Genomic DNA, 53,247 nt, shown 5'->3' on the forward strand with positions numbered 1-53,247 from the left:
GCGCAGAACTTGCCCCTCGAGCTCGATGCGGTTGCCAGGGACGGCGAAGTTGGTTCCCAGAAGCGGGATGGAGAAGGACGGGACGATAACCCGCGACAGGCCGGCCCCGACGAAGTAGGCGTCCTCCGATCTCAAGCTGCCCGTCAGGGACCGCTCGGGGATCTCCAGCAGATCGGCATTGACCCACTGGCTGCCATAGGCGGTGAGATGCCAATCCCGCTCCCCGCCTTGAGCCGCAGCCGGACTGCCCATGAGGCCAAGGCCGAGGCATGCCGCGCCCGCAACGTTGCGGAGCCATTCAGGGACGGGCTTGATCCATGCAGGCCGGGCAAAGGCGGCAAACTGAAAAACCATCATAAAAACAACCGGAACGATCCGAGGCCGCAACGGCCAAACTGAGGTTAGCACTAAGCGGGCCGGACTCAACCCGCTGATGATTGCGCCTATCCGCGCAGGGCGGCCCAGTTCGGCCTCTGGCGCAGATTGGCTTCGTGGCCGCAGGCGAGGTGCGGGACTTCAGTACCCGCTGCGAGCCTATTCGCTGAGCCTGCCGAAACGCCGCCTCGACAGCGCGGGCGTAGGCGGCTAAAACCGGCCACCATCATAGTTTTTCGGGCCTTGAAAAGCCCAATACTTCGAGCTTGAGAACCCCATGAGCGGCGCCAACGAACTTCGGTCCATCAACGCAATCCGGTCGACCTTCCTCGATTACTTTGCCAAGAACGGCCATGAGGTGGTGGCCTCGAGCCCGCTCGTGCCGCGCAACGACCCGACCCTGATGTTCACGAATGCCGGCATGGTGCAGTTCAAGAACGTCTTCACGGGCGTCGAGAAGCGCCCCTACAGCACGGCCGCGACCTCGCAGAAATGCGTGCGCGCCGGCGGCAAGCACAACGATCTCGACAATGTGGGCTACACCGCGCGCCACCACACCTTCTTCGAGATGCTCGGCAACTTCTCCTTCGGCGACTACTTCAAGGAGCGTGCCATCGAGCTCGCCTGGAACCTGATCACCAAGGAGTTCGACCTGCCCAAGGACAAGCTCCTTGTCACCGTCTATCACACGGACGACGAGGCGGCCGACCTGTGGAAGAAGATCGCCGGCTTCTCGGACTCGAAGATCATCCGCATCCCGACCTCGGACAATTTCTGGCAGATGGGCGATACCGGCCCCTGTGGCCCGTGCTCGGAAATCTTCATCGATCAGGGCGACAAGCTCTGGGGCGGCCCTCCCGGCAGCCCGGAGGAGGATGGCGACCGGTTCCTCGAGTTCTGGAATCTCGTGTTCATGCAGTACGAGCAGATCGAGCCCGGCAACCGCATTGCCCTGCCGAAGCCCTCCATCGACACCGGCATGGGCCTTGAGCGCGTCGCCGCGATCCTGCAGGGCGTGCACTCGAACTACGACACGGACCTGTTCCGCACCCTCATCGAGGCCGTGGCCCACGCCACTGGCGTCGCCCCGGAGGGTGACCGCAAGGTTTCGCACCGAGTGATCGCCGATCACCTGCGCACCTCCTGCTTCCTCGTGGCCGATGGCGTGCTGCCGTCAAACGAGGGCCGCGGCTACGTGCTCCGGCGCATCATGCGCCGCGCCATGCGCCATGCGCAGCTGCTCGGCGCGCGCGATCCGATCATGTACCGCCTCGTGCCGGCTCTCGTGCGCGAGATGGGACTGGCCTATCCCGAGCTGATCCGCGCCGAGGCGCTGATCGTCGAGACCCTGCGGCTGGAAGAAACCCGCTTCCGCAAGACCCTGGAGCGCGGCCTCTCGATCCTCGACGAGGAGACCCGCAATCTCGGCGAGGGTCAGAACCTGTCCGGCGACACGGCCTTCACCCTCTACGACACCTACGGCTTCCCGCTCGATCTCACGCAGGATGCCCTGAAGCCGCGCGGCATCGGTGTCGACACGGAGGCCTTCGACGCCGCCATGCAGCGCCAGCGCGAGAAGGCCCGCGCAGCCTGGTCGGGTTCCGGCGAGGCGGCGACCGAGACCGTGTGGTTCTCGGTGAAGGAGCGCACCGGCGCCACCGAGTTCCTCGGTTACGATACTGAGACCGCCGAGGGCATCGTCCTGGCGCTGCTCAAGGATGGCCAGGAAGTCTCGGAACTGAAGGCCGGCGAGAGCGGCCTCGTGGTGCTCAACCAGACTCCATTCTACGGCGAGTCCGGCGGCCAGGTCGGCGATACCGGCGTGATGCAGGGCGAGGGCGCCCGCGTGTTCGTCACCGGCACCGAAAAGAAGCTCGGCGACCTGTTCGTGCACCACATCACCGTGGAGCACGGCTCCCTCAAGCTCAACCAGTCGCTGGAGCTGATCGTCGATCACGAGCGCCGTTCGGCCGTGCGCTCGAACCACTCAGCCACCCATCTCCTGCACGAGGCCCTGCGCCAGGTGCTCGGCGACCACGTGGCCCAGAAGGGCTCGCTCGTGGCGCCCGACCGCCTGCGCTTCGACTTCAGCCATCCCAAGCCTATTGAGGATGCGGAACTCGCCAAGGTCGAGGAGATCGCCAACAAGGTGCTGCTCCAGAACGAGCCGGTGGTCACCAAGCTCATGGCCGTTGACGAGGCTATCGAGTCCGGCGCCCGCGCGCTCTTCGGCGAGAAGTACGGCGACGAGGTCCGGGTGGTCTCCATGGGCAAGGCCGGCGATGCTAAGACCTTCTCCATCGAGCTCTGCGGCGGCACGCACGTGAACCGCACCGGCGACATCGGTGTCGTCACCATCGTGGGCGAGAGCGCGGTCGCGGCCGGCGTCCGCCGTCTTGAAGCCATGACGGGCGATGCCGCCCGCCGCTACCTCGCTGAGGAAAGCCGCAAGCTGCGCGAGGTCGCCAACATTCTCAAGACCCCGGTGGACGAGGTCTCGGCCCGTCTGAGCGCGCTCCTCGAGGAGCGCCGCAAGCTGGAGCGGGAGCTGGCCGAGGCCCGGCGCAAGCTCGCCATGGGGGGCGCATCCGGCGGCGGCGACCCGGTCAAGGATGTGGCCGGCATCAAGCTCATGGCCCGCGCGGTCACCGGCGTCGAGATGAAGGACCTCAAGAGCCTCGCCGACGAGGGCAAGAAGCGCCTCGGCTCCGGTGTCGTCGCCATCATCGGCGTTGGCGACGACGGCAAAGCGGGCATCGTGGTCGGCGTGACCGACGACCTGACCGACAAGGTCGATGCGGTCAGCCTCGTGCGCGTGGGTTCCGAAAAGCTCGGCGGCAAAGGCGGCGGCGGACGCCGCGACATGGCTCAGGCCGGCGGACCCGACGGCGCGCAGGCGGAAGCCGCGCTCGCCGCCATCGAGGCGGCTCTGTCGGCGGCCTGAGAACAGGCGTCATCCCGGACGGCGCAAGCCGATCCGGGATCGTTTGACGGAAGAGCGCCGATGCTGCGGCTCAGGGGCTGGTTCGCGTCACACGCCAGATCGTGTTCGACAGGTCGTCGGCCACGATCAGGGCGCCGCGCGGATCCACTGTGACCCCCACCGGGCGGCCGCGCGTGTTGCCCTCGTCGACCAGGAAGCCGGTGACGAAGTCGACCGGATCGCCGGCCGGCCGGCCGTTGCGGAACGGCACGAAGATCACTTTGTAGCCGACCGGATTGCTGCGGTTCCAGCTGCCGTGCTCGCCGATGAACACTCCTTCGGCGAAATTCTCGCCCATGGCTGGGGTCGAGAAGTCCAGGCCGAGGGCTGCCACGTGGGATCCCAGGGCATAATCCGGGCGGATCGCCGCGGCGACCTTCTCCGGATCCTGCGGCTGCGCCCGCGGGTCGACGTTCTGGCCCCAGTAGCTGTAGGGCCAGCCGTAGAAGCCGCCCTCCTTCACGGAGGTCAGGTAGTCCGGAACGAGGTTCGGGCCGATCTCGTCCCGCTCGTTCACCACCGCCCAGAGCTGGCCCGTTCCCGGCTGGATATCGAGAGCCGTGGGGTTGCGAAGGCCGGACGCGTAAGGCTTGTGCGCGCCCGTCTGCGCGTCGATCTGCCAGATCATCGCCCGGTCTTCCTCGACCTCCATCCCGCGCTCGCCGATATTGCTGTTGGAGCCGATGCCTACATAGAGAAAGCGCCCGTCCTCGCTGGCGGTCATCGCCTTGGTCCAGTGATGATTGATCACCGCCGGGAGGGCGGCCACCTGGACGGGCGGCCCGCTCGCCTGGGTCTGCCCCTCCTGGTAGTCGAAGCGCACCAGCGCATCCTGGTTGGCGACGAAAATGGCGCCGTTGACGAATGCGAGGCCATAGGGTGCGTTGAGGTTGTCGGCGAAGACGCCCTGCATCTCATAGGTGCCGTCGCCATTGGCGTCGCGCAGCAGGGTGAGCCGGTCGCCGCCCTTCACCGGACTCTTGCCGAGGCTCTTGATGAAGCCCGCGATGATGTCCTTGGGGCGGAGCGAGGGCGCGTAGCCGCCGGATCCTTCGGCCACCAGGATATCCCCGTTGGGAAGCACGATGGTTTGGCGCGGAATCTTGAGATCCGTGGCAATGGCTTGGATCTTGTATCCCTGCGGCACCTTCGGGAGATCGTTGCCCCAGTTGGCGGGCCTCGGGATCTTCATGGAAGGAAGCAGGCCGCGCTGCGGTTCGGGCAGATTCGGGTTTGCGCCATATTGCGGCGGCTCGGGCTCCCCGTTGCAGGCGGTGAGGGTGATGGCGAGGGCGCCGATCAGGAAGAGCGAGCGGATCATTTTACTTCTCCGGCACGAAACCCGGAATAACCGATCCAGGCGGCAACAAGGGCCAGGAGCGTCGTGATGATCGAAAGGTAGAGGCCTTCCGGCATGGTCGCCCAAGCGTCCTTGGCATGGACGAGAGCATTGATGAGCCCGAGCCCCCACATGGCGAGCAGCACGACGAAATAGGCGACCAGCCGCCCCTTGTCGGCCAGGCGCCTGCGAAACAGGTTGATCAGCGCCCAGAGCAGGGTGAAGCCGCCGACGAGCAGCCCGCCGGCGATGAGCCAGGACGAGAAGTTGGCCCATTGGATTTCATAGGTCGACCAATAGGCGAAGTCGCTCGCTAGCGCGCCCAGGAACAGGGGAAGCGGAAAAGCGAGTAGGATGGCGTGAAGGGGGTGGAGGTGCCTCAGATCATCTGGGCGGGACAGGGCAACCACAGCGTCTCCTCCCGTTCCTGGACGCGAAATTGATCCTGCGTCCGGCAAAGGTTCAAGGGGTCAATGCATCAACGGCCCGCAGGTTGCGGAAAAGAATCCGCATTCCCCGATCGAGGCTGGAGACCTGTCGACTATATGGTACGCTTTCGAGCCTTGGGCTTTTGTGGGATGCCCCTCAATCGTGGTCCGGGTGCTGCCGCGAGGCCATCTTCCGCAGTTCCTCCGGCGAGGCGCCATCCTCCGTCCGCTCCCCGGGCAGCGTGTGCAGCATCTCGAAGACCGAAAGCCTGCTCTCGATGCCGTACTGGATCTCCGGCGTGATCCGGCCGGGCTCGTCGAGGCTGCCGATGGAGACGGTGATGCGGTCGCGCTCCACGTAAGCGAAGGTCAGCGGCGTGCCGCAATCCCGGCAGAACCCACGCTCGACCGCTTCCGAACTCTTGAAGATGCCGGGCTGCCCCTTCGTCCAGACCAGATCCTCGCGTGGTACGCCGGTGAGCGGCGCGAAGTAGCTGCCGAACGCCTTCTGGCACATGCGGCAATGGCAGATGCTGGCATGGGTCGGCTCGGACATCAGCGCATAGCGCACCGCGCCGCACTGGCAGCCGCCGGTCAGGACGGGATCATTGTTTTCTGCAGGCATCGCTTTCCCTCCTGGCGTCTAGGGCACGATATCAGCCGGACCTTTGCCGAGTGACGTCAAGCCGGTGTCGCTTGTGCCCCAATATAACGCTGCCTTATGGTGTGGCCAGATGGGATGATTGCTAGGATCGTCCGGTACAAAGATAGCGGTCATCTATGTTGAAACGATGGTTTCGAAGGAGGGAAGAGTTCAATTCATTCTGGCATGGGGAAGCACTGAGTCCCATCGCCGTTATGTGTCTTAACTCTTTTCTGAGCCGCGGATTCACCGTCAATCTCTATACCTACGACCAGGTGAAGTTCGTCTCATTGGGAGTTCGCCTACGCTCTGCGGCAACCATTCTGCCAAGGGAGCGCCTCTTCGAGGCCCATGGCGGCTTCGAACATTTCGCTGATATCTTCCGCTACAACCTGATCAGGAAGGTCGGCGGCTGGTGGATCGATACGGATGTGGTCTGCAACAGCAACGATCCACCCAAGACGCCGATTGCATTCGCACCTTCGGACCGCGAGGGTCTGATTGCCAACGGACAGTTCAAGTTTCCGCGCAACCATCCCGTGATGGTGCGCGCCGCCAACGAGGCGCTGGCGGCCGATCTGTCCGCCTGGGGAGCGACAGGCCCGCAATTGTTGACGAAGATCATCGGCGAGGCAGGCGTCGATCAGCACCGCTGGAAACAGAAGGATCTCTATCCCTACCATTGGGCCGAAGCCGCCAAATCCCTGCTGCCGGAGTACCGCGACGAACTCGAGGACAGAACGAAGGGCTCTCCCTTCGTCCACATCTACACGGCGATGTTTCGCCTGCAATGCGGCTTCGATCATCACCGGTTTCTGCCGCCGAGCGGAAGTTACCTGGAGGCCCTCTATCTCCGATACGGAATAGGAGAAGCCGCAACAGCCCTCAAGCCGGTCGACGAAACGGCCTTGCGGAGAACCATCGTGCCGGCCGTTCAGGAGCCGTGGCTGCAGAATGTTCTGGCCAATGAGGGCCTGCGCTTCTTGCCTGCCGAGGCGCCCGCTATGATGTCTTCGACACAGCACGGATAGGAAGTCAGCGTCCCGCCCGTGTTGGTGTCGAGCATGCCAGAATTCGGCTGCCTCTGGTTTGAGCTGTAATTGCCACCCCAGAATAAAAAGCCCGGCGCTGGGCCGGGCTTTTTATCGTTCCAGAAAGGGGACGAGGCTCTGATCAAGCCGCCATCGCCTTCTTGAGGTTCTCGTCGATCTTGTCGAGGAAGCCGGTGGTGGAGAGCCACTTCTGCTCGGCGCCGACGAGCAGCGCGAGGTCCTTGGTCATGTAGCCGGACTCGACCGTGTCGACGCAGACCTTCTCGAGGGTCTGGGCAAAGCGGGCGAGCTCCTCGTTGTTGTCGAGCTTGGCCCGGTGCGCGAGGCCACGGGTCCAGGCGAAGATCGACGCGATAGAGTTGGTCGAGGTCTCCTTGCCCTTCTGGTGCTCGCGGTAGTGGCGGGTCACGGTGCCGTGGGCGGCTTCCGCCTCCACCGTCTGGCCGTCCGGCGTCATCAGCACGGAGGTCATCAGGCCAAGCGAGCCGAACCCTTGAGCCACCGTGTCGGACTGCACGTCGCCGTCGTAGTTCTTGCACGCCCACACATAGCCGCCCGACCACTTGAGGGCCGAGGCCACCATGTCGTCGATGAGGCGGTGCTCGTAGTGGATGCCGGCGGCGTCGAACTTCGCCTTAAATTCGTTGTCGTAGACATCCTGGAAGATGTCCTTGAAGCGGCCGTCATAGGCCTTGAGGATCGTGTTCTTCGTGGAGAGATAGACCGGGTACTTGCGGTTTAGGCCGTAATTAAACGAGGCGCGGGCGAAGTCGCGGATCGACTCATCCAGGTTGTACATGCCCATGGCGACGCCGGCGTCCGGGAACTTGAAGATTTCCTTCTCGATAACTGTGCCGTCCTCGCCCTCGAACTTGATCGTCAGGCGGCCCTTGCCGGGCACCTTGAAGTCCGTGGCCTTGTACTGGTCGCCGAAGGCGTGGCGGCCGACGATGATCGGCTGGGTCCAGCCGGGAACCAGGCGCGGAACGTTCTTGCAGATGATGGGCTCGCGGAAGATCACGCCGCCGAGGATGTTGCGGATCGTGCCGTTGGGCGACTTCCACATCTCCTTGAGCTTGAACTCCTCGACACGGGCCTCGTCCGGCGTGATGGTGGCGCACTTCACGCCGACGCCGTACTTCTTGATCGCCTCGGCGGCCTCGACGGTTACCTTGTCGTTGGTCGCATCGCGGTGCTCGACGCCCAAGTCGTAGTACTTCAGGTCGATGTCGAGATAGGGGTGGATCAGCTTGTCCTTGATGAACTGCCAAATGATGCGGGTCATCTCGTCGCCATCGAGTTCGACGACCGGATTGGCAACCTTGATCTTCGCCATGATCTCACCTTGCGCTTGAAGAGCTGGAACGGCCCTGCCGTCGGGCAGGAGTTGCCGGGGCTATAGCGCGGTTGAGGCCAGGGGGGAAGGTGGGGGCAGCAAAGGAATTCAGCCCTGTCCCGCTCGGCGTGGCATTTTCTCGGTCTCGGTGCAGAGCGCCGCGCTGAAGAGCGAATTCACGGTGGCGGCCTTGCTGCGGACCGCCTCCGGCGTTCTCGGGCTCTTGACCAGGGTCGCGGTGGCCTTGAGGAGGGCCTTGTCGCATTGGCAGGCACCGCGTCCGACGCGCTCGTAGCACAGGTCATGAGCCCGGCAGGCAGCGTCGAGGGCATCGACGGGAGAGGCCCGGTTCAGGTCGCCCGCGCCGCACCAGTTGCCGTGGAACAGGGGAGTGGGAGCCCCTGGCGATCCGGCTCCCACAGGCGCCGCCGCGGTCGGATTCGCCGACCAGAGGATCAGGCCCATTACGGCCGCAAGAGAACGTAAACGCGACACCTGATCGTTCCTTAGATTGGCTGACAATGTGACGCTCTAACGTAATTCACGAAGGAAATAAGAGACATCTGTGGGTTCAAGTTCCCGATTGGAGAATATTCGCCACTCTGCGTGTGCTGACGCACGGAAAGCCAAGCTTAAGCGTAGTTCAGATCTTCCCGTTCCGACGGATTCCTCAGGGGCATGCGGCGTAAAGCCGAAACCACAATGCTGTCGGAGCATGGTTCAACATAAAGGAAGCTGACATGCGTCTTGCACTTATTCTCGGAGCGACGGCCTTGGTTCTGGCCGGCTGCCAGACGACCGAGCAATCCATGAGCAATGCCGAATCCGTCTGCCGGGAAACCGGGCTGAAGCCCGGCACCGCTACCTACACCCGCTGCGTGAATGCGGGCTACCGGAACAACGTGGCCCAGTCGAACGCCGCCGCCAACCAAGCTGCGGCCGGTGCCGCAGTGGGCGTCGTCGGCGGCGCCGTGTTGGGTGCCGCGGTGGCCCGTCCGCATTACTATTGCGGCTGGGGCTGCTGGTAAGCCGCCTGTCACGTGTGTGCAGCGCCTCCTCGACCCATGTCGGGGAGGCTTTGCTTTTTGAACGGTCGCTGCGTTCGTCACCTAGGCGGGAAACCGCCTTTCGCTGTATGGGAGAGCAACTGACATCGACTGGCGTCTCCCGAACTCCCATGACTCGACCGATCATCATCCTCGTGGAACCGCAACTGGCCGAGAACATCGGCATGGTGGCCCGGGCCATGGCCAATTTCGGGCTCTCGGAACTGCGCCTCGTCTCTCCGCGCAACGGCTGGCCCAAGAAGGGCGCCCACTCGGCAGCCTCCGGTGCGACCCATGTGCTGGAAGGCGCCAAGCTCTACGACACGGTCCGCGAGGCCATCGCGGATCTCAACTTCGTCTTCGCCACCACGGCTCGGGAGCGGGGGCAGATGAAGCGGGTCTTCGCGCCCGACGACGCCATGAAGGAGGCGCAGCAGCGGTTGGGCGCGGAGCAGGGCATCGGCATTCTGTTCGGGCGCGAGCGCACGGGGCTCGAGAACGATGAGGTGTCGCTGGCGGATGCGATCATCACCTTTCCGGTCGACCCGAAATTCTCCTCGCTCAACTTGGCGCAGGCGGTCCTTCTCGTCTCGTATGAATGGTACAAGCTCGCCACCGGCGGCGCGCTGCCCTTCGAGGGCGGCAGAATCTCCCCGCCGGCGACTCGGGAGTCGGTGACGTCGTTCTTCGACTACATCGAGGCCGAACTCGACGCGGTGAACTTCTATCCAGAGGACAAGAAACCGATCATGACCCGCAACATGCGGGACATCTTCCACCGTCTCGAAATGACCGAGCAGGAGGTGCGCACCCTGCGTGGGGCGATTCGTGCCCTTGCGGAAGGGCGCAGGTTGAGAAAACCTTAAGCAAGTCGTGGCTTTATAACGGTCGGGCTCTATCTGCCCGATTGTAAGAGAGTTTGAGACGACGATGCGCCGCTTCCTGCTGCCTGTTCTGGTCCTTGGCGTCTCCCTGGCGGCCCCCCAGGCGCAGGCGGCCACCCCGCCGCAGCAGCCCGAGCAGGGGCCCGGCGGGCGCGACTACAAGGTCGCCGAGGTCATCAAGCGCGGTGTCGGCACCGCGAGCGCCGGAACCTTCGTGTTCCACGGCAGCGATACGCCTGCGAAGCCGCGCCCAGTCGTGATCCTTCTCCATTCCTGGGGGGCGGTGAACCCGGCGCTCTATGGCGGCTGGATCGATCACCTCGCCCGCAAGGGCAACCTCGTGCTTTTCCCGCGCTTCCAGGACGTGAACCGCTCGCAGCCGGCCGATGCCACGAACCTAGCCGAGACCCTGATCGGGAGCGCCCTGGCGGAGCTGGCCAACGATCCGAATGCCAGGCCGGACCGGGAGCGAGTGGCCCTCATCGGCCATTCGGCCGGCGTGCCGCTCGCCCTCAACCTCGCGGCCGGTGCCGGCGCAGGCAAGGTGCCGGCCCCCAAACTGATCTTCGGCCTGATGCCGGGTGGGATCGCGTCCAACGAGAAGGAGCGCGGCATCATGCTGCGGGACCTCTCGGCCATCGACCCGCAGACCCTGATCATCACCATGAGCGGCGACCGGGACTACCTGCCTGCCGACCGCGCCTCGCGGCTCATCCTGCAGCAGGCGAGCGCTGTGCCGGCCAACCGCAAGCTCTTCATGCGGGCCGGTTCCGACGATCACGGCTTCCCGGCGATCACCGCGACGCTTGCCTCCCCAGGCTCGCCGAAGGCGGACTACGATGCCGCTGCCATCAAGCTGCCGCCCGATCCGCCTCGCGATCCGAAGCAGAAGAACACCTGGCGCTGGAGCGCCGATATGGCTCTCTCCGGTCCGCAGACCATTCTCACGCAGCAGCTCGGTAACAACGGCACCGACACCCTTGATTACCTCGCCTACTGGAAGACCTTCGACATCGCCGCCGAAGCAGCGTTTGCCGGAAAAGATGCCGCTGCTCTTACGCGCGATCCGAAATTCGTCGACATGGGCACCTGGAGTGACGGCTGGCCCGTGCGGCGGCTCTCGGCGCAGATGCCCAAGGTCGAGGGGCAGGAGAAGAAGGAAGAGCCGGGGCCGCGCCGCAGGCTGAACATGGCGCCTCCGGAAACCAAGCAGGGGCTGTCCGACTTTATCGGCAAGTTGCGTTCGTAAGGGTGTGTCATGCGTGTCGATCTTCTGGCAGGGGCGACCTATAATCCTGCCGTCATGCCGTCGCCCGTTCCCACCATTCTCGTATTCGACTCAGGCCTCGGCGGCCTGACGGTTTTCTCGGAAGTCCTGAAGGCCCGTCCGGATGCCCGCTATGTCTATGCGGCGGACGATGCGGGCTTTCCTTATGGGCGCTTGAGCGAAGCCGTCCTGGCGGAGCGGGTCGTCAGCGTCATGGAGCGGCTGATCGGCCTGCACGATCCTGATCTCGTGGTGGTGGCCTGCAACACGGCGTCCACCGTGGTGCTGCCGCATCTGCGTGAGCGCTTCTCCGTGCCGTTCATCGGCACGGTTCCGGCCATCAAGCCAGCCGCTCAGATGACCCAAACGGGATATGTCACGGTGCTCGCGACCCCCGGCACGGTGGCGCGGGACTATACCCGCGACCTCATCGAAACTTATGCGGCAGGCTGCAAGGTCAACCTCGTGGGCTCACGCCGTCTCGCAGGCATCGCCGAGGCCGAAATGGCCGGCGAGCCCGTTCCGGATGACGAGCTGATGAGCGAGCTCCAGCCGTGCTTCGTCGCGGACGAGGGTGGTCGCACCGACGTGGTCGCCCTGGCCTGCACCCATTATCCGCTGCTCCTGCCGCGCTTCCAGGCACTGGCGCCATGGCCCGTCACCTGGATCGACCCGGCGCCTGCCATCGCTCGCCGGGTGACTCAGCTGATCGGGCATCCGGTGCCGGGCCATGAGGCGGACGAGAACGAGACTGTCGCCGTGTTCACCAGCGGCGCAGGGATCGGCCCCGCCCTGCGGGGAGCCTTGCAGGACAAGGGCTTGCCGGTCCTGGCCATCGAGGACATGCCGCTGCTGGTGGGGTAACCACCGGCTCGTCATCCCGGACGGCAGAGCCGATCCGGGATCGTAAAACCAGCCCAGCACTGTCATTCCGGGGCCGCGCAGCGGAGCCCGACCGAAAGGGCCACGCCGCAGGAGGGGAAATCCATAACTACGACCTATATCAATCCTGGCACTGTCAGCGGTTATGGATTCCCGCCTCCGCGGGAACGACCATGTCGAGGTTCACGAGCTACATCTTGCTCATGTTCCCGGGTTCTGCTGCGCAGCCCGGGGATGACGATTGAAGATTGACTTTCCGGCCTTTTCCACCTAAACCCCACCCGTTCACGCGGTCCTTAACGGGGCCGCGTAACTTTTTACGCTCCCGTGGCCCGGCTCCGGTCGGCCTGTCGTCCTGTCCCTCGAGCGGCCCCTTGGGCCTTCTCGGGAATGACGGGAAGAGGAGGGCGCGTTCCTCGCAAATTCGACAACAAAGAGGAACAGCGATGTCGAAGCGCATTCAAGCCAAGCATAAGCTTGACCGCCGTATGGGTCAGAATATCTGGGGCCGCCCGAAGAGCCCTGTGAACCGCCGCGAATACGGCCCCGGCCAGCACGGCCAGCGCCGCAAGGGCAAGATGTCCGACTTCGGCACGCAGCTGCGTGCCAAGCAGAAGCTCAAGGGCTACTACGCGAACATCACCGAGAAGCAGTTCCGCCGCTACTACGCGGAGGCAATCCGCCAGAAGGGCGACTCCGGTGAGAACCTGGTCGGCCTACTCGAGCGGCGTCTCGACGCGGTCGTGTACCGCGCGAAGTTCGTTGCGACCCCCTTCGCCGCCCGTCAGTTCGTCAACCATGGTCACGTGAAGGTCAACGGCCGCCGCGTGAACATCCCGAGCTTCCTCGTGAAGCCGGGTGACGTGATCGAGGTGAAGGACAAGTCGAAGCAGCTCGAGGTCGTCGTGGTGGCGAGCCAGCTCGCTGAGCGCGATGTGCCGGACTACATCGAGGTCGATCACTCCAAGATGACGGCCCGCGTCACGCGCATCCCGACCCTGTCGGAAGTGCCGTACCCGGTCCAGATGGAGCCGAACCTCGTGATCGAGTTCTATTCGCGCTAATCGCTGCGAAAGCTCACTTACAAACGAAAAGGCCGCCCATCGGGCGGCCTTTTTGCTTATCAGTCTTACTGCTGCTGAGTCGGAGCGCGCGGACCGTGGTCCATCCCGCCGCGGCCATGATCCATCATGCCCATGCGGTGACGGTCGCCATGGTGGCCCCGACGGCCGCCGCGGTGGTGCCAGCGCGGACCGTCCTCATGGACGGCTTCGCGCATGAGGCGGGGGGCGATCCGCTTCTGGTCCTCCGTCAGCGTGTCCCAGAGGGGGCGAAGGGCCGTCGCGACGGCCGTCGAGCGCTGGGCCCGTTCCGTCACCATGGCGCTGCGCCGCTCGAGGCGCTGCATGAAGTCCATGGAGCGGCGCTCGTCGCGGTCCGGGCGCTCCTGCATGCGGGTGAACCGCTCGCCGGCAGCCGTGCGGATGGCGCTCTCCACAGGCGCCCAGAGACGCTCCTGATCGGCGCTGAGCTTCAGGCCGGCCCTGATCGAGGCGATGCGGGCGTCAACGAGACGGTTGTAATCGTCCTGGGTCAGGCGCGGACGGCGATCCTGCCGGTCCTGATCCTGCGCCTGCGGTGCAGCCGGGGGCGTCGGGCTAGCCGGCGCCGCAGGGGCGGGCGTCTGCTGGGCCAGGGCATAGGTACCGGAGCCGGCCAGCAGGGCTGCGAGAGCGAAGGTGGCGATCTTTGTCATGCGGATATCCTCCGTATTGGCGATAAGGACAAGATTGCTCCCAGCCTGCTCTCGCTCCCATGACTGCCGCATGAACTTTTCGTCATGTGATGATGGGGCCGGAGAACGCATCCGGCATATGTTCACTGTCATTCCGGGGCCGCGCAGCGGAGCCCGGAATGACAGTAGAGAGGAGGTGGCGTGACCCCTCACAGGCGCTTCAGGAATCCCGCAAACCGCATCAGCCCCTCAGGCCAGGGGCCATGGCCGCTTTCCGTGTTGAGGTGGCCGGCATCGCCCGCGTCGACCACGGCCGCGCCCCAGGCATAGGCGATGTCCTCCGCCTTGGCGTAGTCGCAATGCGGGTCGGTGCGGCTGGCCACCAGGACCGACGGGAACGGGAAGGGATCGCGCGGGATCGGCGCGAAAGCACGGTCGATGGCCGGGATGAAGTCGGGCCGCTCCACGTCCGGCATGCTGACCAGGAAGGCGCCCTGCACCTTACCTCTCACCAGGAGAGGGGCCCCATGGGCGATGGCGAGCACGCCGAGGCTGTGGCCGACCAGCACCACGGGCTTTTCGGCACGCTTCACATCCTGGACGATGCGCGCGACCCAGGCGTCCTTGCTGGGAGCGTCCCAGTTCTCCTGCTCAACCCGCCACGCGGTCGAGAGCTGGCGCTCCCATCGGCTTTGCCAATGGTCGATGCCGGAGTTTTCATAGCCAGGAACGATGAGGATGTCGCAATCGGAGGTTTTCATGCCCCGGAGATAAAGGGCGCTTGAGCCTCGTTCAAGCGCCCCTCTTCAACTCCGTATCCCAGGGCTATGCGGCGCCGGCCCCGAAGACCCGCGTGAAGATCGTGTCCACATGCTTGAAGTGGTAGCCGAGGTCGAAGCAGGTCTCGATCTCCTCCGCCGACAGGTATTTGGTCACGTCGGCATCGTTCTTGAGAAGCGTGAGGAAGTCGCCTTCGCCGCGCCAGACCGGCATGGCGTTACGCTGGACGAGTCGGTAGGCGTCCTCGCGGGAGGCGCCCTTCTGCGTGAGCGCCAGCAGGACTCGCTGCGAATGCACCAGGCCCCCGAGGCGGTCGAGGTTCTTCTGCATGTTCTCAGGGTAGACCACGAGCTTGTCGATGACGTTGGTGAGCCGTGCCAAGGCGAAGTCCAAGGTCACGGTGGCATCGGGGCCGATCATGCGCTCGACGGACGAGTGGGAGATATCCCGCTCGTGCCAGAGCGCCACATTCTCCATGGCCGGCATCGCATAGGCGCGCACCATGCGGGCAAGGCCCGTCAGGTTCTCGGTGAGCACCGGGTTGCGCTTATGGGGCATGGCCGACGAGCCCTTCTGGCCGGCCGAGAAGAACTCCTCGGCCTCCAAGACTTCGCTGCGCTGCAGGTGGCGCACTTCCGTGGCCAGCCGCTCGATGGAGGAGGCGATGACGCCGAGCGTGGCGAAATACATGGCGTGCCGGTCGCGCGGAATGACCTGGGTCGAGACCGGCTCGACAGCCAAGCCCATCTGCTCGGCCACGTACTCCTCGACGCTCGGGTCGATGTTGGCGAAGGTGCCGACGGCGCCGGAGATGGCACAGGTGGAGATTTCCCGCTGGGCCTCGATGAGCCGGAGCTTGCAGCGCTCGAACTCGGCATAGGCCTGGGCGAGCTTGAGGCCGAAGGTGGTGGGCTCCGCATGGATGCCGTGCGAGCGGCCGATGGTCGGCGTCATCTTGTGCTCGAGGGCTCGGCGCTTGATGGCGGCGAGCAGCTCGTCCATGTCGCGCAGCAGGATGTCCGTGGCGCGGGCGAGCTGCACGTTGAACGTGGTGTCGAGCACATCGGACGAGGTCATGCCCTGGTGGACGAAGCGGGCCTCGGGGCCGACAATCTCCGAAAGGTGCGTCAGGAACGCGATGACGTCGTGCTTGACCTCGCGCTCGATAGCGTCGATCCGCTCCACGTCGAAAGTCGCTTTCGAGCCCTTCTCCCACACCGTCTCAGCCGCCTCCTTCGGCACGACGCCGAGATTGGCGAGCGCCGTCGTGGCATGGGCCTCGATCTCGAACCAGATGCGGAACTTGGTTTCCGGCGACCAGATGGCCACCATCTCGGGACGGCTGTAACGAGGAATCACGGGTCTTCTCCTGCAGGCGCGGCGCGAAGCTCAATGTAGCCGTTTAAGGCCGTAGCCTTTCCGCCTTTGACGGTTGGCCTCAACGGCTCGGAGAACGGTTCCAAGGGCGATGGCGTGGTGACTATGTGATGACCGTGACGATGACAAGCCTCGTGCATCTTTGGGGCGGTGAGACTGTTCAGGAGCAAACGATTGTCGGTGGGCAACATTCTGGCGCAACCACACGCGGATCACCTGCACAGCAATCCTCCATAAGGAACCGGATAAGATCGCGCAGGGCTGAGTAGCCTGCACTGTAGATGATCGACCGAGCCTCTCGACGAGCCTCGACCAATCCAGCACGTTCCAGGTGGGATAGGTGAAATGAGATGTTCGAGGGTGAGACTCCGATTTCCTCCGCTATGGCTCCCGCTGCCATTCCCTCAGGGCCGGCCTGCACAAGCAGGCGGAGGACCCGCAGGCGCGTCTCCTGAGCCAGCGATCCGAACGCAGTAATAACTTGACGCTCATCCATATTTCAATAATCCTTGAATTATTGAAATGGAGGATAACGCATCGTGAACCTGCTTGCCAGTACCTTAAGCCCTGCAACGGCCCAGCGATACGCCATGGCTATTGCAGACCCCACTACCGGGGCTTTTCTCGACAAGCTTCAGTTCCATGAAGCGCTCCCGCTCGTGATTGCCTATGCCGGTCGCGTGACCAAGGCGGGCTACCACGTTACAGAAATCAAGGCAGGCCGATTCTCGGGCCTGGATTGCGGGGCCAACTCAGAGGCTTGGACCGAGACCTTCATCCAAGTCTGGGACGTTCCTGGCGAGCCACAGAGCCGAATGATGACGGTCGGCAAGTTCCTCGCCATCATGGACAAGGTGGCCCGCGACGTTGGCCTCGATCCCGCCTCGCGCCTTACCTTCGAGTGCGGCGACGATTTGGGTGTAATCGGTCTGTATGCGGTCGATGGCATTGCCGTCGAACCGGAACGGGTTCTGGTCTCGCTCACCCCGCGCCACGCATCGTGCAAGCCTCGCGACCGCTGGTTCGAAACAAATGGGATCGATAAGCCCGTGCGCCTGACTGAAGATGATGCGCTCACCGAGAAGGGCATCACGTCTGCTGTGTCAGGATGCTGTTCAACCGAGAAGTCCCCCTCAAACGCTAAGTGTTGTTAGAGGCTGCTATGACCGAGCGAATCTACATTGTTCTCTTTCTCTGCACCGGCAACACGGCCCGGTCCATCCTGGCTGAGGGGATCCTGCGCAAGGACGGAGCAGGCCTCTTCAATGCGTTCTCGGCGGGGAGTCAACCGAAAGGGACCGTGAACCCGCTCGCCATCAAGGTGCTCGGGGCTCACGACTACCCCACGGAGGGCTTTCGTTCGAAAAACTGGGATGAGTATGCGCAGCCGAACGCGCCTGTGATGGATTTCGTGATTACCGTCTGCGACGGCGCCGCTGGAGAGGCTTGCCCAATCTGGCCAGGGCACCCTTCCGTCGCTCACTGGGGCATCGAAGATCCCGCGGCAGTTCAGGGTTCCGCCATGGACAAGGAGCGCGCCTTTGAGCAGGCATTCCGGTTCCTCAGAAACCGGATCGGAACGTTTATCAGCCTCCCGTTGGCGAGCCTGGACCGGTTCGCGGTCGGCTCCCGTCTGCGCGAGATCGGCCATATGGAAGGCGCGAGCATTGGGGTGACAACCGAAAACGGCCCACAGCTCCGATGACGTTCCCCCTCGTGAAGCGGATGACGGCGGAAGCCCTCGGAACAGGTTTCCTCGTCGCAACTGTCGTGGGCTCCGGGATCATGGCGGACAAGCTGGCGGGCGGAAATACGGCGCTCGCTCTCCTGGGAAACACGCTGCCGACGGGAGCCATTCTGATTGTGCTGATCCTTACGCTGGCTCCAATCTCGGGAGCTCACTTCAATCCTGCTGTGTCGCTGGTCGAGAGCTTCATGGGCGGGCTGCCATGGCGGGAGCTGGCTCCCTACGTCACGGCTCAGATCGCTGGCGGCTGTCTTGGTACACTGACCGCCCATGGCATGTTTGATCTGGCTCTCATCCAGGCATCTGCCACCGCCCGGACAGGTGTGGCGCAATGGTTCGCTGAGTTCGTGGCGACCTTCGGTTTGCTGATGACGATCCACGCTGTGGTGAAATTTCGGATCGGGGCCATTCCCTTTGCTGTCGGGCTCTACATCACGGCGGCCTACTGGTTCACCTCCTCGACCTCCTTCGCCAATCCGGCTGTGACCATTGCACGAGGCCTCACGGCCACGTTCGCGGGGATCGCACCCGCGAGCGTACCGGCATTTATCCTCGCTCAACTTCTTGGAGGGCTGACCGCTATGGCTTTGACGAAGTGGCTGCTCGATTCCAATCCTCGGAGCCCAAGTCCCTAGGCAATGTGCCGCCAGGTGTGCGAACCGGATCGAGCCGATCCGGCGCACAAAAATCAACGCGCCTTTTCAGCCGCCTCGCGGATGGCCGCCATGTTGGCAGCATAGGCCGAAGGCCCGCCCTTGAAGGTCGCGGAGCCGGCAACCAGCGCGTTGGCGCCGGCGGCAGCGACCAGCGGGGCCGTCTCGGCCGTCACGCCGCCGTCGATCTCGATATCGATGTCGCGGTCGCCGATCATGGCCTTCACCCGCCGGGTCTTCTCGCAGACGGAGCCGATGAAGGCCTGGCCGCCGAAGCCGGGATTGACCGTCATCAGCAGCACGAGATCCACCATGTCGAGCACCGGCTCGATGGCGGATTCGTGGGTGCCGGGGTTGAGCACCACGCCGGCCTTCTTGCCGAGCGCCCGAATGGTCTGGAGCGACCGGTGCAGGTGCGGTCCTGCCTCCGCATGGATGCTGATGATGTCCGCGCCCGCCTTGGCGAAGGCCTCCAGGTACGGGTCTACCGGTGCGATCATCAGATGCACGTCGAAGACCTTCCGGGTGTGGGGGCGCAGGGCCTTCACCACGTCCGGTCCGATGGTGATGTTGGGCACGAAATGGCCGTCCATCACGTCGATGTGGATCCAGTCGGCGTCGGCGGCGTCGACGGCGCGGATTTCCTCGCCGAGCTTGGAGAAGTCGGAAGCCAGGATCGAGGGAGCGATGAGCAGGGGGCGTGTCATGGCCGCGCCGGTAGCACGAGCCTGCCCGCACGGCAACGGGACATCGGCTGCGATGCAATGAACCAGTCCAATACCACTCGCCTGGGGAGAGGTCCGCTTGCTGCAGGAAATCCGTGGACGGCCTCGGTCCAGGAGGAGTAAAGATGGCCTCGTTTGAACGATACGAGCGCGCCGTTCGTCCTCGAAGGGCGCCGCAGATGGGGCAGGGCCTTCATGCGTAAGGATGTGGTTGTTCTCGGGGCCGGCATCGTCGGTGTGTCCATTGCCGTGCATCTGCAGAAGCGCGGACGGTCGGTCCTGCTCGTCGACAAGCGCAAGCCCGGCGAGGAGACCTCCTTCGGCAATGCCGGCCTGATCCAGCGCGAGGGTGTCTACCCTTACGGCTTCCCGCACGATTTCGGCGCGCTGCTGCGCTATGCGCTGAACAACACCATCGACGCCCATTACCACTGGGCTGCGATCCCGAAGCTCGCGCCGTTCCTGTGGCAGTACTGGATGCATTCGCGTCCCGCACAGCACAAGGCGATCGCGCGCATGTACGCGCCCCTGATCGAGCGCAGCGTCACCGAGCACATGGCGCTGGCCGAGGAATCCGGCTCCACGCACCTGATCCGCCCCACCGGCTGGATGAAGGTGTTCCGCGACGAGAAGAGCCGCGACGAGCAGTTGCGTGATGCGGAAGAGGTGAGGCGCGACTTCGCCGTCAACTTCGATGCACTCGACACCCGGGCCGTGGCCGAGCGTGAGCCGCACCTCAAGGTGGAGACGAAGGGCGGCATCCATTGGACCGACCCGGCTTCCGTGTCGGATCCGCACCTGCTCACCATGGGCTATGTCGGCCTGTTCGAGCGCCTCGGCGGCGAGTTGGCGGCGGGCGATGCCAAGACCCTGGAGGAGACCGCGACCGGCTGGCGCGTCCAGACCGAGCGGGGACCCGTGGAGGCCGGCGCCGTCGTGGTGGCGCTCGGCGCCTGGGCCGACGTGGTGACGAAGCAGCTTGGCTACAGCCTGCCGCTGGCGGTCAAGCGCGGCTACCACATGCATTACAAGCCGCAGGGCAATGCGGTGCTCAACCGCCCGACCCTCGACTTTGACCGCGGCTATTTCCTAGCCCCGATGTCGAAGGGCATTCGCCTCACGACGGGAGCGGAATTCGCCCATCGCGATGCGCCCAAAACGCCTGTGCAACTCGGGCGGGCCGAGCCGATCGCCAAGGAATTCTTCCCCCTGGGCGAGCGGGTCGATCCAGAGCCCTGGATGGGCATGCGCCCCTGCACGCCGGACATGATGCCGGTTATCGGACCGGCGCCCAAGCACAAGAACCTCTGGTTCGGCTTCGGCCACGCACACCACGGCCTCACCTTGGGCCCGGTGACGGGCCGGCTTCTTGCAGAAATGATCACGGGAGAGCAGCCAGTGGTCAATCCACAACCCTACCGGGCGGAGCGCTTTTAAAACTTATATCCTCGGTTGTGATCCCCTCTGCCGGAACGTTATCCTATATATTTAGAGGGGAAGTGCTTGTGTGAGATATTGGAACGTTTATGATTGGCCCCGCCGTTATGGGGGGCTGAATGCTGGGCAACGACCGGTCGCTGATCAGTGACATCTATGAGGCTGCTGTAACTCCCGAGGGATGGTTCAAGGTTCTTGAGCAGATTTCGGCCTTCGCGGGTGTCGAAGGCGGCTCCATGGTCGTCGTGTCGGGAAGCGGCACAAGATCCTGGGTGGCCACAGACCGTTTCGGCCCGATCCTGCAGGACTTCTACGCCGGGGATGGCATCTGCGGAATGACTGGTCCGACAGGGCCAGCCAGCGGCGGCAGCTCCGGTTCTTCGACGAGACGGAGATCTTCGCGCCGGGCGAGCTCGATTCCGTTCCCCTGTACAGGGACTTCATCCGGCCGCGCGGAGCCGGGTGGTCCGCTGGGGCGATCATGCAGATCCCCGGGGGCGGCAACATCACCATGCGGTTTGAGCGCCCGTTCGACCATGGGCCGATGGACGACAGGCTAAGGGCACGGCTTGACAGGCTCAGGTCCCATCTTGCCCGCGCCTCGCTTCTGTTCAGCCGCCTCGGATTGCGGCAGGCCCGTTCCGTCGTATCCGCCCTGCAGTTCATGGACGTCCCGGCGGCCGTCCTCACCCGAAACGGACGGCTGCTTGCCTGCAACAGCTTGATGGAAGACCGGCTGTCCCAGATCGATTTAAGGGCCGGGGACCGGGTCGTCTTCACGGATGAAGGCGCGCAATGCACTTTGAGCGAGAGCCTGATGCGGATCACGGCCGGTCTCTTCGATCAGCTGCGTGGCCCTATCCCAATTCCAGCAACGGAGGAGCACGGGCCTGCGGTCGCCTACCTGATCCCGATGTGCGGGGCTGCCCAGGATCTGTTCGGCTGTGAGACCACACTCCTCATGATCCGCCCGGCCTGTTCGCAGAACAGGCTCATGGATTTGGTGCGCACCCGATTTGCGATCGATGCCGGCGAGGCTCAGCGCTGGGCGAAGCTCGTCGCAGCCGCATCCCCACGGCTGGCTGCCGCTCTCCTGGCCTCGACCGAGAATGTACAGGCAGTTCTGGATCGTACGCTTGGGAGAGCCCAGAACGGTCTCAAAGCCCGCATGGCGGGGTTCCTGTTGCGGTTCAGCGAAGACCCTGAATATTGCTCTGCCGCAGGGGGAGCGGTGCTGCACTAGCCTCGGGCATTGTTCTTGAACAGATCTCTCCAAGCCGGCTGCGCGTCCGGGAAGGGCAGGGCGGTTGCCTCGTAGATGCCGCGGGCGATGGCGCGGGTCAGGCAGTCAGCGGCCAGCGCGGTGATTTCCGTGAACTCCGCTGCCTCGTCCCGCAGGGGTTTGCGCCCAGTGGCGGCGGCGAAGATCGTATCGCCGTCGAACAGGGCGTGGGAGAAGCGCAAGCCCCGGGCGAGGCCGGCATGGGACGCGATGGCGAGGCGCTTGATCTGCGCCTTCGTCAGAACCGCATCGGTAGCGATCAAGGCAATGGTGGTGGCTGGCTGAGGTCCGCCTTTCCAGATGAGCGAACGCATCTCGGGGCTGACCCGAGGCAGGAGCCCCAGCCCGCCGAATTCGCTGCCCTGCTCATGGGCTCCGGCCCAGAAATGCGGGCCATCGCCGATCACGGCAGAGGCGACGGCATTCACGATCACGAGCGCGCCGACCATGTGTCCGGAAGAGGTGACGGTGCTTGCCGAGCCGAGCCCACCCTTCAGGTTGGCCGTTGTGGCGCCGTAGCCGCCGCCGGCGGTGCCGAGGGCAAAGTCGTGCCCGGCCTGTGCCGCTGCCTGATATCCAAGCTCGCGATAGGGCGGATAACGGCCCCAATCCTTGTTGCCGCCGTTGATGAGATCGAAGCTGGAGGCCTGGCAGACGATGGGCACCAGGGCTTCCCTGACCGCAAAGCCGACTCCCTGTTCCCTGAGATAGGCCTGAACGCCGCTCGATGCATCGAGGCCGAAGGCGGAGCCACCGGAGAGGACGACGCCGTGGATGCCCGGCACCATCTTGTCGGGATCGAGCAGATCGGTCTCGCGGGTGGCGGGCGCCCCGCCCATGGCAAAGCAGGAGGCGACAGCCGGCTCGTCGAAGAGCGCCACCGTAACGCCGGAGCCGAGGGCGCCGTCGTGGGCATTGCCGACGCGAAGGCCTGGCACATCGGTGATGAGATTGCGGGTTTGGGTCATGGCCATCAGCAAACCGGAAACCGGGCCCCTTCACAAGCTGGCGAAGCGGCGTTTCATCGGCTTTCTAAGACAGGAACGACAGGATAGAAGGCTTGTCATGCTCAGCGTCTCCTTCCCGGCCGCGGCCCTTGGTGGCCTCATCAGTTTCTTGAGTCCCTGCGTGCTGCCGCTGGTGCCGCCCTATCTGTCGTTTCTCGCCGGCACCACCTTCGACCAGTTGAGCGCGGGTGACGACCGCGCCGTGCGCAGAAGGGCCGTTCTGGCCGCGCTCCTGTTCGTGGCGGGCTTCTCCACCGTTTTCGTGCTGCTCGGCGCCACCGCGTCCGCCCTCGGGCAGGTGATCCGGCAATACCTCGATGTGCTGAGCACCGTGGCGGGCATCGCCATCATCGTCATGGGGCTGCACTTTCTCGGTGTTTTCCGGATCGGCCTGTTCTACCGGGAGGCGCGGTTCAGCGTGAACAGGCCTGTCGGGCTCTGGGGCGCCTATCTGATGGGATTGGCCTTCGCCTTTGGTTGGACCCCCTGCATCGGCCCGGTGCTGGCGGCGATCCTCACCGTGGCAGGTTCGGAGGACAGCGTATCCCAGGGAGCGCTGCTGCTGGCCGCCTATTCGGCGGGCTTGGGCATTCCGTTCCTGCTGGCGGCCTTCGCCATGAAGCCCTTCGTGGCGCTTCTCAAGCGGGTACGCTCCCGCTTCGTGCTGATCGAGAGGACCATGGGGGTGCTCCTCGTCCTAACGGGCATCGCGTTCCTCACCGGCTGGATCACCAACATGTCGTTCTGGCTCCTGGAGACGTTCCCGGCGCTCGGACGCCTTGGATAAGGCTGCGCAGGAATCGGGTCGTTGACCCGGGGCAGACTTGTCATGCTGGCGGTCTCTCACAGGAGATCACCCATGACGTTTCAGATCCGCGGCCTCGATATCGAACCCTTCGCCACGTTGTTTCAGCTCGATGAATCCTCCCTCAAGGCTCTCGGGGCCAAGAGGGTCGTTGCCGATGCCTCCGACATGTATCCCTGCCGGATCGCCCTGGAGCGGGTCGCTGATGGCGAGGAGCTTCTGCTGCTCAACCACGTCCACCAGACGAATCCCGCCTCGCCATATCGTGCGGCCGGGCCGATCTTCGTCAGCCGTTCTGCGAAAACGGGAAGCTATCGGGGCGAGCTGCCGCCGATGCTGCGGGACCGGCTTCTATCCCTGCGCGCCTATGATGCCAATGCGTTCATCGTCGATGCCGAGGTGGGCGAGGGCGGGGATGTGGTGAGCCTGATCGAGCGCTTCCTCGCCAACCCGGAGGTTGCGCATGTGGACGCGCACTTTGCCCGGCGCGGGTGCTTCGCGGCGCGGATCGAGCGCGCCTGACGTCAGACGTCGACCCGGTGCCCTGCAATCCGCAGGGCTTCCATCGCGCGCTCCGCGTCCCGCTCCTTCACCAGCACATAATCGGTGCTGAAGGTCGAGGTGGCGAAGATGCCGATACCCGCCTTGGCCAAGGGTTCGAGCACGGAGGCGAGGATTCCCGGCACATTGAAGTCGAAGTTCTGCATGATCCGAAAGCACCGCCAGCCCGCGTCGGTTTCCGCCTCGGGCGGCGCCTGGTGAAGCGGGCAGGCGAGGGTGGTTTCCTCGACGGCCTGGACCAGGAGCGAGAAGGCGCCCGGTTCGGGCAGCCTGACGGGCGCACCAGTCGGGAAGCGGCAGACGGCATATGGCTCCGCGAGCAGGGACAGGGTGAGCGTGGGCAATGTCTGTGCCATCCTTTAAATAAGAGCACTCATAAGAAAACCCGCCCTGTTGCCAGGGCGGGTTTCCGATCTATCGGCTTTCAGGCCGGTCGATTACATGTTGAGTTCGTTGCCGGAGTAGTCGATCTTGCCGTCGGCGCCCTTCTTCCAGACGTAAACCACGTAGTCCGGACGGGTGATGTCGCCCTTCTTGTCGAAGGTGAGGTCGCCGATCACGGTCTTGAAGGGCTTGCCGGCCTTCATGTTGTCCGCAACCTTCTTGCCGTCGGTGCTGTTGGCTTGCTTAGCAGCCTCCGCCAGGACCTGAGCCGCGGCGTAGCTGTAGAGGGTGTAGGCCTCGGGCTCGTAGTTCTTGGCGCGGAACTTCTTCACGACTTCCTGAGCCGCCGGGTTCTTACGCGGATCCGGAGCGAAGGTCATCAGGGTGCCTTCGGCGCCCGGGCCGGCAATCGAGGTGAACTCGGCCGACACGATGCCGTCACCCGACATGAGCGGGGCAGCGAGGCCCTGGTCGCGCATCTGGCGGATGATGAGGCCGGCTTCCGTGTGGAGGCCGCCGAAGTAGACCACGTCAACGCCGGCCTGCTTCAGCTTCGACACGAGCGCGGAGTAGTCCTTCTCGCCCGGGTTGACGCCTTCATAGACCACTTCCTTGAGGCCCTTGGCGTTCATGGCCTTCTGGGTCTCGTCGGCAAGGCCCTTGCCATAGGGAGTCTTGTCGTGGATGACCGCGACCTTCTTGCCCTTGAACTTGTCGGCGAGGTAGCTGCCGGCAACGAGGCCCTGCTGGTCGTCGCGGCCGCAGGTGCGGAACGTGTTCCACATGCCGCGGTCGGTGAAGGTCGGGTTGGTCGAGGCCGGGGACACCATGACGATGCCGGCTTCTTCATAGACCGACGAAGAAGGAATCGAGACACCGGAGTTGAAGTGGCCGACAACCATCTTCACGCCTTCGGCCGCGAACTTGTTCGCCACCGACACGCCCTGCTTGGGGTCGGAGACGTCGTCGCCGACGACGAGTTCCAGCTTCTGGCCGTTGATGCCGCCAGCTGCGTTGATATCCGCGACAGCCTGCTCGACGCCGTTCTTCAGCTGAGCGCCGAAGGCCGCGTTCGGGCCGGTGATGGGGCCAGCAACACCGATCTTGATCTGGGCGCTGGCAGCGCTGGAGAAGGCGAGGCCAAGACCAAGCGCCACGCCGGTCAACAGCATTTTTTTCATGAGGTCACTCCTCTGGGTGGTTTTATAGGCCCCTCTTCCTCGTGGGGCCGGTTTGACGGGAGACCCGTCATCCGAGGGACATCATGCTGGTTTTTCAGCGGATGTCACCTGGGAATCTTTTTAGCTTAGCCCTTGGTAGCAGAAGCCTTTTCCCGCCAGGAAAACGGCCCGGTCCGCTCGTAGAGCCAGCGGTACTGCGTGGTCATCATGCGGGCCCGGCGGTACTGGAAGCCGAGCGCCCCGATGATCAGCAGGACGATGGTGTCGACTGCATAGTAATGGATCGACAGCAGGGTTCCGCCGAACAGGGCGAAGTGGATGAAGCGCACTGCCGCGCCCAGGATGAACAGGTAGAGGATCAGGGTCCAGAAGGGACGCCAGGTGAGCGCGATGGCCCGACCGGTCATCCAGGCCGCCCAGCCGCCCATGATCACGGTGATGAGAAGGAAGAGCCAGAATGACGGCTCTTCGTAAAGGATGCCCTGCATCAGTGATGCCCCCCTTCGAGATAGGCCGCTTTGACCTGCGGGTCTTCGAGCAGTTCCCTGCCGGTGCCGCTCATGGTGATGTTGCCCGTCACCATCACATAGCCGCGATGGGCAAGTTTCAGAGCGTGATAGGCGTTCTGCTCCACGAGGAAGACCGTCATGCCGTCCTTCTCGTTGAGCTCTTTGATGATCTCGAAGATCTGTTTCACGATCAGGGGCGCCAGTCCGAGCGACGGCTCGTCCAGGAGGAGGAGCTTCGGGCGGCTCATGAGCGCCCGGGCAATGGCCAGCATCTGCTGCTCGCCGCCCGACAGGGTGCCGCCACGCTGCTGGAGGCGCTCCTTCAGGCGCGGGAACAGGGTGCAGACCCGCTCGAGATCCTGGTCGAAATGGGCCAGCCCGTTCATGGAGGCGCCCATCTGGAGGTTCTCGAACACGGTCATGCGCGGGAAGATGCGCCGGCCCTCGGGGGACTGGGCGATCGACAGGCGGGCGATCTCGTGGGTGGGCATCTTGGTGATGTCCCGCCCCGCATAGGTGATCGTGCCCTCGCGGGCCCGCGGATTGCCGAAGATGGTCATCATCAGCGTCGACTTGCCGGCGCCGTTGGCCCCGATCAGCGTGACGATCTCGCCCTCGTTGACATCCATGTCCACGCCCTTGAGGGCGATGATGTTGCCGTAATAGGTCTTCACGCCGCGCACGCTCAGAAGCGGCTGGCGGGCAGTGGAAGCCTGGGGATTTTGCATCGCGATGTTTGCTCCGGCGGTGCTCATAGGCCGATCTCCGCTTCGACCTTCTCGACCTCGTCGTCGGCTACGCCCAGATAGGCGGCGATGACCTTGGGATCGTTCCTGACCTCGACGGGCAGGCCGTCCGAGATCTTGACGCCGTAATCCAGCACGACCACGTGGTCGGAGATTTCCATCACCACGGACATGTCGTGCTCGATCAGGAGGATCGAGGTTCCCTGTTCCTCGCGGATCGAGAGCAGGAGCTGGTTCAGCTCCAGCGACTCGCGCGGGTTGAGGCCGGCCGCCGGCTCGTCCAGGCAGAGCAGGAGCGGGTCGGTGCACATGGCGCGGGCGATCTCCAGGCGGCGCTGGTCGCCGTAGGGCAGGTCGCCGGCCGGCTCATCCGCCCGGTGGATGAGGCGGGTCTTCTCGAGCCAGAATTTCGCCTTCTCGATGGCCTCCTTCTCGGCCTTGCGATAGCCGCCGAGGCCCAGGACGCCGAGGAAGGTGAATCCGGAGGCGATCATCAGCGGGTTGTGCTGGGCCACCAGCAGGTTCTCGAGCAGGGTCATGCCGGAGAACAGGCGGATGTTCTGGAAGGTGCGGGCAACCTTGCCTTTCCAGTTGATGTCGTACCCCGGCAGCCGCTCCAGGAGCAGGTGCGAGCCGTCCGGCTTGCGCAGGGCGATCATGCCCTCCGTCGGCTTGTAGAAGCCGGTGATGCAGTTGAAGACCGTTGTCTTGCCGGCTCCGTTGGGCCCGATGAGCGCGGTGATTTCGCCGCGCCCGGCCTTGAACGAGAGGTCGTTGACGGCCACGAGGCCGCCGAAGCGCATCGTGAGATGCTGTACGTCGAGGATGGGATCCTGCAGCCAGCGCATTAGCCGTGTCCTTCCTTCACGAGCGAGCCGGAAATGGCCTTGCGCTCTTTCAAGATCACCGAGGGTTCACGTTCCGAGATCAGGCCGCGCGGACGCCACACCATCATCGCCACCATGCCCATGCCGAAGAGCAGCAGGCGGTATTCGTTCGGGTCGAAGCCCGAGCCGAAGACGGCTTGAAGGAAAGTGAGGTTGCGCAGGATCTCGGGGCCGCCGACCAGCACGATAGCGGCAATCGCCACGCCGATCTGGGATCCCATGCCGCCCATGACCACGATGGCCAGGATGATCGCCGATTCCAGGAAGTTGAAGCTCTCCGGGGAGACGAAGCCCTGGCGAACCGCAAAGAAAGATCCCGCGAAGCCGCCGAACATGGCCCCGATGGCAAACGCCGTCAGCTTGGTGTTCGTGGTGTTGATGCCCAACGACCGGCAGGCGATCTCGTCCTCGCGCAGGGCCTCCCAGGCGCGTCCCACGGGCAGCTTGCGCAACCGCATGGTGACGAAGTTGGTCAGGAGAGCCAGCGCCAGGATGAGGTAGTACAGGAAGATCATCCTGTGCATGCCGTTGAACTCGAGCCCGAACGTGGCGGCGAAACCGCTTTCGCCCGCCGTGAAGGGCAGGCCGAAGAAGGTGGCGCGCGGGATCGACGAGATGCCGGCGCCGCCGTTGGTCAGATCGACCCAGTTGATGAGCACCAGGCGGATGATCTCACCGAAGGCGAGCGTCACGATGGCGAGGTAGTCACCGCGCAGACGCAGCACCGGGAATCCGAGGATCATGCCCCAGAAGGCCGCCAAAATGCCCGCGAGCGGCAGGCAGATCCAGAACGACAGGCCGAAGGTGGTCGAGAGCAGGGCGTAGGAATAGGCGCCGACCGCGTAGAAGGCGACGTAGCCCAGATCGAGCAGGCCCGCGAGGCCCACCACGATGTTGAGACCCCAGCCGAGCATCACGTAGGTGAGGATCAGGATGCCCAGATCGACCCAGTAGCGCGACTCGTTGAGGCCGCCCTGGATCAGGTAGATCAGGACCGGAAAGGCAATGGCGATGCCGAGGAAGAAGGGAATCGCGAACCTGGACACATGCTGGAATGCGCTCGGCATCGCATGGACGGGTTCCGTCGCCTGGCGGGCGGATGGAGTCGCCCTGGCATAGGCCCGCGACGCCGTGAAGGCATGAATCACCAGGCGCAGGCCGAACACGATGGCGCAGACGATCGCCACCAGGCCCCAGCGGGGCGTGAGGAAGAGGTCGGCGCCGCTCTGGTCCGTCTTGTAGGCCAGGATCGGGATGGACAGGCCAAGGGTGATCAAGGCGGCCTTGAGAGCGTCCTTGAAGGCAGCAGCCATGTCGAAGTTTCGCGACACCGTGTCGGTCTTGGCCGTCGTGGTGATGGAAGGAGCGTTCATGACGGTCAGGCTCCTTAAACCTTCTCGACCTCAGGCCGTCCGAGAATGCCGGAGGGCATGAAGATGAGAACGATGGCGAGGATCGAGAACGCGGCCACGTCCTTGTACTCGATGGAGAAATAGGCCGACCAGAAGGTCTCGATGAGGCCGATGATCAGGCCGCCGAGAACCGCGCCTGGGAGCGAGCCGATGCCGCCGAGGACCGCGGCCGTGAAGGCCTTCACGCCCGGCACGAAGCCGTCGCTGAAGCTCACCACGCCGTAATACAGGAGGTACATGGTGCCGGCGACCGACGCGAGGGCCGCGCCGATCACGAAGGTGAGCGAGATCGTCCGGTCCACGTTGATGCCGAGAAGCGCCGCCATCTTGCGGTCCTGCTCGCAGGCGCGCTGGGCGCGGCCCAGCGACGTCTTCTGGACGACGTACCAGAAGATCGTCAGCAGCACCGCCGTGACCACCATGATGATGATCTGCTTGTAGGAGAGGGCGACGTTGTAGCCGCTCGCGCCCTGGAACAGCACGATTACGTCCTGGACCATCGGGGGCGTCGGCTTGTTGCGCGCGCCCTGGGCGACCTGGACGAAGTTGGACAGGAAGATCGAGACGCCGATGGCCGAGATCAGCGGCGCCAGGCGGAACGAGCCGCGCAGGGGCCGGTAGGCGATGCGCTCGACCGTCCAGCCCCACAGGGATGTGAGGACCATGGCGATGATCAGCACGAAGAACAGTGCCAGCACCACGGACGAGATCCCGAGCCATGCGGTCAGGATCAGGAAGAAGATGAGCGAGATGAAAGCGGAGAGCATGAAGACGTCACCGTGGGCGAAGTTCACCATGCCGATGATGCCGAAGACCATCGTGTAGCCGATGGCGATGAGCCCGTAGATCGAGCCTAGAGTCAGCCCGTTGATGAGCTGCTGCACAAAGATTTCCATGTCCTACCCTTGCCCCTCTGGAACGGGGTCATTTTTGGGAAACGATGCAGGAAAGCACGATGCGTGAACATCGCCAAGCCTGACGTAAGGTGCGGGTGTCTCTAGCAAAACGATTTTCATTCCACAACGTACTGTTAAGATTCCTATCACGCCAAATGATGAAAAATCGTCCCAGAGGCTGCCTGAATGTGCGGCACGGCGCCCAAAGGCGCCCGCTTCCCTTGCCGGGGCGGAAGAACCATATGGCTGTAACGGCCTTGTGCTCAGCCCAAAAGAGTGGAAGAGGCTTGCTCGGATTATGATCTTGAAGACACAAGCCTCCCCGCATTCCACCTCCGGCTCGGATGCCCTGCTCTTTCGGGAGGGCATGAGCCGGGTCGCGGGTGCGGTCCATGTGGTCACGACCGACGGCCCCGCCGGCCGCGGAGGCTTCACGGCCACGGCCGTGACTCCGGTGACCGACAGTCCGGCCTCGCTCCTGGTCTGCGTCAACACGGGTTCCCGGTCGGCTCAGGCCCTGCTGTCGAACCGGGTCTTCTGCGTGAACACGCTCGCGGCGGCCGATGTGGAACTGGCGGACATTTTTGCCGGCCGCGCCGACCTGCAGGGGGCGGAGCGTTTCAACAGAGGGCAGTGGGAGACCCTGGAGACCGGCTCGCCCGCCCTCACGACGAGCCTCGTTTCCTTCGACTGTCGGATCAGCGATGCCCGGGTGGTCGCCACCCACCACGTGATCATCGGTGAGATCATCGGCATCAGGCTCGGCGAACAAAAATCGCCCCTGGTCTATCAAGGGCGGCACTATCACGAATTGTAAGTCTCCCGGTTGGAGAGGGCCTCGCAGCCGGCCAATGGCGGTGCAGGGGAAGGTCTCCGGCCTTGATGGCCCGAGAGAGCCCTCTTGGGCTCGATCAATGGACCAGGAAAGAATTCACTTACATGGGGAGTTGCGAGGGAAGGTCGCCACGAAAAAAGAGGGCGGGCCCGCGGGATTGAGCAAGGCTGCCCTCAGTTGTGAAGGGCTGTAGGTGAACAGAGCCTCCAAAGGATTAACCCTAAAGAGGTATGGTTGGTTCAACTTGGAGGCGAGTTTTTGGCGGTGAACCTAAAGAAAAGCCCTTCACAACGGTGTGAAGGGCTTTTGGGGGTCTCGAAGACCTGGGGGCACATGGACTTCGTCATGGAAGTAATGCCCTTGCTGAACTTTGGTTCCGCCCTTCAATCCCCAGCGAGACTAAGATTCTCCTGATATGCCTCGTCAAGCGACGCGGATCCTGTCCTTCCCTTGAAGCCGGACCTCCGAAGCTTATGTCCCCTTGCCACATTGCAACCTCGATCCGCAGGGCCACGACCAAGGGATGCCGAGCAACTGGAACAGGTCTGATCCTGCCGCGGTCGAAGGCTTCTGCACACCAGCCCATCGAATAGGCCCTTCATGAGCGACGGCCTGCTGGAAGGGGCATCGACCCCTCTTACGAAGTCAGCGGACATGAGCGCTCCAGCGGCACCTGAGCCTGCTTCCGGGGCGCAGGGCAGGGGCGAGATCAGGCGGCGCATCCGGGCACATGATTGGGCGGCAACCCCAATCGGTCCTTTGTCGTCATGGCCTCAGAGCCTTCGCACCATTGTCGACCTGATGATCGAAGCCCGGCAGCCGGCCTGTGTTGTGTGGGGAGCCGATCTTACGTTTCTCTACAACGAGAGCTTTGGGCGGATTCTCGGTTCAAGGCATCCGGCTGCACTCGGCAGGCCATTCCGGGAGGTGTGGCCAGAGATCTGGGATCGGCATCGCACGATGATCGAATCGACGTTGTCAGGTGAGGAGCAGGATGCCTTCGAGCATCACGATTCATCGGGCGGATGGCTCGGCTGGGCGGTCGGCAGTTTTACATTCTCATGGACGCCTGTGAGGGACCATGCAGGCAGGATCGCAGGGTTTTACTGCGCCGGGAGCGAGGCGACCCGCCACGCCCTCACGGAGGAGCGGCTCAGGCAGGTCCAGGAGGCTGCGCGGATCGGCAGCTTTGACTTCGACCGCGAAACCGGCAAAGCCGTCGCTTCACCTGAATACCTGGAGCTTTATGGGCTGCCGAACAATCTTTCCGACAGCCTCTCTTATGAGAAATGGTTCAGCCTCGTTCATCCCGATGATCGATCACGGATCGAGGCCGTAACACGCAGAGCGGTCGCCGATCCCGTCTGCCACCAGCTCGAATACGATTTTCGGATCATTCGCGCCGATACCGGCGAGATGCGATGGCTCACGGCCCGCACCAAGCTGGTCCGGGATTCGGACGGACATTTCATTCGCTCGCTGGGTGCCCAGTGGGACATTACCGCCGAGAAGGATGCAGAGGCGGCCCTGCGTGAAAGCCAGGAACGCTATCGCTCGTTCATCTCCCACAGTTCCGAGGGCATCTGGTTCCTGGAGTTCATGCCTCCGCTCGACACAGGTTTGCCCGTCGAGGAGCAGGTCGAGCTGGCTTACCGCAATGGCCGCTTCGTGGACTGCAATGACGCCATGGCGCGTATGTATGGACTTGATCGGGCTGAGGATCTCGTCGGCAGAACCCTCGATTTCCCGCTGCCGTCGTCCGACCCGGACGCCAGAGCCTACCTCGCGGAGATCGTGCGCTCCGGCTACAGCGTCACCGGTGTGGAGTCCGTCGAGCAGGACGCCGCCGGGAATTCGAAGTATTTCGACAACAGCATGATTGCCGTCATCGAGGATGGGCAGCTGAAGCGGCTCTGGGGCATCCAGCGTGACATTTCCGATCGCAAGAGAGCCGAGGAGCAGCGCACGCTCCTGATCAATGAGCTGAACCACCGGGTGAAGAACACCCTAGCCACCGTGCAGTCGATCGCTTCGCAGACCCTGCGCAATGCCTCGACCATGCAGGAGGCCAAGGAGGCTTTCGAAGGACGCCTGATGGCCCTGGCGCGGGCGCACGATGTTCTGACGACCGAGAGCTGGGAGGGAGCCGAGCTCAGGAACATCGTGGTTCAAGCCCTGGCGCCCTACAGGTCGCTCAGTGAAGATCGCCTGACGATCGAAGGACCCGAAGTGCGCTTGTCGCCACGGATCGCCCTGGCCCTGTCCATGGCGCTTCAGGAACTGACCACCAACGCGGTGAAGCATGGCGCCCTGTCGAATGAGACGGGAAAGGTCGATATCATCTGGGATATCGACCCGGCAGAATCCGGACCCCGGCTTCACCTGCGTTGGCAGGAGAGCGGCGGCCCACCCGTCCGTACCCCGACCCGACAGGGCTTCGGCTCCCGCCTGATCGAACGCAGCCTCGCACGCGAGCTCAACGGCAACGTCCAGATCACATTCCACCCTGACGGTGTCCTGTGCACCGTGGACGCGCCGCTGGCATAGCGCGCCCGCTCTGCGACCGTGAGCGCGCGACCGGATTGGAACCATCCACCGGAAAGACCTTTGACCAGCACGTGGTTTTTCCAAAGGTGATCCGATGTTCAAGCTCCTTCGCAACCTCTTCGTCCTTCGTCAGGCCTGGAAGCTGATCAAGCGCCGACGCTAAAGCATCGGGCCCAAAAGTGGGCTTGCACTTTTGGGCCCGGTCCGATGCGCTAAGGCTTTCCGCCTATCCTTGTCGCGCCGCGCCCGGCGCGTAGGGGCTCCATCCGCTGATCTGCACGAAGCCGTCGCAGGCCGCGACCACCATTTGCCTGCGATGGCGATGGACGAGGGTGCCGGGTTTGTAACGGTGCGGCTCCTCCCAGCCCGTGGCCTCCCACACATAGACATAGCGGGACTCGATCTGGGCGAAGGCTTCGATGGATCCGAAGGCGCGGATCGTGCGCAGGACATCCTGCACGCCGCCGCTCCAGGAGACGGTTCTCTGTGCCTGCGTTATCCGGGGCCAGTAGGTGCCCGGCCCCTGCGGCTTTGCGTTGTCCCAGAAGCGGGGCAGGTCCGAGGCGATCTCCGCCGCAAGGTCCTTTGCGGCCATCTGGCATTTGGACAGCAGCGTGTCGTGAGATTCCGTGTGACTCAATGCAAAACGCTTCTGCGCCACGATGGCGCCGGTGTCGAACGCCGGCTCCAGCGCATGGGCCGTCATGCCCCACTCGGACAGGCCGTCGAGGATGGCCTGAAACAGCGGGTACGGGCCCCGTCCCAGGGGCAGGGGTGAGGGGTGGAAGTTGAATGCATAAGGGATGTGCCGCTCCCAGCCGGTGATCAGCCAGGGATAGCCTGCTACCACCAGGGCGTCGCAGCCCATGGCCTTCAGGCCGGCGAGGTCGGCAGGCAGGATGCGCGACATCTGCACGGGCAGGCGCAGCGAGCGGGCTCGCGACAGGGTCATGTCGTTGAAGTCGTAGATGCTGTCGCACGGGCGGCTGAACAGCTTGACCGGCTCCCAGCCCCTGGCGAGGAACGTCTCGAAAACATCTCCCAGAAAATCGATTCCCGCGAAGGCGAAGCGCATTCCCGGTGATCTCCTTCCGCAATGCTTCCCTTCTGGCTCTAGAGCATCTGACCTGAAAGTGGAATGCACTTTGGGTCACACGCGCTTGTGGGAACCTCAAAGTACACTCAAGATTTAGCCTTGAGCATAGGGCAGGAGACCGCCTGCGCTTTCGGGTGGATTCCTGTCGACAAGGCTCGTTCGGGCTTGAGAAGGAGTTCGCATGGTCTCAAAAGATTTCATCCGCCAGATGGAAGGCTACGGGCTGACGACCGCCAAGATCCTGTACCGCATGCCGGATCACCCGTCCTTTCTACAAACCTACATCTGGCAGGAATACGATCTGGCTCCCCGCTTTCCCGTGCTCATCGACTTCTTGGACTTCTGGAAGCGGGAGCTAGCAGGTCCCCTGCACTCAGTGACCGTCACTCACGCGCAGCTGATCCGTCCCGCCGAGTTCCGGGCGATCCAGGGGGAGATAAACATTCATTGATACGCCTTGGCCCCGGACGTTAAGTCAGGTAGAGAGGCGCCCTGAGCATCCTCCCGAACCTGTCAGGGCTCCTTGTTTTCCAACGCGCGCACGTCCCAGATTCTGCTCGCCCTCGCGTCCCAGCCGGGCGAGCGCCTCACCGTGCGCGAGATCATGGCCGTGCTCCAGGACAGGGCCTTCGCGCTGCTGATCGTCCTGCTGGGGCTGCCCAACTGCCTTCCCATGCCGCCTCCGATTCCCCTGGTCTGCGGCCTGCTGCTGGCGCTCGTGGCCGTTCAGATCGTTTTCGGACGCGAGGCGCCGTGGCTTCCGCGCCAGCTCATGAACCGCTCCATGGCCCGCACGGACGTGGAGCGGGCCGTCGGACGGGCCGTGCCGGTGTTTCGCCGGCTGGAACGCATCTCGCGGCCCCGCATGACCTTCCTGGACACGCCGATCGCCATGCGCCTCATGGGCGCGGTCATCCTGATCCTATCGGTGGGGCTTCTTTTCGCGCCGCCCTTCGTGGGGCAGATCCCCTTGGGCCTCGCCGTGTGCCTCGTGGGCCTGGGGCTCGTCGAACGGGACGGCTTCGTGGTCGTGGGCGGGCTCCTGATCGGCTCCATCGGCCTGACCCTGAGCCTGGGTTTCGTCTACGCGATCTTCACTGGGATCGACACGCTGATCTGAGGGGATCCTGCGGCCACCCGAGGGGCGGCCGCAGGATCGTCGTGCCTTAGTCGTTGTCCTCGAATTCCGGCGCCGACTTGAGCTGATCCACAGGCATGTTCACCATGATCCGCATGTCGTCGCTGCTGCGGGCGGAGTTGGAACCTGTCGTCTGGCCGGAGCCCTGGACGGAGCCGGTGGTCGCCGCGTCCGCGGCATTCATCTGGATGGCGCTCAGGGGCAGGGCCACCGTGCGGTCGCCGAGGCCCTCGTCCACCTCGATCACGACAGCCACGACCTTGCCGCTGCGGTCGAGCACCAGGTCTTCCACGTCGCCGATGTCCTTGTTGTCGGCACCGACCACATCTTCATCCATGATCTTGGAGGCGAGCATCTGGCCGGCCTCAAGGCGCGTCATGAAGTTCACGCCGGCCGGAGCAGTGGCGCCCGAGGAGGGCTGGGCCGGCGTGGACTGAGCCGTCGCGGCCGAGGCCAGGAGGGTGGAACCGAGCAGGCCGGCAGTCAGAAGCATTTTCATCATCATCTCCCATGAACGTTATTCGTGGTGGTGTAACGCCGTCGGGAGGGGTTGGTTCTGCGGTCAAGCTCAGATCAGGCGCAGGCCCTTGAGGCTCGCATGTCCCTCACGGCCCACGATGATGTGGTCGTGGACGGTAATCCCTAAGGGCTTTGCCACCTCGATGATCTCGCGGGTCATCTTAATGTCGGCAGAGGAGGGGGTGGGGTCTCCTGAGGGGTGGTTGTGCACCAGGATCAGGGCGGATGCGGAGAGTTCGAGGGCGCGCTTGACCACCTCGCGCGGATAGACCGGCGTGTGGTCGACCGTGCCCGATTGCTGCACCTCGTCGGCGATGAGCGCGTTGCGCTTGTCGAGGAAAAGCAGGCGGAACTGCTCCTTGTCCATGAACGCCATGGCGGTGCGGCAATAGTCGATGACCGAGGTCCAGGAGGACAGGACGGGGCGCCTCGCCACCTCGCCCCTGGCGAGCCGCCGGGCGGAGGCCTCCACGATTTTCAGGTCCGTGACCACGCTCTCGCCGATCCCGTCGACCTCCATGAGCCGGGCCGGGGCGGCGGCCAGCACCTCGGCGAAGGAGCCGAAGCGCTTGAGCAGTTCCTTGGCGACGGGCTTCACGTCCCGGCGCGGGATCGAGCGGAAGAGCACGAGTTCCAGCAACTCGTAGTCCGGCACGGCATCGCCGCCCACTTCCATAAAGCGGGCGCGCAGCCGGTCGCGATGGCCGTGATAATGGGGAAGGTCGTCGCTCATGCCTGCCCGTTGCTTCCTGCCTCAACGTGCTCCGGGAGATCGAAGCATCATTGTTACCTTCTAGGCCAGAAGCGATGCGGCAGGCTAGTGTCGAGCCATCATTAAGACGGCTTGTCCAGCCCCTTCGGCGAGTACGTAAAGACCTCCGCACCGGTCTCGGTCACGCCCACCATGTGCTCGAACTGGGCCGAGAGGGAGCGGTCGCGGGTCACAGCGGTCCAGCCGTCGGCCAGGACCTTCACCTGCGGCCGGCCGAGATTGATCATGGGCTCAATGGTGAAGAACATGCCGGCTTTCAGCTCCACGTTATAGGCCGGCTCCACGTAGTGGAGGATCGTGGGCGAGTCATGGAAGACCTTACCGATGCCGTGGCCGCAGAAATCCCGCACCACGGAGCAGCGCTCGGCTTCCGCATAGGACTGGATCGCCGCGCCGATGTCGTTGGTGGTCGCGCCCGGCTTCACCACCGCGATGCCGCGCAGGAGGCATTCATAGGTGATCTCGCAGAGCCGCTGCGCCCGACGTGGCACCTCGCCCACATAGTACATGCGGCTCGAATCGCCGTGCCACCCGTCGAGGATCAGGGTCACGTCGACATTCATGATGTCCCCGTCGCGCAGGGGCTTGTCGTTGGGGATGCCGTGGCAGACCACGTGGTTGATCGAGGTGCAGATCGTCTTGGTGTAGCCGCGGTAGTGCAGGCAGGCCGGATAGGCGCCATGGTCGCGGATGAAGTCGAAGGCCAGCTTGTCCAGATACTCGGTCGTGACGCCGGGCTTCACGTATTCCGAGAGCATGTCCAGGCACTCGGCCACCATGCGTCCGGCACGGCGCATCCCTTCGAAATCCGCAGGGCCGTGCAGCGGGATCTCGGCGGCACGCCTGCGCTCCACAACATCGCTCTCGGTCATTCTCAATCCTTGATCTGTTGCCCGGAATGTAAGGATCGCCACGCGTGAAGCAAGTTAAACTCCTCGTGCCCCGCTTGCGATTGGCGCCTGGGGGTGTCATGAGCAACCCTGTTCGTCCGGTTCGCGTCTCTGGATTCCTCGGTAATGAATGATACCCGCCCCTTCGGGGACTTTGCGCCTTCAGGTCTCACCCGCTGGGTGATCGACCGCACGCGCGGGTTGCCCGAGGGCTGGGCGGGCCGCCGGCTGGCCCTGATGCTGCGCCATATGGCCATGAAGATGCTGAAAGGCCCGCCGCTCGATCTCGAGACCTTCGGCGTGCGGATGCGGCTCTACCCCTACAAGAACGTCTGCGAGCGCCGGCTGCTGTTCACGCCGCAATATTTCGATGCCGATGAGCTCAAGATCCTGGCCTCTCGGATCAAGAACGGCTTCACCTTTATCGATGTCGGCTCGAACGTCGGCTGGTACGCCCTGTTCCTGGCCAGGGAGGCCGGCCCCGCCGTCTCGACTCGGATCCTGGCCGTGGAGCCGCAGCCGGAGATCTTCGACCGGCTGATCTACAACATCCGGCAGAATCCCTCCTGCACGATCAAAGCCGTCGACTGCGCCATCGCCGACAAGAACGGCGAGCTCACCCTGTTCCTCGACCCGCTCAACCGGGGCGAAGCGAGCCTCAAGATCGTGAACTCGAGCCAGACGGACGCGATCCGCGTCCCGGCCGTGACCCTGCTCGATCTCCTGAGCCGTGAGGGCCTGACCCATGTCGACGCGATCAAGCTCGACGTGGAGGGGGCGGAGGACCTGGTCCTCGGCCCGTTCTTCCGCGACGCCCCGGCCTCGCTCTACCCGTCCGTGTTCATCGTGGCGAACGTGCCGGAGCGCTGGCAGGCCGACGTGATCGGGCTTCTGAAGGGCAAGGGCTACCGGCAGATCCTCGAGACCAAGATGAACCTGGTGTTCGAGCGGGCTTAGAGCCTGTTCCCGTCTCTGTCATCCCGGGGCCGCGCCGCGGAGCCCGGGATCCATAACCGCTGACGAAGCAGAAAGAAGCGCCGTGAACGACGCTGCGTTCCTTTCGTGAATGTCGTGGTTCTGGATCCCCGCCTTCGCAGGGATGACACCGGAGGTGTTTGGACTGTCCTGAAAACCATGCGGACTATCGCGGCGTCACGATCTCCACCGGCCGGTCGATGGTCACCTCCTCGGGCGTGATGCGGCAGACATAGGCGTAAGACTCCACCCCCGCCGCGAGTGCATGCCGGAAGGCCTTGTCGTAGGCCGGGTCGATGTCGCGGGCCACGTCGAAGCGCTCGGCATCCATCTGGATGACGTAGACGAGGGCGGCTCTCGCGCCTTCAGCCTTCATGTCAGCCAACTCATAGAGGTGCTTGGCGCTACGGGCGGCGACGCAGTCCGGGAACTCGGCGAAGCCCGCCTCGCGCATGAGGTGGCAGTTCTTGACCTCCAGGTAGCAGGGCGGCTCGCCGTCCTTCTCCAGCAGGAAGTCGACCCGGCTGTTCTGGCCGTACTTCACCTCAGGCCGCACCCGGTCGTAACGGGCAAACGGCGCGAGACGCCCCTCCCGCAGGGCCTCGGCCACCAGCAGGTTGGGCCGGGAGGTGTTGATCCCGATGAGCTGGAGCGGACCGCCGCCGGCTGCCACCTCCACGAATTCCCAGTTGTACTTGAGCTTGCGGTTCGGGTTCGTCGCCCGCGAGAGGAAGACCCGGCTGCCGGGCTCCTTCAGGCCCATCATGGCCCCGGGATTGGCGCAATGGGCGGTCACCACCTCGCCGGTGTCGAGCTCCACATCCGCCAGAAATCGCTTGTAGCGCTCGATGAGACGGCCCTCGAGCAGGGTTTCCTGAAAACGCATCCAAAACCAGCATTCGACTGTAAAAACCCCTGGTAGCAGGGGAGGAGCCCCGGGTTCAACCCATGCTGCCCGGTGTCATCCCCGGCGCACGGAGTGCGTGGAGGGGATCCAGTCTCGCGCTGAGCGGTATGGATTCCCTTCTCCTCCGCTGCGCCTCGGTCGGGGATGACACTCTTCTTGTCATTCCGGGGCCGCACAGCGGAGCCCGGAATCCATCAACACGACGGTCATCGAAACGGCCCCTGCGAGCCGCTGCGTTCTTTTCGGCATCGTCAGCGGTTCTGGATTCCGGGCTCCCGCTCCCGCTCGCCCCGGAATAACATCTGGATGCACGTTCTCTGTTTGTTCTTGACTGCTGCTGCAAGCTCGGCCATATGGGTGCTCATCCTCGCCCGCCGAGGGGCGCGCTCGCGAGGCGTCGCCGCAGTGGGGCAAGGAGCGGTCCCGCCGCAGGCTTCGCACCCCTGTGATCGCGGGTGGCCGATCCTGGCTTGTTCCAGGTCCGCTGAAACAAACCGCGCGTGACGAGCAGCTTGGCTCTCACCTTCCACACCACACATCGAGCCGGGCTGCCCTAAACGCCTCCCTCGATCTCACCGTCAGGCTCGCAGCACCCGCTGCGGGCCCACAGGTGCTGGATCGTTGACATCAACATCTCGCGCCATGGTCATTCATGAAACAAGGTCCGGCGATGACGTCGAGGGGCATAGGGAAGAGGGCAAGGCAGCGGATGAACTATTGCATGCGCTTGAGAATTGCCGTTTCTGAGGCTAAAGGCCCCCAAAAGGATCGCTGCGCATGGCCGTCTCCGTCACAGCCGCCCTTCTCATCATCGGCGATGAGATCCTCACGGGCCGCACCAAGGACAAGAACATCGGCTATATCGCCGAGTACCTGACCGGGATCGGCGTGGACCTGCGCGAGGTTCGCGTCGTGCCGGACGTCGAGGAGGAGATCGTCGCGGCCGTCAACGCCCTGCGCGGCCGCTACACCTATCTCTTCACCACCGGGGGCATCGGCCCCACCCACGACGACATCACGGCCGATTGCATCGCCAAGGCGTTCGGCGTCGGGATTGACCACGATCCGCGGGCGGTCGCGATGCTGCGGGAGCGCTACACGCCGGAGGAACTCAACGAGGCCAGGATGCGCATGGCCCGGATCCCCGATGGCGCCGATCTGATCGAGAACCCGATCTCCAAGGCCCCGGGCTTCCGCATCGGCAATGTCTTCGTCATGGCGGGCGTGCCGTCGATCATGCAGGCGATGCTCGACATCGTCGCGCCCACTTTGGAGACCGGCGCGCGCATGATCATCGAGACCATCGAGGCGGAGGGGCTGGCCGAAGGCATCTATGCCGAGGGCCTGAGCCGGATCGCTTCGTCGTTCCCGAGCGTCTCCATCGGATCGTACCCGTCGTTCTCAACGAGCGGCTTCCGCAACCAGATCGTCGTGCGCGGCAAGGACCCAGACGCGGTTGCGCAAGCGGCCGCTGCCGTGCGCGACCATCTCGGCCGCCTCAAGGGCGACCAAGCACCCCTTTAAAAGTTATCCTCGCCACCACAGTCAATAAAGAGCCAGCCGATGTCCCCGACCTCTCCCAAAGCCTTTCCCGTCTCCTGGGATCAGTTCCACCGCGATTGCCGCGCCCTGGCGTGGCGCCTGGCCGCGGCCGGCCCATTTGAGGCCATCGTCTGCATCACCCGCGGCGGCCTCGTGCCGGCCGCCATCGTGGCCCGCGAACTGGATGTGCGCCTCATCGAGAGCGTGTGCATCGCGAGCTATCACGATTACAAGAACCAGGGCGAGCTGCGGGTGCTGAAAGACATCGCGCCCGCCATCAAGGCGCTGGGCGACGGGACCGGCAAGGGCGTGCTCGTGATCGACGACCTGACCGATACCGGCAAGACCGCCAAGATCGTGCGTGACATGCTCCCCAATGCGCATTTCGCCGCCGTCTATGCCAAGCCGGCCGGGCGCCCCCTCATCGACACCTTCGTGACGGAAGTGAGCCAGGACACCTGGATCTACTTCCCCTGGGACATGGGTCTGGCCTATCAGGCGCCGATCCGCGAAGGCTCGGCCGGCTAGTCGAACAGGAGCGCGCCCGTGGCGGAGTTCGACATCGCGCGGACGCGCAAAACCCTGTTCGAGGCACTCCTCGACGCCAGGGATCGCTTCGGCCGCAACAAGGTCGCCCTCGAGGATCTGGAGCGCCAACCGATCACGTTTGGGCGCCTTGTTCTCGGCTCGCTGGTGCTCGGGCGCAAGCTCGCAGGCCTGACGAAGGACCGTGAGAATGTCGGCGTGCTGCTGCCGAACGTGCAGGCGATTGCCGTCACCCTGTTCGGGCTTAACGCCTTCGGGCGCGTCCCGGCTTTCCTGAACTTCACGGCGGGCCTCAAGAACCTGAAGGCCGCCTGCGAGCTGGCCGGGATCGCCACCATCGTCACGTCCCGTCGCTTCATCGAGCAGGGCAAGCTCGACGACCTGATCGAGGCGCTCGGGGAGGGGCGGCGGATCCTCTGGCTCGAGGATGTCCGCACCGAACTGACGAGCCTCGACAAGCTGCGCGGGCTTGTGGATTCGTGGATGGCGCGGCGCGTCCATAGAGGCGCGACAATCCAACCCGACGATCCGGCCGTGCTGCTCTTCACCTCCGGGTCGGAGGGTGTGCCCAAGGGCGTGGTTCTGTCGAATGCGAATCTCGTGGCGAACGCCTACCAGGTGAAGGCTCTGGCGGGCGATGTGCTGAGGGACGACGACGTCTTCTTCGATCCATTGCCGATCTTCCATTCCTTCGGCCTCACGGCCGGTCTGCTGACGGCGGTTCTCAACGGCATGAAATCGGTGCTCTATCCAAGCCCGCTGCATTACCGGCAGATCCCGAAGCTCGTGGCGGGAACGCGCGCCACCGTGATGCTCGCCACCGACACCTTCCTTCAGGGCTATGCCCGCGCGGCCGGCGAGAACGACTTGGCAAGCGTACGCTTCGTCATTGCCGGGGCCGAGCGGGTGAAGGACGAGACGCGCCGGCTCTGGGACCGGCATGGCACCGTAATCGTGGAAGGTTACGGCGCCACCGAATGCTCGCCGGTGATCGCCTGCAACCTGCCTGACGACAACCATCCGGGCACGGTGGGACATGTCCTGCCCGGCATCGAATGGCGGCTTGAGCCTGTGGAGGGCATCCACGAAGGCGGGCGCCTGCACGTGCGCGGCCCGAACGTGATGAAGGGCTATCTCGACCCGGCCGCGCCGGGCGGCATCCGGGCGCCGGTCGACGGCTGGCACGACACCGGCGACATCGTCACCGTCGAGGATGGAGTCGTGACGATCCGGGGACGGGCGAAGCGGTTCGCCAAGATCGCGGGCGAGATGGTGTCCCTGGCAGCCATCGAGGCGACCATCCAGTCCCTCTGGCCCGACAGCAATCATGTGGTGGTGGCGATCCCCGACCCGCGCAAGGGCGAGCAGATCGTCCTCATCACCGACAGGCCGGATGCGGATCGCGACGTGCTCCTGACCCATGCCACGGACCATGGTTTTCCCGAACTCTGGGTGCCGCGCTCCATCCTCGTATCGAGCATTCCCGTGTTGGGCTCGGGAAAGACGGATTACAGTTCCGCGGTCGACCTGGCGAAGCGTCTGCAGCCGATGCTTTAGCAGCGTCATGCCCCCTTCGTGGCCAGAGGTCTCTCTGTAACAAAGCTCCGCTTAAGGCGTTGTCATTCCACAGATGCGTTCCCTGGAACGGGCCGCACAAAAGGTGTGACGATGCGAAAGATTATTTGTGTTCTGGCTCTCCTGGTCGCGGCATCGAGCGTCCAGGCCCAGCCACGGCCGCTGACCCCCAACTTGACCTGCAACCAGGCCCGCAACCTCGTCCTGTCGCGCGGTCAAATTGTTCTTGGGACCGGTACCTACACCTATGACCGCTATGTCAGCGATGGGCGGTTCTGCCTGCGCAACGAGATGATCGAACCCGCTTTCGTGCCGACCCGGGACACGCCCCATTGCCCCGTCGGGTATACCTGTCGGGAGTTCGAGCTGGACTTCTTCGGCGATTGACGCCGTGGCTCGCGAAGGAAGCCTCGAACGGGAGTTCGAACTCACGGCTGGGGTCTTCGGGATTGTTGAGTTTGAGCCACACTCTCAAGAAACATTATACGCATCTGTTTGGAATGCCCATTTTATCAGCATGGTGCACGTCACATGAGCGGATCTGAAGCGACGCCGTCTTGCGTCAAACGTGAGCGTGAATATGGTCACGTTTGTACATGGGTCTCGGACCCAGACTTCTTTGGAGAAACCCATGAAGCTCGCTAAGAGCCTCTTTCTTGGAACGGTCGCAGGGATTGCGGCTGTTGCGGGGGCACAAGCCGCCGACCTGCCGGTCGCCAAAACTGCTGCTGTCGAATACGTCCGCGTCTGCTCCACCTACGGGGCAGGCTTCTTCTACATCCCCGGCACGGAAACCTGCCTGCGCGTCGGTGGCCGTGTCCGCGCCGAGTACAGCTATCTCGAGCCGCGATTCCGTGAAGACAACTCGATTGGTTTCCTGGCCCGCGGACGCGTCCAGCTCGACGCCCGCACCGCCACTGCTTACGGCCTCCTGCGCGCCTTCGTCCGCATGGAGATGGACCGCCGGTCGGGTGTGTATGGCACCGGAACCTCGTCGAACATCGCCCAAGCCTACATTCAGTTCGGCGGTCTGACGGCCGGTCGCACGACCTCGTTCTTCACCAACGGCGACATCCCGAACGAGAACTGGGGCACGGTCCGCTTCTACGACTATCCGGACGTGAACCTGCTGGCTTACACCTTCTCCTTCGGCAACGGCTTCTCGGCCACCCTGTCGCTGGAGGAAGGCTCCTTCGCGACCACCGCCCTGGCCGACGCGGCAGATCTGGGGGCTGGTCAAAGGCTGCCCGATCTCGTGGGTAACGTGAAGTATACCGGCACCTGGGGTTCGGCGCAGCTTTCCGGCGCCCTCCACCAGGTCCGCAGCAACGTGCTTGTCGGCGGCGATTACCCTGACAGCGAACTCGGCTGGGCCGTGTCGGGCATGTTCAACGTGAACCTGCCGATGCTTGGCGAGGGCGACGCCCTCTGGCTCGCAGCGACCTATGCCGACGGCGCCCTCGGCTATCTCGGCTTCGATCCGGATATCGCGGTCGGCATCGCTTCGGGCACGGTCCTGGATGCGTATATCGGCCCCGATGGCGAGATCGAAACCGGACGCGGCTGGTCGCTTGCCGGTGGCGTGAACCACTATTGGACCCCGACCATCCGACAGAGCCTGTTCGGCTCCTATGCTCGCGTCGAGTACGGCACCGCCGCTCCCTCGGCCGACTTCACCGAGTGGCGCGTCGGCTCGAACCTGATTTGGTCGCCGGTCTCCGGTCTCGATATCGGCGTGGAGGCTCTCTACTCCAACCTCAACCCGCGCGGCATCGTCGGCGCGGATGACGACGATGCTTGGGAAGGCCGTCTGCGCATTCAGCGCGACTTCTGATCGGGTCATTCCGATTTCGCGGAAAACCCCGGTGGCAACGCCGGGGTTTTCTCATTCTGGTCACCTTCCTCATGAAGGCTCCTTCTGCCCTGCAAGCGGGCTTCGCAGCCAAAGGATGAGACGATGCCGACAATCCTCAGGACCTTTGCCGCAGCGGCGCTTCTGCCCGGGCTCGGCGGGTGCGTTGGCACAGCCGGAATTTCCACCTGGGACTACCGATCCGGCCCCGGCTACGAAACTGCCCGCTCACAGGAGAGCCGGATTCAAGTCGACTCAGCCCAAGGCCTCACCCATGAGGCCTGTACGAGGGTGAGCCGGAGGCAGGTTGCGGCCTCGGGCGCAGTCGGTGAAGCCGAGCTGGATGCCTGCCGATCCCACTAGTCGAGTAGGTGGATTCAAGGAACGAACCTTCACCTTGACCGTTGGCATGAGGTCAATTCCACTTCGGGAGAGAATCCTCATGAACAATATCATCTGGCTTATCGGTGCAATCGTCGTGGTCCTCGCGATCCTGTCGTTCCTTGGGCTGCGCTGAAGACGAACGGTGAACCTGCAGGACAGAATTTCGCATCAGATGCGCTGTCCTGCAGTTCTTGTCCTATCGGACGATCTGCGGTGAGGCTGTAGGTTGCGAGGCAGTGCGGTCGCTCACTCCAGAAGAACGAAGATGACCGATGCGATATTCATGGTGGCCAAGAGGCCGATCAGAACCGTGAACAGCGGAACGCACCGCCTACGCAAGACCCCGACGCCCTGGTCTTCCACATCCGGCTCCGGATAAGAGTCCCTGATGGTCATCCTGGTTCGCTCCCTGAGCTTGCCTTACGTTAAGGCAAGCACAATGAGCCCAGTTCAGCACCTTCGACGTGCGGCTTCACACAAGACGATGACCAAAAGCAGTCTCAGTGCCGCGTTGCGCCCTTCTGGATCTGGAGGAGTTGCCCCTCGATCGCCCGCATCCTCGTCATCAGCCGATCCAGTTCGGACAGCAGCTGCTTCTCATCCTGTCGAGCCTGCTCGACCGATTCCGACGAGGAACCGTGGCGGATCCGATGGAGGGCATCGGCCAGCTTGCGGTCGAGAAGCCGCATGTGATGCTCCAGGTCCAAGAATTCCTGGTGAAGCTGAGTCTCCTTGAACACGGCGGGGATCTCGCGTGAGAACAGTCGGTTCAAGCTTAAGCTACAGCTTGGAAAGCGGTTCCTCTAGGTCAAAACGGGTGCTGCGGAAAATTTCTGTAAAGCCAAGCTGAAACAGACAGCTCTATTCACCGTTCTGTGATGAGGGTCTTTTGCCCGGTCGCGCCCAGCGCTCGGGAAAGTTTCTTGTTCGCGATCCTGTAGGGCATGCGCTCGAAAGCCTTGGCGCTTCCGATCGCGTGCCAAGTCTTAGTTGTATCGCACCGGCTGTCCGCTTGGCGTTTCCGGAGCCGGTTTTTTCCCGTCCAACAGAGAGCCTGATGATCGTTGTTCCTTCAGCGAAGGGCTCCAGGAAATGTAAACCCGAAGAGGAGACGACTTATGGGACAGAGGATCGAGCCTTACCGCGTGGCCCTGATTGTCGAGGACGACTTCGAAGTCAGGGGCCTGGCGGCAGCTCTTCTCGAGGAAACAGATCTCAAGGTCGTCGAAACGTCCAGTGCGGAAGAGGCCCTTGACTATCTGAACCGGCATTCGGAAGAAGTGGCCTTCCTCTTTGCCGACCTTCGCCTCCCTTGCCTGATGGACGGCATGGATCTGGTGCGAACCGTGCGCATCAAGTGGCCGTGGGTCCGCACCGTCCTGACCTCAGGCAGACCTTTGGACCAAGAAACCGGCGATGTTCCCCGGGATGTTCGGTTCATGCCCAAGCCCTGGAGAGCGCTTGAAGTCCTGATGGAGGCGGAGAGGGCCGCCACACAATCTTATCGCAAGAACTGAAGGCTGCTGGCTCGTCGGTCATTCCCCATCCTATGTCGGTCGGATGTGGAACCTAGGCGCTTGCCGGGAATTGGCATCAGCAGTTCGAAGAGGATTAATAATGCCGAACACGTCCATTGCCACCGGATCTTTCCAGTCCCGCAGTGAGGCCAATCAAGCGGTCCAGCGCCTTGTCTCGGCCGGTTTCGCCCGCAACAGCATCGAGCTTCATCGCCATGATGACGACGAAGGCTACGACCTGCAGATCCACACCCGGCAGGAGAATGTCAGGCGGGCCGAACGCCTGATTCATGATGCCTCCATGCCGCTCTACGCCGTGCGGCAGACCGCTTCCGGGGTCGTTCAGACCGCCAAGTCATACCCCTTCGTTCTGCTCGGAGCCGGAGTGCTGGCAGGGTTTCTGATCTACAGCCTCATTCCGAAGGAGGCGTCCTCGTCAGGCCACTCGCATCCGCGAAACCGCCGCAGGCGCTGAGGTCTTAAACCTTTAAGAGGTGAGAACCACTGAGCCGCACTGGCTCAGTGATTCTCATTGCCTTCGCGATGGTGCGCTCTTTCGAGCCGCTCCAGCAACTGCCTAATACGGTCCGGCGCAGGGTCCTTCAGAATGCTCTGGTAACTGTGCTGAAGCTGACGCCCGAGATCCTTCAATAATTCGGATTGCCCGGCTGCCGTCAGGCCATTGGCGCCGATGCCCCAATTCGCGTTGCCTCCTGCGGCATAGGAGTTGTGCCGCTTTGGCATCGGTGATCTCCCTGTGAGTTGCCCGTGGTCCCCGAAGAACGGGCGAGGTCGGATCGGGTTGCGGTTAAGTTTCTGTGAAGGTTTGATTTTTTCTGCCGTCCGGGCGTGCCTCCTGTCTGATCCGGGGGAAGTCCCCTGCGCTCCTGAGACCCAGCATCTTCCATCCTTTGAGAGAAGCAGGCGACTGCCGGTCGCATTGGCTTGTTTCGTGTCATGCGTCAAAGCTCAGCTTCAAGGTGCCGGGGGCTGTGGGATGCGTGAAGTTCTGATGATCTATCTGGGTGGCGTGATCCTGCTTCTTGCAGTCTCGACCATGATCAACGACGAGGAGCAGATCGGCCTCGATCACATCCTGATCGCAGGGTTCGGCTGGCCGATCCTGACGCCCCTCCTAGCCTTCAAGGCTTGGCACAGCCGCTAAGGGCGCCAACCCGCCTGGACAGGGGCAGGCAAAGGCCCTGATTTTTGAAGCCTAGTTCCGTGAGGGTGGGGAACGCGTCACACAGCGGTACCCGATGGGGCATTGCGCTGTATCGGCCGTCGGAACCCATGCCGGATCCAGGGTCTCCCCAATCGCGCAGGATCCATAGGATCCGACATAGCGGTCATAGGTAAGGGGGCCTGTGTTGAGCACGATGCCTCTTTGCGAGGCGACAAGGCTCTGTGCCTGAGCGCAGGGCATTCTCAAGGTCAGCGGATGACTCTGGGCCCATGCATCCGCACTTGTCGATGCGATGAGCAAGATTGCCGCCACGCCCATTCGGCGAGGCAGGAAGGAACCGGGGGGCATCGTTCGCCTCCAAAGGTGCTGATCGAAGGTGTTCTCGACCATAGCAATCGGCCGGCTTGCTTGATGTGCTGGCATGCACATCAAGCATTTGCGATCAATCCACCGGCGCTCCCCGATTCCTGTGGCTTCCGGTTAGATGATCAAGAAGTCCAGAGACGTCATCCTCAGCCCGGCCGAGAGCTTCGCGACCGCAACCTGCTCGCTCGCGCCGGTGCCGTCGGCATCGTAGTACAGGACGCCATTTTCGCGATCATAGAGAATGCGGTCCGTCGAATCCCGTGCTTCGCAGCTTGTGCGGAATACCCCCGACTTCAGGCGGCCTTCAGATCCGATTCCCTTGAAAACGCTGTTCTGGAGTCAGATCGTGTCGTCGGCGATCGAGAAATCCCGAATTGTGTCGATGTTTGTTTCTGTCGCCTTGCAATAGAAGACGAAGGCATCCTTTCCATCTCCGCCGCGGAACGAGTCCGCTCCCCAGCCTCCGTAGAGCCGGTCGTCGCCCGATCCACCGCTCAGGCGATCATCTCCTGAACTGCCATAGATGCGATCGTTGCCGCTCTCACCGGAGAGCGTGTCGTTGCCCCGGCCACCGGAGAGTCGGTCATTTCCGATACCTCCCATGATCCGGTCATTGCTCCCCGTTCCGGACAAGGCGTCGTCCACGGACATGTACTGGAGTTGGCCGTAGAGAGGAGCATCCGACCGCCTGACACCATCCGGAAAGCTCGTGGTCAGGTTCAAGCCGACCGAATGGAGCACCGATGCGACAACGGAATTGCTGTTCAGGTCTCCTCCGGGAGCTTCGCGGAAGATGTCGATGCTGTAGTCCAGATCCGCTTTCTCGATGTTGATGGCATGCTGCACCATGATCTTCCAGACGTCATTGGCGTCTCTGGTGCCGAGATCGAGAACTTCGCGGCTTCTTTCCTCGGGAGTGTCCGAGCCTCTCCTGTCGACCGAGGTCGCCAGATCGGCATCGACCAGCGTCTCAAGATCGCCGTTCGATCCAGCGGTGCCCCGGATCACCTTCTCCGAGATGACACGCCCCTGGTCATCGGTCACGGTTTTGACGAGGTAGAGGTGAAGAAAGCCGGTATCGATCCCTCTGAACTCAACGGGCTTGGCTTCAATCGCAATTACGGTCGGCATGGACGCCTCCTGGCAACGGACCGGGTTGCCCCAAGCCCTTGATTTCTCTTTGATCATCAACTTTGCTTGAGGCTTCGCCGCTCCGGAGAAGACGTGGAAATTCCGGGTCCCTATTGCCGCAGCAACAGCATCACCCGCCGACAGCCATCAGGGCCTCCGGAAGCCACGCCTCTCCGGATAATGTCAGCCATGGATGAAGGCATGAATGGTGCGGACGGCGGGGGTCGAACCCGCACGGGCATAGCCCGAGGGATTTTAAGTCCCTTGCGTCTACCGGTTTCGCCACGTCCGCTTCGAAGAAGAGGGTTATCGGGAGGCGGGCTTGAGCGCAAGCCCAACCGTGAGGGCCGGATCTCTCTCAGTCCGGGGTGCGGAAGCCGTAGAGCCAGTCGTAGCGCTTCGTCATGCCCTCGGAGCCCAGATGTCGCATGACTCTGTTGCGCCCGAAAGCCACCATGGAGCCCGCATGGTAGACGCGCCCGTTGGTGCGAGCTTCCTTCTGAACCCGAGCCGTGCGCCCGAGGCGCTGTTTCTCATAAGCCGAGAGAGCCTGCGGGATGTCGGTCTGCGTATCGCGAAGAAGAGTAGTAAGGGCCGCCGCCTCCTCGATCGCCATGGCGGCTCCCTGGGCCAGGAACGGCAGGACCGGATGGGCGGCATCGCCGAGAAGAGCGATCCGGCCCTTGGCGAGGCGCTCGGCCGGGTGGTCGAAGAGGGACCAGCGCAGCCATTCCTGCGGGCGCGAGACAAGGTCGCGAAGGGCAGGGGCGGCCGAGGCATAGCGGCCGAGCAGGTCCTCCCGCCGGCCGGGAGCAGCCCAGCCATCTACGGGTGTCCGGCTGCGCTCGATGGCCACGACGTTGACCAGCCTGCCGCCGGCAATCGGATAATGCACCACATGGCCCTGTGGCCCAAGCCAGAGACCGGTCTCGTTCCCGGCGAGTTCGGCCGGGGCGGCGCTGCGCTCGAAAGTAGCGCGCCAAGCAACGTAGCCACGGTAGGCAGGCGGCCTCCTGTCACCAAGCTGCTGCCTGACCTGTGACCAAATTCCATCGGCCCCGATGATCAGATCGGCCGTGTGGGTCTCCTGGGCTCCGCCTGCGGAGAGCCAAGTGAGGGAGGCCTGCGACGGGCTGGTCTCCACGCTTTCCACCGTCCGCCCCATGACCAGGCGGATCGACGGCTCGGAGCGGACGGCATCGAGCAGAATCGTCTGGAAATCGGCCCGGTGAACCACCCAATAGGGCGCCTCGAACCGCTCCCGCATAAAGGTGCCGAGGGCCACCTCGCCAATGACCTTGCCTGAGCGGATAGCGCGCACGACCACGCGCTCCGGCTCCGTCGCCACGCGGCGCAGCGCCGGGCCGAGCCCGAGCTTGATGAGAATGCGGCTGGCATTGGGCGACAACTGGAGGCCGGCCCCGACCTCGGTAAACCCGGTCCGGCGCTCGACCAGCGTCACTGCATGGCCCTGCCGGGCCAAGGCCAGAGCCGCCGTCAGGCCGCCGATGCCAGCGCCCACGACCGCAATCGATAATTTGGACACTTAGCGCGAAGCGACCGAGCCGGCGAAGTCGGGCTCCCAGACGCATTCGGCCGGGCGGGCCTCGTCGAACTTCAGGGAGGGATCGTACTTGAACAGGGTCGAGCAGTAGGAGCAGATCGTCTCGCTGTCATAGCCCATGTCGATGAACACATGGGGATGATCGAAGGGCGGGGTCGCTCCGATGCACATGAACTCCTTCGAGCCCACGTGAATGACGGGAACGCCCGGATCGTTGTGGAAGTGGGGAGTGCCTTTGTCAGCCATTGCCGTTGCTCTGAAGCGTTGAAAATTTGGCGCACCATAATGGCCGATCGGCCATGCGCCTAGAGCAAATTTCCAAGCGTTGCATCGCGCCTTCCAGGTGCTTAGGTTGCGCCAGCTTCCCTTCAGCCTCCAACCCCGGCCGGTCAGATGCGCTATTTCAACTCCAGCGGTGTCAGCATCGCCTATGTCGACGTGCCGCCCCATGAGGGGCAGGGCGATCCGATCCTGCTCATCCACGGCTTCGCCTCGAACCATGCGGTGAACTGGGTCAACACTCTCTGGGTGAAGACCCTCACGCGGGCCGGATACCGGGTCGTTGCCTTCGACAACCGGGGGCACGGGCAGAGCGAGAAGCTCTACGACGCGGAAGCCTACAATTCCTATCGCATGGCGGAGGACGGCTGCCGGCTTCTCGACCATCTCGGCATCGAGCGGGCCGACGTGATGGGCTATTCCATGGGCGCGCGGATCAGCGCCCATATGGCGCTCACCGCCCCGGAGCGGATGCGCTCCATGCTGCTTGGAGGCCTGGGCATCCACCTCGTCGAGGGAGTCGGTCTGCCGCTCGGCATCGCGGACGCCATGGAGGTGCCTTCCCTCGCCCACCTCACCGATCCGATGCAGCGCATGTTTCGGGCCTTCGCCGAGCAGACGGGCAGCGATCTCAAGGCCCTGGCGGCGTGCATCCGTGGGTCGCGGCAGGTGCTGACCCGGGACGAGGTCGCCTCCATCACGCTGCCGACCCTGGTCTCGGTGGGCACCAAGGACGACGTGTCGGGCTCAGGGCCGGAACTCGCAAGATTGATCCCCAACGCGACGGCACTCGATATCCCGGGGCGCGACCATAACCTCGCAGTGGGCGACAAGGTGCACAAGCAGGGCGTTCTCGACTTCCTGGCCCAGCGTCCGTAAGGCGCTCGCCTTTGCTTTGAAAGGACCCTCCCCATATGCCGTCCGGCAGGAGTAGCGAATGACCCGACTCGACTCTGTGATCCGGCGGCTGACCGCCCAGCGCGACCTCCTGAACTGGGCGGCCGAGGAGATCGGCCCGACCGGACTCATTCTCGAACTCGGCCTCGGCAATGGCCGCACTTACGATCACCTGCGAACCAGGCTGCCCGGCCGCGAGATCTACGCCTTCGAGCGCTCGCCGGCGGCCCATCCGGATTGTTATCCGCCCGAAGGCTACCTGATCGTCGGCGACATCTTCGAGACCCTCCCGGCCTTCATCGAGCGGTTGGGGCAGGGCTCGGCGGCGCTGATCCATACCGATATCGGCACCGGCGACGAGGCGGCGAAC

Annotated in this window: 60 protein-coding genes and 1 tRNA gene (2 of these 61 cut by a window edge); 30 read left to right on the top strand and 31 right to left on the bottom strand. The window is 63.7% G+C overall.

Translation table 11 applies throughout. The annotated features are described in order from the left end of the window. Positions 1–357: the 5' portion of a hypothetical protein gene (locus JQC81_RS06945; RefSeq protein WP_203271085.1), read on the bottom strand. 333 nt of this gene lie to the left of the window's left edge; only the first 357 of its 690 coding nucleotides appear in the window; it begins with the start codon at positions 355–357; its stop codon lies off the left edge, out of view. Positions 358–652: 295 nt separating this feature from the next. Between JQC81_RS06945 and alaS the strand changes: the two genes are divergently transcribed. Then, positions 653–3,319 carry an alanine--tRNA ligase gene (alaS, locus tag JQC81_RS06950; protein WP_203271086.1) on the top strand — a complete coding sequence of 889 codons (2,667 nt, stop codon included), beginning with the start codon at positions 653–655 and terminating at the stop codon, positions 3,317–3,319. 70 nt (positions 3,320–3,389) lie between these two features. On the opposite strand, the gene JQC81_RS06955 is transcribed toward alaS, so the two are convergent. The 3 genes from JQC81_RS06955 to JQC81_RS06965 form a co-directional block, all read right to left on the bottom strand. Then, positions 3,390–4,679, bottom strand: coding sequence for a PQQ-dependent sugar dehydrogenase (locus JQC81_RS06955; protein WP_203271087.1), 1,290 nt, complete (start codon positions 4,677–4,679; stop codon positions 3,390–3,392). Next, the gene (locus JQC81_RS06960; protein ID WP_203271088.1) at positions 4,676–5,107 is read right to left on the bottom strand and encodes a DUF2231 domain-containing protein; all 432 of its coding nucleotides are present in this window, start codon (positions 5,105–5,107) and stop codon (positions 4,676–4,678) included. The genes JQC81_RS06955 and JQC81_RS06960 overlap by 4 nt, the downstream gene beginning before the upstream one ends. A 175-nt stretch (positions 5,108–5,282) precedes the next feature. Further along, on the bottom strand, positions 5,283–5,750 hold the full coding sequence (locus JQC81_RS06965; protein ID WP_203271089.1) for a GFA family protein: 468 nt from the start codon (positions 5,748–5,750) through the stop codon (positions 5,283–5,285). 233 nt (positions 5,751–5,983) lie between these two features. Between JQC81_RS06965 and JQC81_RS06970 the strand changes: the two genes are divergently transcribed. Then, positions 5,984–6,799: a hypothetical protein gene (locus JQC81_RS06970; RefSeq protein ID WP_203271090.1), complete on the top strand. Its 816-nt coding sequence runs from the start codon at positions 5,984–5,986 to the stop codon at positions 6,797–6,799. Positions 6,800–6,941: 142 nt separating this feature from the next. Here JQC81_RS06970 and JQC81_RS06975 read toward each other — a convergent pair whose 3' ends face one another. Together JQC81_RS06975 and JQC81_RS06980 are read right to left on the bottom strand one after the other, a co-directional pair. After that, positions 6,942–8,156 carry an NADP-dependent isocitrate dehydrogenase gene (locus JQC81_RS06975; RefSeq protein ID WP_203271091.1) on the bottom strand — a complete coding sequence of 405 codons (1,215 nt, stop codon included), beginning with the start codon at positions 8,154–8,156 and terminating at the stop codon, positions 6,942–6,944. A gap of 108 nt (positions 8,157–8,264) precedes the next feature. Further along, entirely contained in the window at positions 8,265–8,651 is a 387-nt protein-coding gene (locus tag JQC81_RS06980; RefSeq protein WP_203271092.1) for a phospholipase A2 family protein, read from the bottom strand. A 245-nt stretch (positions 8,652–8,896) separates the two neighbouring features. On the opposite strand from JQC81_RS06980, the gene JQC81_RS06985 reads away from it, so the two are divergent. The 5 genes from JQC81_RS06985 (at position 8,897) to rpsD (ending at position 13,299) form a co-directional block, all read left to right on the top strand. Continuing rightward, positions 8,897–9,184, top strand: a complete 288-nt coding sequence (locus tag JQC81_RS06985) for a hypothetical protein (protein WP_203271093.1) — start codon at positions 8,897–8,899, stop codon at positions 9,182–9,184. A 149-nt stretch (positions 9,185–9,333) separates the two neighbouring features. Next, entirely contained in the window at positions 9,334–10,068 is a 735-nt protein-coding gene (locus JQC81_RS06990; RefSeq protein WP_203271094.1) for an RNA methyltransferase, read from the top strand. A 64-nt stretch (positions 10,069–10,132) separates the two neighbouring features. Beyond that, entirely contained in the window at positions 10,133–11,335 is a 1,203-nt protein-coding gene (locus tag JQC81_RS06995; protein ID WP_203271095.1) for a dienelactone hydrolase family protein, read from the top strand. A 9-nt stretch (positions 11,336–11,344) separates the two neighbouring features. Beyond that, positions 11,345–12,217, top strand: a complete 873-nt coding sequence (gene murI / locus JQC81_RS07000; protein WP_203271096.1) for a glutamate racemase — start codon at positions 11,345–11,347, stop codon at positions 12,215–12,217. 464 nt (positions 12,218–12,681) lie between these two features. After that, entirely contained in the window at positions 12,682–13,299 is a 618-nt protein-coding gene (rpsD, locus tag JQC81_RS07005; protein WP_036350633.1) for a 30S ribosomal protein S4, read from the top strand. A 65-nt stretch (positions 13,300–13,364) separates the two neighbouring features. Here rpsD and JQC81_RS07010 read toward each other — a convergent pair whose 3' ends face one another. From JQC81_RS07010 to JQC81_RS07025, 4 genes are all read right to left on the bottom strand, one after another. Then, positions 13,365–13,991, bottom strand: a complete 627-nt coding sequence (locus tag JQC81_RS07010; RefSeq protein WP_203271097.1) for a Spy/CpxP family protein refolding chaperone — start codon at positions 13,989–13,991, stop codon at positions 13,365–13,367. A gap of 188 nt (positions 13,992–14,179) precedes the next feature. Further along, entirely contained in the window at positions 14,180–14,731 is a 552-nt protein-coding gene (locus tag JQC81_RS07015) for an RBBP9/YdeN family alpha/beta hydrolase (protein WP_203271098.1), read from the bottom strand. Positions 14,732–14,795: 64 nt separating this feature from the next. After that, positions 14,796–16,109 (bottom strand): adenylosuccinate lyase, encoded by a 1,314-nt coding sequence (gene purB, locus JQC81_RS07020; protein ID WP_203271099.1) that lies wholly within the window; start codon positions 16,107–16,109, stop codon positions 14,796–14,798. Between the two features lie 178 nt (positions 16,110–16,287). Further along, positions 16,288–16,623 (bottom strand): ArsR/SmtB family transcription factor, encoded by a 336-nt coding sequence (locus JQC81_RS07025; RefSeq protein WP_203271100.1) that lies wholly within the window; start codon positions 16,621–16,623, stop codon positions 16,288–16,290. A 43-nt stretch (positions 16,624–16,666) separates the two neighbouring features. On the opposite strand from JQC81_RS07025, the gene JQC81_RS07030 reads away from it, so the two are divergent. Genes JQC81_RS07030 through JQC81_RS07040 form a run of 3 tightly spaced genes read left to right on the top strand, consistent with a single transcriptional unit; the run spans position 16,667 to position 18,509 of the window. Beyond that, positions 16,667–17,281 carry a DUF6428 family protein gene (locus tag JQC81_RS07030; RefSeq protein ID WP_203271101.1) on the top strand — a complete coding sequence of 205 codons (615 nt, stop codon included), beginning with the start codon at positions 16,667–16,669 and terminating at the stop codon, positions 17,279–17,281. A gap of 8 nt (positions 17,282–17,289) precedes the next feature. Next, a complete protein-coding gene (locus JQC81_RS07035) occupies positions 17,290–17,832 on the top strand; it encodes an arsenate reductase ArsC (protein WP_203271102.1) in 543 nt (180 codons plus the stop codon). Beyond that, on the top strand, positions 17,829–18,509 hold the full coding sequence (locus tag JQC81_RS07040; RefSeq protein WP_203271103.1) for an aquaporin: 681 nt from the start codon (positions 17,829–17,831) through the stop codon (positions 18,507–18,509). The genes JQC81_RS07035 and JQC81_RS07040 overlap by 4 nt, the downstream gene beginning before the upstream one ends. Before the next feature lie 53 nt (positions 18,510–18,562). Here the strand turns inward: JQC81_RS07040 and rpe are convergent, their stop codons facing one another. Next, on the bottom strand, positions 18,563–19,234 hold the full coding sequence (rpe, locus tag JQC81_RS07045; protein WP_203271104.1) for a ribulose-phosphate 3-epimerase: 672 nt from the start codon (positions 19,232–19,234) through the stop codon (positions 18,563–18,565). 213 nt (positions 19,235–19,447) lie between these two features. Here rpe and JQC81_RS07050 point away from each other — a divergent pair, with 213 nt between their 5' ends. Further along, positions 19,448–20,689, top strand: a complete 1,242-nt coding sequence (locus JQC81_RS07050) for an NAD(P)/FAD-dependent oxidoreductase (RefSeq protein ID WP_203271105.1) — start codon at positions 19,448–19,450, stop codon at positions 20,687–20,689. A gap of 481 nt (positions 20,690–21,170) precedes the next feature. After that, positions 21,171–21,932 (top strand): hypothetical protein, encoded by a 762-nt coding sequence (locus JQC81_RS07055; RefSeq protein WP_203271106.1) that lies wholly within the window; start codon positions 21,171–21,173, stop codon positions 21,930–21,932. Here the strand turns inward: JQC81_RS07055 and JQC81_RS07060 are convergent. Further along, the gene (locus JQC81_RS07060) at positions 21,929–22,939 is read right to left on the bottom strand and encodes a P1 family peptidase (RefSeq protein WP_203271107.1); all 1,011 of its coding nucleotides are present in this window, start codon (positions 22,937–22,939) and stop codon (positions 21,929–21,931) included. The genes JQC81_RS07055 and JQC81_RS07060 overlap by 4 nt on opposite strands. Before the next feature lie 97 nt (positions 22,940–23,036). Between JQC81_RS07060 and JQC81_RS07065 the strand changes: the two genes are divergently transcribed. Then, on the top strand, positions 23,037–23,765 hold the full coding sequence (locus tag JQC81_RS07065; RefSeq protein WP_203271108.1) for a cytochrome c biogenesis CcdA family protein: 729 nt from the start codon (positions 23,037–23,039) through the stop codon (positions 23,763–23,765). 72 nt (positions 23,766–23,837) lie between these two features. Further along, a complete protein-coding gene (locus tag JQC81_RS07070; protein WP_203271109.1) occupies positions 23,838–24,305 on the top strand; it encodes a DUF1203 domain-containing protein in 468 nt (155 codons plus the stop codon). A gap of 2 nt (positions 24,306–24,307) precedes the next feature. On the opposite strand, the gene JQC81_RS07075 is transcribed toward JQC81_RS07070, so the two are convergent. The 7 genes from JQC81_RS07075 to JQC81_RS07105 all read right to left on the bottom strand — a co-directional run bounded on the left by JQC81_RS07075 (position 24,308) and on the right by JQC81_RS07105 (position 30,359). Next, on the bottom strand, positions 24,308–24,688 hold the full coding sequence (locus JQC81_RS07075; RefSeq protein WP_203271110.1) for an ACT domain-containing protein: 381 nt from the start codon (positions 24,686–24,688) through the stop codon (positions 24,308–24,310). Between the two features lie 93 nt (positions 24,689–24,781). Further along, a complete protein-coding gene (locus tag JQC81_RS07080; RefSeq protein ID WP_203271111.1) occupies positions 24,782–25,909 on the bottom strand; it encodes a branched-chain amino acid ABC transporter substrate-binding protein in 1,128 nt (375 codons plus the stop codon). A gap of 125 nt (positions 25,910–26,034) precedes the next feature. After that, the gene (locus JQC81_RS07085) at positions 26,035–26,397 is read right to left on the bottom strand and encodes a DUF6867 family protein (protein WP_190844004.1); all 363 of its coding nucleotides are present in this window, start codon (positions 26,395–26,397) and stop codon (positions 26,035–26,037) included. After that, the gene (locus tag JQC81_RS07090; RefSeq protein ID WP_052003088.1) at positions 26,397–27,173 is read right to left on the bottom strand and encodes an ABC transporter ATP-binding protein; all 777 of its coding nucleotides are present in this window, start codon (positions 27,171–27,173) and stop codon (positions 26,397–26,399) included. The genes JQC81_RS07085 and JQC81_RS07090 overlap by 1 nt, the downstream gene beginning before the upstream one ends. Further along, complete coding sequence (locus tag JQC81_RS07095) at positions 27,170–28,012, bottom strand: ABC transporter ATP-binding protein (RefSeq protein WP_203271112.1); 843 nt, start codon at positions 28,010–28,012, stop codon at positions 27,170–27,172. Before JQC81_RS07095 ends, JQC81_RS07090 begins: the two co-directional genes overlap by 4 nt. Then, positions 28,012–29,424: a high-affinity branched-chain amino acid ABC transporter permease LivM gene (gene livM, locus JQC81_RS07100; protein ID WP_376772376.1), complete on the bottom strand. Its 1,413-nt coding sequence runs from the start codon at positions 29,422–29,424 to the stop codon at positions 28,012–28,014. Before livM ends, JQC81_RS07095 begins: the two co-directional genes overlap by 1 nt. 14 nt (positions 29,425–29,438) lie before the next feature. After that, entirely contained in the window at positions 29,439–30,359 is a 921-nt protein-coding gene (locus JQC81_RS07105) for a branched-chain amino acid ABC transporter permease (protein ID WP_203271113.1), read from the bottom strand. 298 nt (positions 30,360–30,657) lie between these two features. On the opposite strand from JQC81_RS07105, the gene JQC81_RS07110 reads away from it, so the two are divergent. Both JQC81_RS07110 and JQC81_RS07115 read left to right on the top strand, forming a co-directional pair. Continuing rightward, complete coding sequence (locus tag JQC81_RS07110; RefSeq protein WP_210347089.1) at positions 30,658–31,176, top strand: flavin reductase; 519 nt, start codon at positions 30,658–30,660, stop codon at positions 31,174–31,176. 672 nt (positions 31,177–31,848) lie between these two features. Further along, entirely contained in the window at positions 31,849–33,741 is a 1,893-nt protein-coding gene (locus JQC81_RS07115; RefSeq protein WP_203271114.1) for a PAS domain-containing HWE histidine kinase family protein, read from the top strand. A gap of 226 nt (positions 33,742–33,967) precedes the next feature. Here JQC81_RS07115 and JQC81_RS07120 read toward each other — a convergent pair whose 3' ends face one another. Next, entirely contained in the window at positions 33,968–34,816 is an 849-nt protein-coding gene (locus JQC81_RS07120) for a methionyl-tRNA formyltransferase (RefSeq protein WP_203271115.1), read from the bottom strand. Positions 34,817–35,018: 202 nt separating this feature from the next. On the opposite strand from JQC81_RS07120, the gene JQC81_RS07125 reads away from it, so the two are divergent. Further along, positions 35,019–35,288, top strand: a complete 270-nt coding sequence (locus JQC81_RS07125; protein WP_203271116.1) for an usg protein — start codon at positions 35,019–35,021, stop codon at positions 35,286–35,288. Between the two features lie 72 nt (positions 35,289–35,360). Continuing rightward, positions 35,361–35,957 (top strand): exopolysaccharide biosynthesis protein, encoded by a 597-nt coding sequence (locus JQC81_RS07130; protein WP_203271117.1) that lies wholly within the window; start codon positions 35,361–35,363, stop codon positions 35,955–35,957. 46 nt (positions 35,958–36,003) lie between these two features. Here the strand turns inward: JQC81_RS07130 and JQC81_RS07135 are convergent, their stop codons facing one another. The 3 genes from JQC81_RS07135 to map all read right to left on the bottom strand — a co-directional run bounded on the left by JQC81_RS07135 (position 36,004) and on the right by map (position 38,138). Further along, positions 36,004–36,474, bottom strand: coding sequence for a PRC-barrel domain-containing protein (locus tag JQC81_RS07135; RefSeq protein ID WP_203271118.1), 471 nt, complete (start codon positions 36,472–36,474; stop codon positions 36,004–36,006). A 69-nt stretch (positions 36,475–36,543) separates the two neighbouring features. Next, on the bottom strand, positions 36,544–37,227 hold the full coding sequence (gene radC / locus JQC81_RS07140; RefSeq protein ID WP_203271119.1) for a RadC family protein: 684 nt from the start codon (positions 37,225–37,227) through the stop codon (positions 36,544–36,546). Positions 37,228–37,328: 101 nt separating this feature from the next. Further along, positions 37,329–38,138, bottom strand: coding sequence for a type I methionyl aminopeptidase (gene map, locus JQC81_RS07145; RefSeq protein ID WP_203271120.1), 810 nt, complete (start codon positions 38,136–38,138; stop codon positions 37,329–37,331). 144 nt (positions 38,139–38,282) lie between these two features. Here map and JQC81_RS07150 point away from each other — a divergent pair, with 144 nt between their 5' ends. Further along, positions 38,283–39,113 carry an FkbM family methyltransferase gene (locus JQC81_RS07150; RefSeq protein WP_203271121.1) on the top strand — a complete coding sequence of 277 codons (831 nt, stop codon included), beginning with the start codon at positions 38,283–38,285 and terminating at the stop codon, positions 39,111–39,113. A 184-nt stretch (positions 39,114–39,297) separates the two neighbouring features. Here JQC81_RS07150 and sfsA read toward each other — a convergent pair whose 3' ends face one another. After that, positions 39,298–40,017: a DNA/RNA nuclease SfsA gene (gene sfsA / locus JQC81_RS07155; protein ID WP_203271122.1), complete on the bottom strand. Its 720-nt coding sequence runs from the start codon at positions 40,015–40,017 to the stop codon at positions 39,298–39,300. A gap of 798 nt (positions 40,018–40,815) precedes the next feature. On the opposite strand from sfsA, the gene JQC81_RS07160 reads away from it, so the two are divergent. From JQC81_RS07160 to JQC81_RS07185, 6 genes are all read left to right on the top strand, one after another. Continuing rightward, entirely contained in the window at positions 40,816–41,562 is a 747-nt protein-coding gene (locus JQC81_RS07160; protein WP_203271123.1) for a competence/damage-inducible protein A, read from the top strand. A gap of 39 nt (positions 41,563–41,601) precedes the next feature. Then, a complete protein-coding gene (gene gpt / locus JQC81_RS07165; protein ID WP_203271124.1) occupies positions 41,602–42,108 on the top strand; it encodes a xanthine phosphoribosyltransferase in 507 nt (168 codons plus the stop codon). 18 nt (positions 42,109–42,126) lie between these two features. Then, positions 42,127–43,683 carry an AMP-binding protein gene (locus JQC81_RS07170; protein WP_203271125.1) on the top strand — a complete coding sequence of 519 codons (1,557 nt, stop codon included), beginning with the start codon at positions 42,127–42,129 and terminating at the stop codon, positions 43,681–43,683. Between the two features lie 111 nt (positions 43,684–43,794). Next, positions 43,795–44,088 (top strand): hypothetical protein, encoded by a 294-nt coding sequence (locus JQC81_RS07175; protein ID WP_203271126.1) that lies wholly within the window; start codon positions 43,795–43,797, stop codon positions 44,086–44,088. A gap of 244 nt (positions 44,089–44,332) precedes the next feature. Continuing rightward, on the top strand, positions 44,333–45,535 hold the full coding sequence (locus JQC81_RS07180; RefSeq protein ID WP_203271127.1) for a porin: 1,203 nt from the start codon (positions 44,333–44,335) through the stop codon (positions 45,533–45,535). Between the two features lie 123 nt (positions 45,536–45,658). Then, positions 45,659–45,916 carry a hypothetical protein gene (locus JQC81_RS07185; protein ID WP_203271128.1) on the top strand — a complete coding sequence of 86 codons (258 nt, stop codon included), beginning with the start codon at positions 45,659–45,661 and terminating at the stop codon, positions 45,914–45,916. A gap of 267 nt (positions 45,917–46,183) precedes the next feature. Here the strand turns inward: JQC81_RS07185 and JQC81_RS07190 are convergent, their stop codons facing one another. Continuing rightward, positions 46,184–46,333, bottom strand: a complete 150-nt coding sequence (locus tag JQC81_RS07190; protein WP_203271129.1) for a hypothetical protein — start codon at positions 46,331–46,333, stop codon at positions 46,184–46,186. 104 nt (positions 46,334–46,437) lie between these two features. Beyond that, complete coding sequence (locus tag JQC81_RS07195) at positions 46,438–46,626, bottom strand: hypothetical protein (RefSeq protein ID WP_203271130.1); 189 nt, start codon at positions 46,624–46,626, stop codon at positions 46,438–46,440. A 429-nt stretch (positions 46,627–47,055) separates the two neighbouring features. On the opposite strand from JQC81_RS07195, the gene JQC81_RS07200 reads away from it, so the two are divergent. Next, positions 47,056–47,454: a response regulator gene (locus JQC81_RS07200; protein ID WP_203271131.1), complete on the top strand. Its 399-nt coding sequence runs from the start codon at positions 47,056–47,058 to the stop codon at positions 47,452–47,454. Positions 47,455–47,554: 100 nt separating this feature from the next. Beyond that, positions 47,555–47,929 carry a hypothetical protein gene (locus tag JQC81_RS07205; RefSeq protein ID WP_203271132.1) on the top strand — a complete coding sequence of 125 codons (375 nt, stop codon included), beginning with the start codon at positions 47,555–47,557 and terminating at the stop codon, positions 47,927–47,929. Between the two features lie 44 nt (positions 47,930–47,973). Here the strand turns inward: JQC81_RS07205 and JQC81_RS07210 are convergent, their stop codons facing one another. Beyond that, a complete protein-coding gene (locus tag JQC81_RS07210; RefSeq protein ID WP_203271133.1) occupies positions 47,974–48,198 on the bottom strand; it encodes a NepR family anti-sigma factor in 225 nt (74 codons plus the stop codon). Positions 48,199–48,451: 253 nt separating this feature from the next. Here JQC81_RS07210 and JQC81_RS07215 point away from each other — a divergent pair, with 253 nt between their 5' ends. Then, entirely contained in the window at positions 48,452–48,619 is a 168-nt protein-coding gene (locus JQC81_RS07215; RefSeq protein ID WP_203271134.1) for a hypothetical protein, read from the top strand. Positions 48,620–49,345: 726 nt separating this feature from the next. Here JQC81_RS07215 and JQC81_RS32995 read toward each other — a convergent pair. From JQC81_RS32995 to JQC81_RS07235, 4 genes are all read right to left on the bottom strand, one after another. Continuing rightward, positions 49,346–50,137, bottom strand: a complete 792-nt coding sequence (locus tag JQC81_RS32995) for a hypothetical protein (protein ID WP_246520283.1) — start codon at positions 50,135–50,137, stop codon at positions 49,346–49,348. 206 nt (positions 50,138–50,343) lie between these two features. Then, positions 50,344–50,429 (bottom strand) — tRNA-Leu (locus JQC81_RS07225). A gap of 66 nt (positions 50,430–50,495) precedes the next feature. Then, positions 50,496–51,683, bottom strand: a complete 1,188-nt coding sequence (locus JQC81_RS07230; protein WP_203271135.1) for an FAD-dependent oxidoreductase — start codon at positions 51,681–51,683, stop codon at positions 50,496–50,498. Next, complete coding sequence (locus JQC81_RS07235) at positions 51,684–51,947, bottom strand: zinc-finger domain-containing protein (RefSeq protein WP_203271136.1); 264 nt, start codon at positions 51,945–51,947, stop codon at positions 51,684–51,686. A gap of 147 nt (positions 51,948–52,094) precedes the next feature. Between JQC81_RS07235 and JQC81_RS07240 the strand changes: the two genes are divergently transcribed. Together JQC81_RS07240 and JQC81_RS07245 are read left to right on the top strand one after the other, a co-directional pair. Beyond that, positions 52,095–52,859: an alpha/beta fold hydrolase gene (locus tag JQC81_RS07240; protein ID WP_203271137.1), complete on the top strand. Its 765-nt coding sequence runs from the start codon at positions 52,095–52,097 to the stop codon at positions 52,857–52,859. A 58-nt stretch (positions 52,860–52,917) separates the two neighbouring features. Continuing rightward, a protein-coding gene (locus tag JQC81_RS07245) for a class I SAM-dependent methyltransferase (RefSeq protein ID WP_203271138.1) crosses the window boundary here: on the top strand, positions 52,918–53,247 show its 5' portion. The gene runs 162 nt beyond the window's last position; 330 of the gene's 492 nt are visible here — the first part of the coding sequence; its start codon is at positions 52,918–52,920; the stop codon falls past the right edge of the window.

Source organism: Microvirga arabica (assembly GCF_016811235.1).
GTDB lineage: Bacteria > Pseudomonadota > Alphaproteobacteria > Rhizobiales > Beijerinckiaceae > Microvirga > Microvirga arabica.

What these genes read in the sequence shown, in the direction of transcription:
- JQC81_RS07215 (WP_203271134.1), top strand. Translation starts at nt 48,452, where the DNA reads ATGCGTGAAGTTCTGATGATCTATCTGGGTGGCGTGATCCTGCTTCTT.
- JQC81_RS07235 (WP_203271136.1), bottom strand. Translation starts at nt 51,947, where the DNA reads ATGGCTGACAAAGGCACTCCCCACTTCCACAACGATCCGGGCGTTCCC.
- JQC81_RS07055 (WP_203271106.1), top strand. Translation starts at nt 21,171, where the DNA reads ATGCAGATCCCCGGGGGCGGCAACATCACCATGCGGTTTGAGCGCCCG.
- JQC81_RS07210 (WP_203271133.1), bottom strand. Translation starts at nt 48,198, where the DNA reads ATGCCAAAGCGGCACAACTCCTATGCCGCAGGAGGCAACGCGAATTGG.
- JQC81_RS06970 (WP_203271090.1), top strand. Translation starts at nt 5,984, where the DNA reads ATGTGTCTTAACTCTTTTCTGAGCCGCGGATTCACCGTCAATCTCTAT.
- JQC81_RS07120 (WP_203271115.1), bottom strand. Translation starts at nt 34,816, where the DNA reads ATGCGCTTCGCCTTCGCGGGAATCGATTTTCTGGGAGATGTTTTCGAG.
- JQC81_RS07040 (WP_203271103.1), top strand. Translation starts at nt 17,829, where the DNA reads ATGACGTTCCCCCTCGTGAAGCGGATGACGGCGGAAGCCCTCGGAACA.
- JQC81_RS07205 (WP_203271132.1), top strand. Translation starts at nt 47,555, where the DNA reads ATGCCGAACACGTCCATTGCCACCGGATCTTTCCAGTCCCGCAGTGAG.
- JQC81_RS07110 (WP_210347089.1), top strand. Translation starts at nt 30,658, where the DNA reads ATGATCTTGAAGACACAAGCCTCCCCGCATTCCACCTCCGGCTCGGAT.
- JQC81_RS06985 (WP_203271093.1), top strand. Translation starts at nt 8,897, where the DNA reads ATGCGTCTTGCACTTATTCTCGGAGCGACGGCCTTGGTTCTGGCCGGC.
- rpe (WP_203271104.1), bottom strand. Translation starts at nt 19,234, where the DNA reads ATGACACGCCCCCTGCTCATCGCTCCCTCGATCCTGGCTTCCGACTTC.
- JQC81_RS07195 (WP_203271130.1), bottom strand. Translation starts at nt 46,626, where the DNA reads ATGCGGCTTCTCGACCGCAAGCTGGCCGATGCCCTCCATCGGATCCGC.
- JQC81_RS07080 (WP_203271111.1), bottom strand. Translation starts at nt 25,909, where the DNA reads ATGAAAAAAATGCTGTTGACCGGCGTGGCGCTTGGTCTTGGCCTCGCC.
- JQC81_RS32995 (WP_246520283.1), bottom strand. Translation starts at nt 50,137, where the DNA reads ATGCCGACCGTAATTGCGATTGAAGCCAAGCCCGTTGAGTTCAGAGGG.
- murI (WP_203271096.1), top strand. Translation starts at nt 11,345, where the DNA reads ATGCGTGTCGATCTTCTGGCAGGGGCGACCTATAATCCTGCCGTCATG.
- JQC81_RS07070 (WP_203271109.1), top strand. Translation starts at nt 23,838, where the DNA reads ATGACGTTTCAGATCCGCGGCCTCGATATCGAACCCTTCGCCACGTTG.
- JQC81_RS07085 (WP_190844004.1), bottom strand. Translation starts at nt 26,397, where the DNA reads ATGCAGGGCATCCTTTACGAAGAGCCGTCATTCTGGCTCTTCCTTCTC.
- JQC81_RS07095 (WP_203271112.1), bottom strand. Translation starts at nt 28,012, where the DNA reads ATGCGCTGGCTGCAGGATCCCATCCTCGACGTACAGCATCTCACGATG.
- livM (WP_376772376.1), bottom strand. Translation starts at nt 29,424, where the DNA reads ATGAACGCTCCTTCCATCACCACGACGGCCAAGACCGACACGGTGTCG.
- JQC81_RS07190 (WP_203271129.1), bottom strand. Translation starts at nt 46,333, where the DNA reads ATGACCATCAGGGACTCTTATCCGGAGCCGGATGTGGAAGACCAGGGC.
- JQC81_RS07015 (WP_203271098.1), bottom strand. Translation starts at nt 14,731, where the DNA reads ATGAAAACCTCCGATTGCGACATCCTCATCGTTCCTGGCTATGAAAAC.
- JQC81_RS07065 (WP_203271108.1), top strand. Translation starts at nt 23,037, where the DNA reads ATGCTCAGCGTCTCCTTCCCGGCCGCGGCCCTTGGTGGCCTCATCAGT.
- radC (WP_203271119.1), bottom strand. Translation starts at nt 37,227, where the DNA reads ATGAGCGACGACCTTCCCCATTATCACGGCCATCGCGACCGGCTGCGC.
- JQC81_RS07240 (WP_203271137.1), top strand. Translation starts at nt 52,095, where the DNA reads ATGCGCTATTTCAACTCCAGCGGTGTCAGCATCGCCTATGTCGACGTG.
- JQC81_RS06955 (WP_203271087.1), bottom strand. Translation starts at nt 4,679, where the DNA reads ATGATCCGCTCGCTCTTCCTGATCGGCGCCCTCGCCATCACCCTCACC.
- JQC81_RS07150 (WP_203271121.1), top strand. Translation starts at nt 38,283, where the DNA reads ATGAATGATACCCGCCCCTTCGGGGACTTTGCGCCTTCAGGTCTCACC.
- JQC81_RS07185 (WP_203271128.1), top strand. Translation starts at nt 45,659, where the DNA reads ATGCCGACAATCCTCAGGACCTTTGCCGCAGCGGCGCTTCTGCCCGGG.
- JQC81_RS07105 (WP_203271113.1), bottom strand. Translation starts at nt 30,359, where the DNA reads ATGGAAATCTTTGTGCAGCAGCTCATCAACGGGCTGACTCTAGGCTCG.
- JQC81_RS07060 (WP_203271107.1), bottom strand. Translation starts at nt 22,939, where the DNA reads ATGACCCAAACCCGCAATCTCATCACCGATGTGCCAGGCCTTCGCGTC.
- JQC81_RS06975 (WP_203271091.1), bottom strand. Translation starts at nt 8,156, where the DNA reads ATGGCGAAGATCAAGGTTGCCAATCCGGTCGTCGAACTCGATGGCGAC.
- JQC81_RS07035 (WP_203271102.1), top strand. Translation starts at nt 17,290, where the DNA reads ATGACCGAGCGAATCTACATTGTTCTCTTTCTCTGCACCGGCAACACG.
- JQC81_RS06965 (WP_203271089.1), bottom strand. Translation starts at nt 5,750, where the DNA reads ATGCCTGCAGAAAACAATGATCCCGTCCTGACCGGCGGCTGCCAGTGC.
- sfsA (WP_203271122.1), bottom strand. Translation starts at nt 40,017, where the DNA reads ATGCGTTTTCAGGAAACCCTGCTCGAGGGCCGTCTCATCGAGCGCTAC.
- JQC81_RS07010 (WP_203271097.1), bottom strand. Translation starts at nt 13,991, where the DNA reads ATGACAAAGATCGCCACCTTCGCTCTCGCAGCCCTGCTGGCCGGCTCC.
- JQC81_RS07175 (WP_203271126.1), top strand. Translation starts at nt 43,795, where the DNA reads ATGCGAAAGATTATTTGTGTTCTGGCTCTCCTGGTCGCGGCATCGAGC.
- JQC81_RS06990 (WP_203271094.1), top strand. Translation starts at nt 9,334, where the DNA reads ATGACTCGACCGATCATCATCCTCGTGGAACCGCAACTGGCCGAGAAC.
- JQC81_RS07115 (WP_203271114.1), top strand. Translation starts at nt 31,849, where the DNA reads ATGAGCGCTCCAGCGGCACCTGAGCCTGCTTCCGGGGCGCAGGGCAGG.
- JQC81_RS07050 (WP_203271105.1), top strand. Translation starts at nt 19,448, where the DNA reads ATGCGTAAGGATGTGGTTGTTCTCGGGGCCGGCATCGTCGGTGTGTCC.
- JQC81_RS07025 (WP_203271100.1), bottom strand. Translation starts at nt 16,623, where the DNA reads ATGGATGAGCGTCAAGTTATTACTGCGTTCGGATCGCTGGCTCAGGAG.
- JQC81_RS07160 (WP_203271123.1), top strand. Translation starts at nt 40,816, where the DNA reads ATGGCCGTCTCCGTCACAGCCGCCCTTCTCATCATCGGCGATGAGATC.
- JQC81_RS07180 (WP_203271127.1), top strand. Translation starts at nt 44,333, where the DNA reads ATGAAGCTCGCTAAGAGCCTCTTTCTTGGAACGGTCGCAGGGATTGCG.
- alaS (WP_203271086.1), top strand. Translation starts at nt 653, where the DNA reads ATGAGCGGCGCCAACGAACTTCGGTCCATCAACGCAATCCGGTCGACC.
- JQC81_RS07135 (WP_203271118.1), bottom strand. Translation starts at nt 36,474, where the DNA reads ATGAAAATGCTTCTGACTGCCGGCCTGCTCGGTTCCACCCTCCTGGCC.
- JQC81_RS06995 (WP_203271095.1), top strand. Translation starts at nt 10,133, where the DNA reads ATGCGCCGCTTCCTGCTGCCTGTTCTGGTCCTTGGCGTCTCCCTGGCG.
- JQC81_RS07125 (WP_203271116.1), top strand. Translation starts at nt 35,019, where the DNA reads ATGGTCTCAAAAGATTTCATCCGCCAGATGGAAGGCTACGGGCTGACG.
- rpsD (WP_036350633.1), top strand. Translation starts at nt 12,682, where the DNA reads ATGTCGAAGCGCATTCAAGCCAAGCATAAGCTTGACCGCCGTATGGGT.
- JQC81_RS07200 (WP_203271131.1), top strand. Translation starts at nt 47,056, where the DNA reads ATGGGACAGAGGATCGAGCCTTACCGCGTGGCCCTGATTGTCGAGGAC.
- gpt (WP_203271124.1), top strand. Translation starts at nt 41,602, where the DNA reads ATGTCCCCGACCTCTCCCAAAGCCTTTCCCGTCTCCTGGGATCAGTTC.
- JQC81_RS07090 (WP_052003088.1), bottom strand. Translation starts at nt 27,173, where the DNA reads ATGAGCACCGCCGGAGCAAACATCGCGATGCAAAATCCCCAGGCTTCC.
- map (WP_203271120.1), bottom strand. Translation starts at nt 38,138, where the DNA reads ATGACCGAGAGCGATGTTGTGGAGCGCAGGCGTGCCGCCGAGATCCCG.